Origin of the sequence: Actinoplanes sp. NPDC051346, assembly GCF_040682215.1 — a bacterium.
GTDB lineage: Bacteria > Actinomycetota > Actinomycetes > Mycobacteriales > Micromonosporaceae > Actinoplanes.
This window is the reverse complement of sequence record NZ_JBFBAJ010000016.1, coordinates 50,145-107,815: the sequence shown is the minus strand read 5'-3', so window position 1 is coordinate 107,815 and position 57,671 is coordinate 50,145. Positions and strand designations below refer to the sequence as shown.

At 70.3% G+C, this 57,671-nt stretch carries 46 protein-coding genes (1 of these 46 only partly in view); 18 read left to right on the top strand and 28 right to left on the bottom strand.

All coding sequences use genetic code 11. The annotated features are described in order from the left end of the window. Positions 1-59, bottom strand: the 5' portion of a protein-coding gene (locus tag AB0M36_RS31990) for a hypothetical protein (protein WP_364165197.1). 142 nt of this gene lie to the left of the window's left edge; only the first 59 of its 201 coding nucleotides appear in the window; it begins with the start codon at positions 57-59; the stop codon falls past the left edge of the window. 518 nt (positions 60-577) lie between these two features. On the opposite strand from AB0M36_RS31990, the gene AB0M36_RS31985 reads away from it, so the two are divergent. Further along, positions 578-1,369 carry a zinc ribbon domain-containing protein gene (locus AB0M36_RS31985; RefSeq protein ID WP_364165194.1) on the top strand — a complete coding sequence of 264 codons (792 nt, stop codon included), beginning with the start codon at positions 578-580 and terminating at the stop codon, positions 1,367-1,369. A 1-nt stretch (position 1,370) separates the two neighbouring features. On the opposite strand, the gene AB0M36_RS31980 is transcribed toward AB0M36_RS31985, so the two are convergent. Next, entirely contained in the window at positions 1,371-4,895 is a 3,525-nt protein-coding gene (locus tag AB0M36_RS31980; RefSeq protein ID WP_364165191.1) for a BTAD domain-containing putative transcriptional regulator, read from the bottom strand. A gap of 541 nt (positions 4,896-5,436) precedes the next feature. On the opposite strand from AB0M36_RS31980, the gene AB0M36_RS31975 reads away from it, so the two are divergent. Next, positions 5,437-5,967 (top strand): response regulator transcription factor, encoded by a 531-nt coding sequence (locus AB0M36_RS31975; protein ID WP_364165189.1) that lies wholly within the window; start codon positions 5,437-5,439, stop codon positions 5,965-5,967. Positions 5,968-6,010: 43 nt separating this feature from the next. On the opposite strand, the gene AB0M36_RS31970 is transcribed toward AB0M36_RS31975, so the two are convergent. The 5 genes from AB0M36_RS31970 to AB0M36_RS31950 form a co-directional block, all read right to left on the bottom strand. Next, positions 6,011-8,263 carry an MMPL family transporter gene (locus tag AB0M36_RS31970; RefSeq protein ID WP_364165186.1) on the bottom strand — a complete coding sequence of 751 codons (2,253 nt, stop codon included), beginning with the start codon at positions 8,261-8,263 and terminating at the stop codon, positions 6,011-6,013. A gap of 132 nt (positions 8,264-8,395) precedes the next feature. Further along, positions 8,396-9,040: a hypothetical protein gene (locus tag AB0M36_RS31965; RefSeq protein WP_364165184.1), complete on the bottom strand. Its 645-nt coding sequence runs from the start codon at positions 9,038-9,040 to the stop codon at positions 8,396-8,398. Positions 9,041-9,095: 55 nt separating this feature from the next. Further along, on the bottom strand, positions 9,096-10,676 hold the full coding sequence (locus AB0M36_RS31960; RefSeq protein WP_364165182.1) for a methyl-accepting chemotaxis protein: 1,581 nt from the start codon (positions 10,674-10,676) through the stop codon (positions 9,096-9,098). A gap of 83 nt (positions 10,677-10,759) precedes the next feature. After that, positions 10,760-11,533, bottom strand: coding sequence for a type II CAAX endopeptidase family protein (locus tag AB0M36_RS31955; RefSeq protein ID WP_364165180.1), 774 nt, complete (start codon positions 11,531-11,533; stop codon positions 10,760-10,762). Beyond that, entirely contained in the window at positions 11,530-12,105 is a 576-nt protein-coding gene (locus AB0M36_RS31950; protein ID WP_364165178.1) for a DNA mismatch repair protein MutL, read from the bottom strand. The genes AB0M36_RS31955 and AB0M36_RS31950 overlap by 4 nt, the downstream gene beginning before the upstream one ends. Positions 12,106-12,141: 36 nt before the next feature. Between AB0M36_RS31950 and AB0M36_RS31945 the strand changes: the two genes are divergently transcribed. The 6 genes from AB0M36_RS31945 (at position 12,142) to AB0M36_RS31920 (ending at position 18,002) form a co-directional block, all read left to right on the top strand. After that, positions 12,142-12,828: a response regulator transcription factor gene (locus AB0M36_RS31945; protein ID WP_364165175.1), complete on the top strand. Its 687-nt coding sequence runs from the start codon at positions 12,142-12,144 to the stop codon at positions 12,826-12,828. Further along, complete coding sequence (locus AB0M36_RS31940) at positions 12,825-14,096, top strand: HAMP domain-containing sensor histidine kinase (RefSeq protein WP_364165172.1); 1,272 nt, start codon at positions 12,825-12,827, stop codon at positions 14,094-14,096. Before AB0M36_RS31945 ends, AB0M36_RS31940 begins: the two co-directional genes overlap by 4 nt. Before the next feature lie 89 nt (positions 14,097-14,185). Next, complete coding sequence (locus AB0M36_RS31935) at positions 14,186-14,962, top strand: lytic polysaccharide monooxygenase (protein ID WP_364165170.1); 777 nt, start codon at positions 14,186-14,188, stop codon at positions 14,960-14,962. Between the two features lie 74 nt (positions 14,963-15,036). After that, complete coding sequence (locus AB0M36_RS31930) at positions 15,037-15,540, top strand: DUF305 domain-containing protein (protein ID WP_364165295.1); 504 nt, start codon at positions 15,037-15,039, stop codon at positions 15,538-15,540. Positions 15,541-15,617: 77 nt separating this feature from the next. Beyond that, positions 15,618-16,613, top strand: a complete 996-nt coding sequence (locus AB0M36_RS31925; protein WP_364165167.1) for a methyl-accepting chemotaxis protein — start codon at positions 15,618-15,620, stop codon at positions 16,611-16,613. Between the two features lie 141 nt (positions 16,614-16,754). Next, a complete protein-coding gene (locus tag AB0M36_RS31920) occupies positions 16,755-18,002 on the top strand; it encodes an MFS transporter (RefSeq protein WP_364165164.1) in 1,248 nt (415 codons plus the stop codon). Between the two features lie 128 nt (positions 18,003-18,130). Here the strand turns inward: AB0M36_RS31920 and AB0M36_RS31915 are convergent, their stop codons facing one another. Further along, positions 18,131-21,211: a DUF3427 domain-containing protein gene (locus AB0M36_RS31915; protein ID WP_364165161.1), complete on the bottom strand. Its 3,081-nt coding sequence runs from the start codon at positions 21,209-21,211 to the stop codon at positions 18,131-18,133. 116 nt (positions 21,212-21,327) lie between these two features. On the opposite strand from AB0M36_RS31915, the gene AB0M36_RS31910 reads away from it, so the two are divergent. Continuing rightward, positions 21,328-22,161: a phosphoribosylaminoimidazolesuccinocarboxamide synthase gene (locus AB0M36_RS31910; RefSeq protein WP_364165159.1), complete on the top strand. Its 834-nt coding sequence runs from the start codon at positions 21,328-21,330 to the stop codon at positions 22,159-22,161. On the opposite strand, the gene AB0M36_RS31905 is transcribed toward AB0M36_RS31910, so the two are convergent. The 4 genes from AB0M36_RS31905 to AB0M36_RS31890 are packed head-to-tail and all read right to left on the bottom strand — an operon-like array spanning position 22,139 to position 24,259. Then, positions 22,139-22,609, bottom strand: coding sequence for a hypothetical protein (locus AB0M36_RS31905; protein ID WP_364165156.1), 471 nt, complete (start codon positions 22,607-22,609; stop codon positions 22,139-22,141). The genes AB0M36_RS31910 and AB0M36_RS31905 overlap by 23 nt on opposite strands. Continuing rightward, a complete protein-coding gene (locus AB0M36_RS31900) occupies positions 22,606-23,733 on the bottom strand; it encodes an FxsB family cyclophane-forming radical SAM/SPASM peptide maturase (protein WP_364165153.1) in 1,128 nt (375 codons plus the stop codon). The genes AB0M36_RS31905 and AB0M36_RS31900 overlap by 4 nt, the downstream gene beginning before the upstream one ends. A 14-nt stretch (positions 23,734-23,747) precedes the next feature. Beyond that, positions 23,748-23,924: a hypothetical protein gene (locus AB0M36_RS31895; RefSeq protein WP_364165151.1), complete on the bottom strand. Its 177-nt coding sequence runs from the start codon at positions 23,922-23,924 to the stop codon at positions 23,748-23,750. 8 nt (positions 23,925-23,932) lie between these two features. Then, positions 23,933-24,259, bottom strand: coding sequence for a hypothetical protein (locus AB0M36_RS31890; RefSeq protein ID WP_364165148.1), 327 nt, complete (start codon positions 24,257-24,259; stop codon positions 23,933-23,935). Between the two features lie 302 nt (positions 24,260-24,561). Between AB0M36_RS31890 and AB0M36_RS31885 the strand changes: the two genes are divergently transcribed. Beyond that, positions 24,562-25,452 (top strand): helix-turn-helix transcriptional regulator, encoded by an 891-nt coding sequence (locus AB0M36_RS31885; protein WP_364165145.1) that lies wholly within the window; start codon positions 24,562-24,564, stop codon positions 25,450-25,452. A 72-nt stretch (positions 25,453-25,524) separates the two neighbouring features. On the opposite strand, the gene AB0M36_RS31880 is transcribed toward AB0M36_RS31885, so the two are convergent. After that, the gene (locus tag AB0M36_RS31880) at positions 25,525-25,761 is read right to left on the bottom strand and encodes a DUF397 domain-containing protein (RefSeq protein WP_364165143.1); all 237 of its coding nucleotides are present in this window, start codon (positions 25,759-25,761) and stop codon (positions 25,525-25,527) included. Positions 25,762-26,002: 241 nt separating this feature from the next. On the opposite strand from AB0M36_RS31880, the gene AB0M36_RS31875 reads away from it, so the two are divergent. After that, positions 26,003-26,242, top strand: coding sequence for a hypothetical protein (locus tag AB0M36_RS31875; protein WP_364165140.1), 240 nt, complete (start codon positions 26,003-26,005; stop codon positions 26,240-26,242). 246 nt (positions 26,243-26,488) lie between these two features. On the opposite strand, the gene AB0M36_RS31870 is transcribed toward AB0M36_RS31875, so the two are convergent. The 3 genes from AB0M36_RS31870 to AB0M36_RS31860 all read right to left on the bottom strand — a co-directional run bounded on the left by AB0M36_RS31870 (position 26,489) and on the right by AB0M36_RS31860 (position 30,887). Then, positions 26,489-27,280, bottom strand: coding sequence for an SAM-dependent methyltransferase (locus AB0M36_RS31870; protein ID WP_364165292.1), 792 nt, complete (start codon positions 27,278-27,280; stop codon positions 26,489-26,491). A 227-nt stretch (positions 27,281-27,507) separates the two neighbouring features. Continuing rightward, positions 27,508-29,109, bottom strand: coding sequence for a diguanylate cyclase (locus AB0M36_RS31865; RefSeq protein WP_364165137.1), 1,602 nt, complete (start codon positions 29,107-29,109; stop codon positions 27,508-27,510). Positions 29,110-29,291: 182 nt separating this feature from the next. Next, positions 29,292-30,887 carry an MDR family MFS transporter gene (locus tag AB0M36_RS31860; RefSeq protein WP_364165134.1) on the bottom strand — a complete coding sequence of 532 codons (1,596 nt, stop codon included), beginning with the start codon at positions 30,885-30,887 and terminating at the stop codon, positions 29,292-29,294. A gap of 104 nt (positions 30,888-30,991) precedes the next feature. Between AB0M36_RS31860 and AB0M36_RS31855 the strand changes: the two genes are divergently transcribed. Further along, positions 30,992-31,603, top strand: coding sequence for a helix-turn-helix domain-containing protein (locus tag AB0M36_RS31855; protein WP_364165131.1), 612 nt, complete (start codon positions 30,992-30,994; stop codon positions 31,601-31,603). 105 nt (positions 31,604-31,708) lie between these two features. Here AB0M36_RS31855 and AB0M36_RS31850 read toward each other — a convergent pair whose 3' ends face one another. The 6 genes from AB0M36_RS31850 to AB0M36_RS31825 form a co-directional block, all read right to left on the bottom strand. Then, positions 31,709-33,157 (bottom strand): cellulose binding domain-containing protein, encoded by a 1,449-nt coding sequence (locus tag AB0M36_RS31850; protein WP_364165128.1) that lies wholly within the window; start codon positions 33,155-33,157, stop codon positions 31,709-31,711. A gap of 107 nt (positions 33,158-33,264) precedes the next feature. Next, positions 33,265-33,702, bottom strand: a complete 438-nt coding sequence (locus tag AB0M36_RS31845) for a VOC family protein (RefSeq protein WP_364165125.1) — start codon at positions 33,700-33,702, stop codon at positions 33,265-33,267. A 33-nt stretch (positions 33,703-33,735) separates the two neighbouring features. Next, on the bottom strand, positions 33,736-34,095 hold the full coding sequence (locus AB0M36_RS31840) for a hypothetical protein (protein WP_364165122.1): 360 nt from the start codon (positions 34,093-34,095) through the stop codon (positions 33,736-33,738). Between the two features lie 68 nt (positions 34,096-34,163). Continuing rightward, positions 34,164-35,798 (bottom strand): polysaccharide deacetylase family protein, encoded by a 1,635-nt coding sequence (locus AB0M36_RS31835; RefSeq protein ID WP_364165119.1) that lies wholly within the window; start codon positions 35,796-35,798, stop codon positions 34,164-34,166. After that, positions 35,798-36,994, bottom strand: a complete 1,197-nt coding sequence (gene wecB / locus AB0M36_RS31830; RefSeq protein WP_364165116.1) for a UDP-N-acetylglucosamine 2-epimerase (non-hydrolyzing) — start codon at positions 36,992-36,994, stop codon at positions 35,798-35,800. The genes AB0M36_RS31835 and wecB overlap by 1 nt, the downstream gene beginning before the upstream one ends. A gap of 34 nt (positions 36,995-37,028) precedes the next feature. Continuing rightward, positions 37,029-38,378, bottom strand: coding sequence for a glycosyltransferase (locus tag AB0M36_RS31825; protein ID WP_364165113.1), 1,350 nt, complete (start codon positions 38,376-38,378; stop codon positions 37,029-37,031). Between the two features lie 452 nt (positions 38,379-38,830). Between AB0M36_RS31825 and AB0M36_RS31820 the strand changes: the two genes are divergently transcribed. The 3 genes from AB0M36_RS31820 to AB0M36_RS31810 are packed head-to-tail and all read left to right on the top strand — an operon-like array spanning position 38,831 to position 46,381. Then, the gene (locus AB0M36_RS31820) at positions 38,831-39,409 is read left to right on the top strand and encodes a hypothetical protein (protein ID WP_364165110.1); all 579 of its coding nucleotides are present in this window, start codon (positions 38,831-38,833) and stop codon (positions 39,407-39,409) included. 52 nt (positions 39,410-39,461) lie between these two features. Then, entirely contained in the window at positions 39,462-41,528 is a 2,067-nt protein-coding gene (locus AB0M36_RS31815) for a flotillin family protein (RefSeq protein ID WP_364165107.1), read from the top strand. Further along, positions 41,525-46,381, top strand: coding sequence for a DNA repair ATPase (locus AB0M36_RS31810; RefSeq protein WP_364165105.1), 4,857 nt, complete (start codon positions 41,525-41,527; stop codon positions 46,379-46,381). Before AB0M36_RS31815 ends, AB0M36_RS31810 begins: the two co-directional genes overlap by 4 nt. Here the strand turns inward: AB0M36_RS31810 and AB0M36_RS31805 are convergent. The 6 genes from AB0M36_RS31805 to AB0M36_RS31780 form a co-directional block, all read right to left on the bottom strand. Next, complete coding sequence (locus tag AB0M36_RS31805; RefSeq protein WP_364165102.1) at positions 46,372-46,854, bottom strand: hypothetical protein; 483 nt, start codon at positions 46,852-46,854, stop codon at positions 46,372-46,374. The two genes, AB0M36_RS31810 and AB0M36_RS31805, sit on opposite strands and share 10 nt — an antisense overlap. A gap of 94 nt (positions 46,855-46,948) precedes the next feature. Continuing rightward, complete coding sequence (locus tag AB0M36_RS31800) at positions 46,949-47,581, bottom strand: ATP/GTP-binding protein (RefSeq protein WP_364165100.1); 633 nt, start codon at positions 47,579-47,581, stop codon at positions 46,949-46,951. Beyond that, complete coding sequence (locus AB0M36_RS31795; protein WP_364165097.1) at positions 47,559-48,035, bottom strand: DUF742 domain-containing protein; 477 nt, start codon at positions 48,033-48,035, stop codon at positions 47,559-47,561. The genes AB0M36_RS31800 and AB0M36_RS31795 overlap by 23 nt, the downstream gene beginning before the upstream one ends. A gap of 49 nt (positions 48,036-48,084) precedes the next feature. Then, positions 48,085-48,531, bottom strand: a complete 447-nt coding sequence (locus AB0M36_RS31790; RefSeq protein WP_364165094.1) for a roadblock/LC7 domain-containing protein — start codon at positions 48,529-48,531, stop codon at positions 48,085-48,087. Continuing rightward, positions 48,528-51,332, bottom strand: a complete 2,805-nt coding sequence (locus AB0M36_RS31785; protein ID WP_364165092.1) for a nitrate- and nitrite sensing domain-containing protein — start codon at positions 51,330-51,332, stop codon at positions 48,528-48,530. Before AB0M36_RS31785 ends, AB0M36_RS31790 begins: the two co-directional genes overlap by 4 nt. Beyond that, a complete protein-coding gene (locus AB0M36_RS31780; RefSeq protein WP_364165089.1) occupies positions 51,319-52,383 on the bottom strand; it encodes a hypothetical protein in 1,065 nt (354 codons plus the stop codon). The genes AB0M36_RS31785 and AB0M36_RS31780 overlap by 14 nt, the downstream gene beginning before the upstream one ends. A 501-nt stretch (positions 52,384-52,884) precedes the next feature. Between AB0M36_RS31780 and AB0M36_RS31775 the strand changes: the two genes are divergently transcribed. From AB0M36_RS31775 to mtnA, 3 genes are all read left to right on the top strand, one after another. Further along, positions 52,885-53,952 carry a PHP domain-containing protein gene (locus tag AB0M36_RS31775; RefSeq protein WP_364165086.1) on the top strand — a complete coding sequence of 356 codons (1,068 nt, stop codon included), beginning with the start codon at positions 52,885-52,887 and terminating at the stop codon, positions 53,950-53,952. A gap of 43 nt (positions 53,953-53,995) precedes the next feature. Further along, positions 53,996-55,666: a DUF885 domain-containing protein gene (locus AB0M36_RS31770; protein WP_364165083.1), complete on the top strand. Its 1,671-nt coding sequence runs from the start codon at positions 53,996-53,998 to the stop codon at positions 55,664-55,666. Between the two features lie 598 nt (positions 55,667-56,264). Beyond that, a complete protein-coding gene (mtnA, locus tag AB0M36_RS31765; RefSeq protein WP_364165081.1) occupies positions 56,265-57,425 on the top strand; it encodes an S-methyl-5-thioribose-1-phosphate isomerase in 1,161 nt (386 codons plus the stop codon). Positions 57,426-57,671 lie beyond the last annotated feature (246 nt).

Below are 57,671 nucleotides of genomic sequence, written 5' to 3'. Positions count from 1 at the left end.
GGCCCGTCCGGGTCCGCCTGGCGTGCCGGCCCGTCCGGGTCTGCCCGGGGCTGGCGCACCGGGGAGCCTGCCTGGGAATCGGCCCCCGCCGCCGGGCGCACCTCCCGGGTTGTCCGCCGCGTCCGGCCCCGGAGCTTCGGCCGGTGCGGCCGTGGCCGCGCCCCCGGGTCGCGTGCCGCCCCCGCCCCCGCCGCCCCGGCCGGGAGCGGCATCGACGCGTGCACCCGCGTCGCCCGGGGCGCCGCCGACGCGTCCGGCTCCACCCGCGCCGCCTGCCCGCTCGGGTGCCGTGCCCGCAGGTGCGCCGCCGGCGCGTCCGGGTGCCGTGTCCGCAGGTGCGCCGCCGGCGCGTCCGGGTGCCGTGCCTGCGGCTCTGCCGAAGCCCACCCCGTCCTCGCCCGCCGGGCCCGGGACGCCGCGGCGCGAGGTGTTGGCCGCGCCGCGTACCAGTCCCTTGGTCGCGCCGGACCGGGCCGCCACCAGAGCCTCAGCCGCGACGACAGGACCCGACGAGGTTGTCCCACAGGCGATACGACCCCGGCCGGTCACCGCCGGCCGCCGGCCACCCAGTCGCCGGTTGCAGCCGGGCGACCTGATCTGCGGCGGGTGCGGCGAGGGCAATCCGCCCACCCGCCGATTCTGCAGCCGGTGTGGCGATTCCCTGAGCGCCGCCGAAGTCGCCCGCCGGCGCTGGTGGCAGCGGCTGCTGCCACGCCGCGGCCCCAAGGTGACCGATGCGGGCACCAGGCCCGGGACCAGGGGCGGCGGCGCCTCCGGCGGATTCTTCGGCGTACTGCAGACCATCTATCGCCGGTCGAACGCGGTCGCCGCGGTGTTGCTCTTCGCGATCGGCATCGCATATCTGGTCTATCCGCCGCTGCGCCTACGGGTGAACGACGCGGTCGCCGGGCCGGTGACCCATGCGCGGGACTGGGTGGACCGGAAGATCAATCCGCGCTTCGTGGCGGTCCGGCCGGTGGAGGTGATCGGTGGCGCCTCGGTCCGGGGTCACGGGTCGGACCTCGCCGTCGACCAGTACCGCAACACGCACTGGCAGGTGCGTTGGGCTAAGGAGCGGCCCTTCATCACCCTGCGCTTCGGCGGCAAGGTGGATCTCAAGCGGCTCATCGTCACCGCCGGCACGGCCGAGAAGTTCACCGAACACCATCGGCCGGCCAAGCTGCACCTGGTCTACTCGACGAACCAGTCCGACACACTGACCATCGAGGACACCGGGGACCCGCAGACCCTGACGCTGGACGCGGCGGAGGGCGTGACGAGCGTGCAGATCGAGATCACGGACGTGTTCCGGGCCCAGAAGGGCACCGACGTGGCGGTCAGCGAGTTCGAATTCTTCGCCCAGGAGTGAGTCACGGGCTGATCGGGGGTCGGACGCCGGCGCGGGGCCGGCGGAGGTTCGCCGGCCGCTCGGCCGTGTCCCGGCCGAGCGCCGGGCCGGCACCGGCGGCCCCGCCGACCTCGGCCAGCAGCCGTAGGGCGCGGATCCGGCCGAACTGGTGACCGGTTTCCCGATGGATCGCCAGTGCCTCGCCGGCCGTGCGTGCCGCGGCCTCCGGATCGGTGCCGCGCAGGGCTTCGGCCGTGGCCACCAGCGCGTGCCCCTCCCACACCCGGTAGCCGACGGTTCGGGCGATCGCTCGGGCCTGCCCGGCCAGGGTGAGGGCCTGCGCCGGATCGTGGCGGCACTGGGCCTCGGCCAGCCCGATCAGGGAGATCGCCTCGTCGCGGCGGTTCCCGGCGGCGCGGGCGAGGTCGAGCGCGTGCCGATGCTGCCGGGCCGCGGCGTCGTCGTCGCCCTGTCGCAGGTGGATGGTGCCGCGCATGTTGCGGGCGGCGGCCTGCTGGGCGGAATCATGGACCTGCTCGGCCAGGGCCAGCGCGAGGGTGGTCAGCTCGGCCGCCTTGTCCAGGTCTCCATCGTGGACGTGCAGCGCCGCCAGCCGCCGGAAGCTTTCCATCTCGGTCGGGCGGTGGTTGGACTGCCGGCTGATCTCCAGGGCCTCGTGCAGGCTGCGCCGGGCCAGCTCGTGCCGTCCCAGGGCGTGCTGGATCTCGCCCAGGTTGGTCAGGATGATGCCGCTGCTCATCCGCATCCCGGTGCTGCGGGTCAGCGCCAGACCATGGGTGAGAACCGCGTCGGCCTCGCGCAGGCGCCCCATCTCGCGATAGATCACTCCGAGGTTGCACAGGCTGGTGCTGAGGCAGACGGGTGTGTCGAGCCGCTGCTGGATGTTCGCGGCCCGCCGGGTCATGCGCGCTCCCTCGGCCAGCCGACCGGCCTTCAGGTGCACCAGGCCGCAGGTGCCGTACCCGGCGGCCTCGCCCTCGGGCCACCGGGCCCGGACCGCCGCGTCGATCATCTCGGTGCCGTGTGCGAGCGCCGCTTCGTACTCGCTGCGGCGCAGGTGCAGGCTGGCCAGCCCGAGGCGTCCCGCGGCCTCGCCCGCGTGGTCGCCGGCGAGCTGGGCGGCGCGCAGCGCGGTGGTCGCGGCCGCGTACCCGTCGCTGTCCGGTCGGAAGTGGTAATAGCCGCGCAGCGCGTCCGAAATCCGCCAGGCCGCGGGGTCGGCGCCGTGGTCGGCGGCGTGCGCGACGACCCGGACCAGGTTGGTGTGTTCGGCCTCCAGCCAGGCCAGCGCTTCGGTGGCGGAGGAGAACGGGGTCGATGCGGGGACATCGTCGGTGGGCGGCAGCCGCACCATGTGCGGGTAGATGGCGGCCGCGGCCGCCGCGGTGCGCGCCTGGCACCACAGGTAGAGGCGGCGGGTCGCCGCGTGCAGCTCCGCCGGCAAATCCTCCACTGTGGCCCGCTCGACGGCGTAGATGCGCAGCAGGTCGTGGAAGGTGTAACGGGCGGTCCCGAGTTGCTGGAGCAGGTGCGCGGCGGCGAGCCGGTCCAGCCCGCCGGCGGCCGTCGTCTCGTCGATGCCGACGAGTGCCGCCGCGGCGGGCACGGTGAGATCCGCCCACGGCGCAGGCCCCAACAGTCGGAAGAGTCGCCGGGTCGAGGGGGTCAGTGCGGCGTACGACAGATCGAATTCCGCGCGTACGGCGGACTGGTCGTCCCCCTCGACGCGCAGGCCGGTGAGCTGGTTTCCGGCGGTCAGCCGGGCCGTGTGCGACCGGATCGGCCGGCCGGGATGGTCGATCAGGTTGGCGGCCGCGATCCGCAGGGCCAGCGGCAGCCGCGCGCACACCTCGGCCAGTTCGGCGATCTCGGTGGATTCTTTCGCGACCCGGTCGGTGGGGATGATGCGGGTCAGCAGCGTGCTCGCCTCGACCTCGGTCAGCACGTCCAGATCGATCCGGCGGGCGCCGTCGACCGCGATCAGCCCGCTGAGCCGGTCCCGGCTGGTGATCATCGCCAGGCAGCCCGGCGTGCCCGGCAACAGCGGGCGCACCTGCTCGGCCGTGGCGGCGTTGTCCAGGACCACCAGCATGCGGCGGCCGTCCAGCATCGTACGGAACAGCGCGGCGGCCTGTTCCGGATCGACCGGCACCTGTTCGGCCGGCACGCCGAGGGCGCGCAGAAATCCGGCGAGGGCCTCTCCCGCCCGGACCGGGCTGGAGGTCGAGTAACCCCGCAGGTTGATGTACAGCTGGCCGTCGGGAAAGCGACGCCGGGCCCGGTGGGCCCAGTGCACGGCCAGGGCGGTCTTGCCGACGCCGGCCATGCCGGTGACGATGATGATCGGGCCGCTGGTCACGTCCGCCTCGGCCAGCATCGCGTCGAGCAGGTCCAGTTGGCCGGCCCGGCCGGTGAAGTACGCGACGTTGGCGGGAAGCTGCGCCGGCGGCCGGTGTTCGAGAACCCGGGGCGCCGGTGCCGGCATGCCCCGAAGCACGGCCGCCTCCCCGCCGATGACCAGCGACGGACCGCCGGCACGCGGGGTGGCGCCGGGCAGGTCCTGGCGCAGGATCCGCAGGTGCGCCTCGCGCAGCTCCACGCCGGGTTCCACGCCGAGTTGGTCGGCGAGCCGGTCGCGCAGCCGTTGATACAGCGTCAGCGCCTGAGCCTGCTGCCCGCACGCGGCGAGCGCCAGCATCAGCCGGCCATGCAGCTGCTCGTGCAGGGGTTCATGGCCGGCTACCGCGTGCAGTTCGCGGACCGCGCGGTCGGGAAAGCCCAGGTCGGCGGCGAGGCCGGCGTAGCTGACGGCGGTGGCTATCCGGCGCCGGTTCAGGGCGGCCGCGGTCGGGTGCTGGGCCAGGGCCGGTGCCAGATCGGCCAGGACCGGACCGCGCCAGAGGGCGAGGGCTTCCGCCAGCCGCTCGAGGGTCGCCAGGTCGCCGCCGGCGCCGCCCTCGGCGTGCTCGATCAGGGCGATGGAACGGGTCAGGTCCAGCTGCTCGGGGTCTATCCGCAACCGGTACCCGCCGCCGACGTGCGCGATGGTCGTGACGTCACCGTCGGCCCGGGCCAGCACCCGGCGGAGCCGGGCCACATGGGTGTGCACGAGGTTGTGGCAGCTGTCGGGCGGGTTGTGGCCCCAGAGCACGTCCACGATCTCGCGCCGGGACACGATCCCTCCCGGATGCAGGGCGAGCAGCCCGAGCAGCATCCGTTGGCGGCCCGAGCCGAGCGCGACCGGTTCCGCTCCGAACCGGATGCTCAGCGGCCCGAGGATGTCGATGCGCAGTGCGGGCTCCGCGGGGGTGACGCGGGGCTGTTCCGCGGTCGGCGTTTCCCAGCCGGGCAGGCCGAGCGCCTCGGCGATGCGCCGCAGCGATTCGGCGCGGGGGCTGCGGACCCGGCCCTGCTCGATGTCGCGGACCGCCCGGACGCTGATGCCCGCCCGCTGCGCCAGTTGCTCCTGCGTCAGCCCGGCACGCAGCCGGCAAAGTCGGATCTCACCGCCGTGGTCGGCCAACACCGGACTCCCGTCAAAGGCTAGGCGATCAACCCGCCGTTGCCGCCAGCACATACTGCCGGCGCCGCCGGAGGGAGATCATGATCTTCGATGCCGGATCGCCGGGTCGCGGCGGGGGAGCATCCGCGTGCCGGGTTCTGCCGGTATCTGCCGGTGCCCTTGCTCGATCGCCATGCCTTGGCGACACATTAGAGGAGGTCAACGCGGCTATTCAAGTTATGTTCATCGATATTCGACCGTCCAGTTGACCTCCAGTCCGTCAGCCGATGTGATCCGTACCATAGTGCGATGGGCCGGTCGCCACCCTTCCGCCGGACCATCCAGTGTGGTGGGACAACCGCCACGTTCGTCAGGGATCCACCCGGGCTCCATCAGCCTCCCGGGGCCCGTCGACGCCACCACGTGAGCCCTCGCTCAGCACGATACGTTCAGTAGCTAAGGAACCGCCATGATGGGACGCGCGCAGGCCTACATCAGTACCGCTGATCCGATCTCCACGGCCGGCATAACCGCGGCACTTCGCGGCCGAAATGACATAGCGGTGGTGGCAGAGGCGATGATCACCGCCGAGACCGTCGGCGTGGTGGCCGCCGCCACGCTGGACGACACCACCCTCGACGCCCTCAAGGCCGTTCGCCGGTTGGGCTGCCGCCGATTCGTGCTGATCGCCGAGGTCGAATCGGACGCGGCCCTGATACCCGCCGTCGAGCTCGGCGTGCGGGCGCTCGCCTCCCGCGCCGAGGCGACCGGCCACCGGCTGGCGCAGCTCGTCGTCAGCACCGCCTCGGGCGGCGCGGCGATGCCCCCGGAGGTGCTGGGGCGACTGGTGAAACAGGTGACCCGGTTGCAGCAACGGGTGCTCACGCCGCGAGGCATCGACGCGAACGGGCTGTCGGCGCGGGAGAGCGAAATTCTCCGGCTCGTCGCGGACGGGATGGACACCCGGGAGGTGGCGACCCGGCTGAGCTACTCGGAGCGGACCGTCAAGAACGTGCTGCACGACATCACCAGCCGGTTTCAGCTGCGTAATCGCACGCACGCGGTCGCGTACGCGGTGCGCGAAGGGCTGATCTGAACCGGCCGGGACCCGACGGGTCCCGGCCGGCTCGTTGTCGCGATTACTTGGCGCCGATCAGTTCCGGCGCCGTCTCGTCGTCCGCCTCCACATCGGTGCGGGCGGCCGGACCGTCCGCGGCGTGCCTGCCCCGTCGGAGGAGCAGGCGCGGCGCCCACCAGTTCGCCGGGCCGAGCAGCGTCATCAGTGCCGGCAGCACGACCGCCCGGATGAGGGTCGCGTCCAACAGGATCGCCGCCGCCAGGCCCACGCCGAGCTGCTTCATGTCGATCGTGGACAGCGTGGCGAAGATCGAGAAGACCGCGACCATCACGATGGCGGCGCTGGTCACCACGCCCGCCGAGCCGGTGATGCCCTCGGCGACCGCCTCGCGGTTCGGCACGCCCCGCAGAACCGCCTCGCGGATCCGGCTCACCACGAAGACGTGGTAGTCCATCGACAGCCCGAACAGCACCACGAACAGGAACAGTGGCAGCCAGGTCACGATGGCGCCCATCGACGTGAAGTCCAGGATGCCCTCGGCCCAGGTCTTCTGGAAGACCAGGACCAGCAGTCCGTACGCCGCGCCGGCCGACAGCAGGTTCAGCACGATCGAGGTCAGGGCCACCACCACCGAGCGGAACGTCCACGCCATCACGAGGAACGTCAGCAGCAGGACGAAGCCGACGACCAGGGGCAGCTTGTCCCACACATGGGCGGCGAAGTCCTCGTTCTCCGCGACGTCGCCGCCGACCGCGTACGAGACGTCGCCGCTCAGAGCGCCCAGCGCCGCCGGGACCAGGTCGTCGCGGAGCCGGTGCAGCGAGTCCATCGCCTCGTCGCTGTGGGTGTTGAAGGGCGTGGCCAGGGACAACACTGTCACGCGTCCGTCCGGGGAGACCTCGATGTCCGGGCCGTCCTGCTCCGCCGCGGCGAACAGCCGGTCGCCGTTGGCGCTCGCCGCCAGCCGCGTCATGGCGGCCTTGACCGTCGCGGCCTGGTCGGCCGGCGCCTGCACGGCCACGAAGTGCTGGGTGCCGTTGCTCGGGTACGCCGCCGTCAGCCGGTCGTAAGCCTGCATGGCGGGCGTCGTACGCGGAAGGTCCTCGGTGCCCGGGAGCTTGAGCTGCATCCCCAGCGCGGGGGCGGCCAACGCGAGCAGCACGCCGACGCTGACCACCAGGGTCGGCAGCGGGAAGCGCAGGGCGGGGCGCAGTGCCACCGACCAGAAGCGGCTCGGCTTGACAGAGCCGTCGGCGGCGGTGCGCCGCTCGGCGAGACGCCACAGCAGCGGCACCCGCGGCCGGTCCACCCAGCGGCCCAGCTTGGCGAGCAGGGCCGGCAGGACGGTCAGCGACCCGATCACCGTGACGGCGACGACGAGGATGGAGCCCACGGCCAGTGAGGAGAAGGTGGCGTCGTTCGCCAGGAACAGCCCGGCCATGGCGATGATGACCGCCATGCCGGAGACCACGACCGCGTGTCCGGAGGTCTCGGCGGCGATCTCCACGGCGTCGAGATGATTGCGACCCTTGGCGCGTTCCTCACGCTCGCGGCGGATGTAGAAGAGCGAGTAGTCGATGCCGACCGCCATGCCGATCAGCAGGATGACGCTGGAGGTGGCTTCGTCGGACGGCACCAGGTGCGACGCCAGCGTCGACAAGCCGATCGCGGCGGCCACCGACGACAGGGCCAGCAGCACGGGGATGCCGGCGGCGATGAGCGCGCCGAACGCGATGATCAGGATCACCAGGGTCACCGGCAGGCTGAGCAACTCGGCCCGCTCGAAGTCCTTGCCGAGCGTGTCGTCGAGAGCCTGGCCGATCGACGGGCCGCCGACCTGCTCGACCCGCAGGCCCGGATATTGCTCCTGAACCTTCGCGGTGGCGGCGCGCAACGGTTCCACCCGGTCGGAGGCTGTGCCGGGGTCGCCGGTCATCGTGATCGGCACCAGCAGCGCGGAGCCGTCGCGAGCGGGAAGGGCCTCGCCGACGCTCGCCACCCCGGGCACGGCGCGGAGCTGGGTCGCGGCGGCCTTGGCCGCGTCGCCGGCGGCTCGTTGGTCGAGGGCGCCGGAGCGCGCGGTGATGAGCACGTTGTCGACGGCGGGCTCGTCGGCGAACCTGCCCTCCTCGACGATGACACCGGCCCGCCCGGATTCGCCGACGGCCTGGTCCTTCGCCGTGGGTTCCTGCAGGCCGGCGGCGCTTCCGCCGAAGAAGCACACCGCGACGAACACCATCCAGATCGCCACCGCGCGCCAGGGATGCTCCGCGCTCCATCGTGCTAGTCGGACTGTAACCGGTCGCCTGCTCATGCTGCTCTCCCCGCTCGATTCCTGGGTCACAGCTGAAACTAGGCAGTGTGGTGGCTGGGAACATCGGGGTTCGACCCGCGATCGCCCCGGAGCCGCCGACCCTGAGACGTCTCAGGGATCATGGGTGAAGGGTTACAGGAGCAGGCTGCCGAACACGGCCGTGACCGTGCGATACAGGTGGCGGGCGTGCTGCTGATGGACCTCGGGCAGATAGTGGCATCCCCGGCCGACGTACGCGTATCCGTCGGTGTCCACGGCGCCGATCGTCTCGTCCGCGCGCCGGATCACGTACAGCAGATGCTCGCGGGCCCGCTCGGCCGCCAGCGGGAACCGGGCGTAGAAGTCGTCCCGGCTGCTCGGGATCAGCGACGGGTCGCGGACCTCCCAGGGCCTTCTGTCGTTGGCCGTGATCCCGGTCAGCGCCGCCACCGCGCGGTACACCAGCGTGCGGGGCGTCGTGTCCGGCGGGCTGTCCGGCGATGTCAGGGCGCAGGCGCTCTCCGCCTGCTCGACGAGCCCTTCCGGCTGCTCGGTGAACAACCTGTCGATCGGCCACGGGTTCGCGCCGGTGCGAGGGAACCACAGGGTTCCGGACCGGTTGATGCTCACGTACGGCTGCCGATCGACGGCCGCGGCGGCGTCGTGCAGGTCGAGACAGTCGTCCGCACCCTCACGGGGATGCGTCTCCAGCAGCATGAGGTCCGGATGGCGCCGGGCGAGCAGGGCGGCGAACCACCACGACTGCGCGTGCACCAGCGCGGGCCGGAAGTTGGTCATCGCACGCCCCTCCGGGAGCCGGCAAATCGCCCCTTTCGGTCAGGCTAACGGGACGTCAGCCCTCCCGTACGGTGAACTGGCCCGCCACCTCACGCAGGTCGGACGCCGTGGCCGTCAGCTGCTGCACCGACTGGGCGGCGGTCGTGGTGGCGGCCGCCATCCGCTCGGTGGAGCCCCGGTTCGCGCCCGCGAACGAGCCGACGGCCTCCAGCGCCGAGTGCAGTTCCGCGGTGCCGCCGGCGATGCGCTCGAAGGCACCCCGCGCCTCGGCGTCGACCACGGTGACCGCCTCCGCGCTGGTCTGTTGGATCTCGGCGACCAGCGCCGCGATCGTCTTGGCGGCCTCGCCGCTCTCCTCCGCCAGGTTGCGCACCTCGTTCGCGACGACGGCGAACCCGGCGCCGTGGGCGCCGGCGCGGGCCGCCTCGATCGAGGCGTTCAGCGCCAGCAGGTTCGTCTGGCCGGCGATGCGGGTGATGGCGTCGACGATGCCGCCGATGCGGGCGGCCTTGTCGTCCAGGTCACGCATGACCCGCGTCAGGTTGGTGACCGTGTCGACGCCCTCGTCGACGTAGCCGGACGTCTGCTGTGCCGCCTGCTGGGCCGCGCTGAGCAGCTCGACCTGACGTTCGGCGTTGTTCACCACCTCCTGCGCCGCCGCCCGGATGTCGTCGGACGAGCCGCCCAGCTCCGCGGAGGCCTGGTCGAGGTCGCCGACGGAACGGTGCACCTGGCGTACGGAGGTGTTCAGGCTGTCGATCATCTCGTTGAAGGCGTTGCCGAGCCGGTCGCCGGACGACGCCGGCGGGGCCGCGACCGCCAGATCCCCGGCCGCCATGCGCTGGGAGACCTCGGCCTTGGCGTTGAGGTAGGCGACCATGTCGTCGAACGCGGCGGCGACCTTGGCCACCTCGTCGTCGGCCTCGACCCGTACCCGCTGGTCGAGATCGCCCCGGGCGATGCCGCGGGCGGCGACGGCGACCTGCTCGAGCCCATCCTCGATGCGCCGCGTCAGCGTGCGCCGCACGATCAGCGACATGGCCACGGCCGCGACGAGCAGCACCGCGAGGGCCGCGAAGGCGATGATCGCCTGGCGGTCCGCGTCCTTGCTGGAGGCCGCCGACTCGGTGGTCTGCTGATCGCGCAGCGCTCCGAGGTTCTCCTTGAGGCCGTCCCAGTGCTCGTCGCCCGGGCCGGCGTCGAAGGTGTCGCGGGCCTCCTGTTCCCTGCCGAGGTCGGCGAGCCCGATCTCGGCGGCGGTGACCTTGATGTATTCCGTCCAGTGCGCCTCGTAGCGGTCGAGGGCGGCGCGGGTGTCGTCACTCGTCGACAGCGCGCGGAACTCCGCGATGAGGGCCTTGACGTCGGCGTCCTCCTCCGCCATCCCGTCGAGGGTGTCCTTGCGCGTCTCCTCGTCGTCGAGGGGCAGGGCCAGGTACTCCCACTGCTCCTTGCGGTACTTGTTCATCAGGCCGTCGATCTCGCCGGTGATGCGCATCGCGGGCATGCCCGTCTTGGCCAGATCGCCCACCCGGCTGGTCGCCTGGAGGAGGAAGGCCGCGGAAACGACCGCCGAGACCACCAGCAACACGATGATGACGTTGAAGCCGGTACGCAGGGCCCGGGCGATGGTCATCTGGGACAGAACGGTCCGCACACGCTTGAGCAATGCCACGTCGTACAGATCGACACGGCCCGGAAAAAATTGAGCGGCAGGCCTCAGAGCCAGTCGAGCCAGTCCTTGGGCAGCAGCGTGTAACCGACGAAGGCCGCGATGTCGAGCAGGCCGTGCGCCACGATCAGCGGCATCACCCGGCCCCGGCGCAGGAAGTACAGCGAGAAGACCACGCCCATCACCGCGTTGCCGACGAACGCCCCGAAGCCCTGATAGAGGTGGTACGACCCGCGCAGAACCGCGCTGGTCCCCACGATCCACCACACGCGCCAGCCGAAGGCGCGCAGTCGGGTCATCAGGTAGCCGACGACGATCACCTCCTCGAGGATCGCGTTCTGCAGAGCGGCCATGATCAACACCGGCACCGCCCACCAGACCGGATTCAGTGCCGCCGGGATGATCTGCGCGTTCAGCCCGAGCTGGGCCGCCGCGAAGACCAGCAGCAGGCCGGGGAGGCCGATGCAGGCGGCAAGGGCGGTGCCCCACCCGAGGTCGGCGCCCGGCCGGCGCCCGTCGAGGCCGAGCGTGCGGACCGGCGACAACCGGTCCCGGTGCAGCAGATACAGCGCCAGCACGACCGGCACCAGCGCGAAGAAGATCCCGAGCAATTGGTACGTGAGATCGAGGTACGGCCGCGGCGACTGCGACGGATTGAGCGTGGCGGTCTGCTGCGACAGCGGTTTCCCGGCGGTGAGCTTCGCGACGAGGGACACGACCGAGTACACGGCCGACTGGCCCAGCGAGAGCAGCAGGACGACGCCGACCTCGAAGCCGAGCTCGCGCCGGGTCGCGGGGGGCCGATCAACAATTACCGTCACGAGCCGATCTCACTCACTTCCGCGAAGGGCTCGTCGTCCTTCCAGACCACGTGCACGATGAAGCTGTGATTGACCTCGTTGAAGTAGACCGCGAGGTTGTCCGGCGAGTTCTGCACGGTCGCCACCGCGAAGCCGTCGCTCGGCGTCGCCGTGACCAGCTTGACGACCCCGTCCGACGCGCGGACCACGGCCTGGCCGCCCTCAACCCGGAAGGAACGTAGGAACGTACGGTCATCGCCGTCGGTGGTGACCGTCCAACCGTCCTTGTTCGTGGTGGTCGTGGTGGTCTTGGCCGGCGGCGGGGGCGTGGAGCTCCTGGTCGGTGCCGGCGTCGCCGTGCGTGACGGGCTGGGGCCGGCGGAAGGCGACGTGGGCGCGGCGGTCGTCGGCGCGGGCGAAGCGGGCGGCGAAAACTCGCCCGAGTCACGGAGCTGATCGACCGAAACCAGCGCGCTTTCGTCCGCGGTCGCCGTGCGCAGCACCGGCAACATCGCCACCGAGGCCAGCGCCACGCTGGTCAGCGTGGCCGCGCACCAGCCGAGCAGCGGGAGCAAGCGCCGGGGAGATCGCACCCGGCCATAGTCTCACCTGCACCTATGGTGGTGCCCATGGCGTTGATCCTGCTCGTCGAGGACGATCGCAACATCACCGCGGCGCTGACCCGGGCGTTGACCGACGCGGGGCACGTCGTGCGCCCGGTCGGCCAGGCCACCGAGGCGCTGAAGATCCTCACCGAGGAGCAGCCCGAGCTGGTGATTCTCGACCTCGGGCTGCCCGACATCGACGGCACCGACGCGCTGCGGATGATGCGGATGGTCTCCCAGGTGCCGGTCATCGTCGCCACCGCCCGGCGCGCTGAGTCCGACATCATCGCCCTGCTCAGCGCCGGGGCCGACGACTACGTGACGAAGCCGTTCTCCAGCGGGCACATCCTGGCTCGCATCGCCGCCGTGCTCCGGCGTACCCGGGCCGCGGTCGACACCGCACCCAGCGTGATCACCGTCGGGGAGCTGGAGATCAATCCCCGGCAGCGGCGGGCCGAACTGCGCGGCGAGCCGCTGCAGCTGACCCGCCGGGAGTTCGACGTGCTCACCTACCTGGCCGAGCGGGTCGGGCAGGTGGTCAGCCGCCGCGAGCTGCTGACCGAGGTCTGGAACCAGTCGCGGATCGGCGAGGAGCAGACCATCGACGTGCACATCTCCTGGCTGCGGCGCAAGCTCGGGGAGACGGCGGCGGCGCCGCGCTTTCTGCACACCGTACGCGGGGTCGGCGTGATGATGGTCGATCCGCGGTGAGATGGGAGCTGAACCGGCTGGCGTTCGCCATCACCTCGATGGTGGCCCTGGCCTTTCTGGTGCCACTGATCTACGCCACCCAGAAGATCGCGCACGACCGGGCCATCGGCGACGCCCGGCAGCAGGCCGCGGCGATCGTGGCGGCCCTGGCTGTCGACGCCGACCCGCGGTCGCTGACCAACGCGGTCGTCAGCACGGTGGCCGGGAGCACCGGACGGCTCGCGGTGCACCTGCCCGACATCGCCCCGGTCGGCACGCCCCACGCGACCGGCGACGAGATCGCCCAGGCCGGCCAGTACCGGCGCCCGGTGACCGCGGACGTGCCGGGCGGGATCGTCTATCTGCAGCCCAGTGTGCTCAGCGACGGCCGGGCGGTGGTCATCGAGGTCTTCGTCCCGGACGAGGACATGACCGAAGGGGTGTGGCCGGCGTGGCTGGCCCTCGGTGCGCTCGCCGTGGTGCTGGTCGCGGGTTCCGTGCTCTTCGCCGACCGGCTCGCCGGCCGCCTGGTCCGGGCCACCCGTGAGCTGGCCGGATCCAGCCGCCGCCTCGGCGCCGGCGACCTGGCCGTGCGGGTGGAGCCGTCCGGGCCGCCCGAGCTGCGCGACGCGGCCACCGCGTTCAACGGGATGGCCGCCGAACTGCGCAACCTGCTCGACGCCGAGCGCGAGCTTGCCGCCGACCTGTCGCACCGGCTACGGACCCCGCTGACCGCGCTGCGGCTGGACGCGGAGACGATGCCGCCCGGCCCGGTCGCCGAACGGATGCGGCAGGCCTGCGACATGCTCGACGAGGAACTCGAGGCGATCATCGCGGGCGCCCGCCTCGGCGTCGAGGCCCGCGGCAAACAGCAGTCCGACCTGGTGGAGGTGCTCGCCGACCGGTTGGCGTTCTGGTCCGCGCTCGCCGAGGACCAGGACCGGCCGTGGGAGGTCGTCGGCGGAGCCCACCCCGTGCCCGTGCCGCTGCCGCGCAGCGAGCTGATCCTGGCCGTGGACTCGCTGCTCGGCAACGTCTTCGCGCACACGCCCGAGGGGGTCGCGTTCCGGGTGACGGTGTCGCCGGCGGGGCTGCTCGTCGACGACGCCGGGCCGGGCATCGCCGACCCGGAGGCCGCCGTGCGGCGAGGCGTGAGCGGCGCCGGCTCCACGGGCCTCGGGCTGGACATCGTGCGGCGGGTGGCCGAGGCCGCGGGTGGCCGGCTGCAGGTCTCGCGGGGGCCGCTGGGCGGAGCACGGATCGGAATGCTCCTGCCGCCGCCTTCATGAGCCTTTCTGGCGCCTTTAAGGCTCCGTTATGGAACGCGTCGTTACGGTCCCCGCCGTAATCAACGAAACGACACGTGGGGAGCCCAAACATGCGTAGGTCCATCGCTTATCCGCTGGTGGCACTGGGAGCAGTGGGGTCGACGCTGGCCGTAACCTCGCCGGCGCTCGCGCACGGATATGTCTCCACGCCGCCCAGCCGCCAGGCGCTGTGCGCCACGGGCGCGGTGAAGGACTGTGGGCAGATCCAGTTCGAGCCGCAGAGCGTCGAAGGGCCCAAGGGGCTGCGTTCCTGCGACGGTGGGGTCGCGCAGTTCTCCGTACTCGCCGACGAGAGCCGCAACTGGCCGGCCAAGGCCGTGGGCAACACCGTCAGCTTCACGTGGGTGATGACGGCTCGCCACCGCACCAGCAACTGGGAGTATTTCGTCGGTGGCAAGAAGGTCGCCACCGTCGACGGGGGCAACCAGCAGCCGGACGCGGTGGTGACGCACAACGTCGACCTCAGTGCCTTCCGGGGCCGCCAGACGGTCCTCGCCGTCTGGAACATCGGCGACACCGCGAACGCCTTCTACAACTGCGTCGACCTGAACGTGGGCGGCGGTTCGTCGGACACGCCGAAGCCCACCCCCACGACACCGCCGACGACGGCGCCGGTCACCACCCCTCCGACCACGGCTCCAACGACCGGCGCTCCGACGGGCGCTCCGGCGGGCGGTGCCAAGGGCAGTTGGGAGGCCGGCGTGGCATACCGGACGGGCGACGAGGTGACGTTCGAGGGCAAGAAGTACAAGTGCCGGCAGTCACACTCCTCGATCCGCAGCTGGGAGCCGTCGGTCTTCACCCTCGCCCTCTGGCTGCCGCTGTGAAGCGCCTCGTCGTAGCCCTGTCCGCGGCGGTGCTGCTGAGTGCGTGCGGCACCGCCCCGGACACCCCGGCGCGGGTGACCACCGACGCCAAGGCGGCGGTCAAGGCGGAGGGCAAGCACAACGACACCGACGTCATGTACCTGCAGATGATGGTGGCGCACCATGAGCAGGGCCTCGAGATGGTCCGCCTCGCGGAGAAGGCCGCGAAGCGCGACGACATCAAGATCCTTGCCCAGGCGATCGACGCCACCCAGTCGGACGAGGTAGCGATGATGAAGTCCTGGCTGTCCGACTGGCGGGCGCCGGCCGAGGTCGACCACGCGCCCAGCGCGCACGCCGACCACGGCGGCCTGCCGGCCACCAGCGACAAGGAGATCGCGGCGCTGCGAAAGGCGAAGGGCGAGGCGTTCGAGTCGGCGTTCCTCAACCTGTTCGTCGCGCACCAGCACAACGCCGTCGAGATGGCCCAGCTGGAGCGTGCCGACGGCGAGAACGCCGAGGCCAAGGCCTTCGCGGACCGGGTACGGGACAGCCGCACCGACCAGATCAAGCAGATGCTCACCCTGATGAACGCCTGAGGAGTTCAAGGCTTTCTCAAGGAGGCGCCCGACGTGCCGATCAAAGGGGCCAGTCGGAAACTTTCGGGGGAGCAGTCATGGATGTTGTTGGCATCGTCGCCGCGCTCGTAGGAATTGTCGTCGGATTCTTGGTCGGTCGCCGCCGGCGCCCCGACCCCATGGTCGAGGTGATCGAGAAGGCGGCGGCCGGCGATCTCACCGTACGCGTGGACGAGAAGGGCCGGACCCCCGCCGGCGAGAACCTGAACCGCCTGCTCGACCGCTTCTCCGAGGTCGTCCGCCTCTCGAACGACACCACCACCAAGGTGACCGGCGCGACCGAGCAGCTCGGCAAGCTGGTCTCCGAGATGTCCTCCGGCGCACAGGGCTCGGTGGCGGCGTCCGCCGAGGTCCTGCACGCGTCGCAGGAGGTCTCGGAGTACATCGCCACGCTGGCTGCCGGCGCCCAGCAGATGGGTGCGAGCATCCAGGAGATCTCCCGCAGCGCCACCGAGGCGGTGAACGTCGCGAACGACGCGATGGAGGCCTCCTCCGACGCCAGCCGCACGATGACCAAGCTGGGCGACTCGTCCACGCAGATCGGCGACGTGGTCCGGGTCATCACGGCGATCGCGGAGCAGACCAACCTGCTGGCGCTCAACGCCACCATCGAGGCGGCCCGGGCCGGCGAGATGGGCAAGGGCTTCGCCGTGGTCGCCAGCGAGGTCAAGGACCTCGCCCAGGAGACCGCCAAGGCCACCGACTCGATCACCACCCAGGTCGGCACGATCCAGGCCGACACCAGCGGCGTGGTCGACTCGATCACCCAGATCGGCGAGGTCATCGGCAAGGTCAACGGCTACCAGACCACGATCGCGTCCGCGGTCGAGGAGCAGCACGCGACGGCCGAGCAGATGACCCGCAGCATCTCCGCGGCGGGCGCCCAGGCCGCCCAGATCGCCGCGACGATGACCCGCGTCAACGAGACCCGGGAGCACGCCAAGTACGCCGTCGACCAGGCCGACGAGATCAACCGCGAGCTGCGTACGGCCGGCGGCGAGCTGGCGACCGCGCTGCGCTCGCTCAAGGTGTGAACAGCAACCGTCCCGGTTGCGGTTGAGGTGTTACGGATCGATCCCTCGAAGCAGATCCGAAGCGGTTCCCGATAGGGCGAGTGGCGCCGAGATGCGGCGCCACTCGTCTTTTCGTTTGGGGGTGCCGCCACCGTGGCTCCGATGTTCGCACCGCTCCGAGAGCGCAACTACCGGCTCTGGGCCGCGGCCGACCTGGTATCGGTGGCCGGCACGTGGATGCAGGTGCTGGGGCTCAACTGGGTGATCCTCTCGGCGACCGGCTCGGCCGCCACCATGGGCGTCGTCGTGATGCTGCAGGCACTGCCCGTCCTGCTGCTGGGAAGCTGGGGCGGCGCCCTCGCCGACCGCCTCCCGGCCCGGCCCGCCCTGATCGTGTTCCAGGCCGTGCGGGCCCTGCTCGCCCTGGCCCTCGTGATCGAGCCTGGTCAGCTCTGGCCCATCTACGCGGTGGCGCTCGCCTCCGGCGTGATCGGCTCGGTCGAGGGCCCGTGCCTCGGCCGCTTCGGCTCGGCCCTCGTGCCGCCGTCGGCGCTGGGCTCGGCGCTGGCCCTCGGCTCGGTGCTCAGCTCGGCGGGCCGCATCCTCGGCATGTCCCTCGGCGGCGTCCTCGTCGGCCTCACCGGCGCGGCCTCACTCTTCGCGATCAACGCCGCCACCTATGTGGCGGTCATCGTCGCGCTTGCATTCATGCGTACGGGATCGATGCGCACGCTCGCCGCATCCGCCCCGGGCGAGGTCGGCGTCCGCGCCGGCCTGCGCTACCTGGCCCGGCAGCCGATCGTGCTGGTGATCCTGGCGCTGTCCTTCGTCCTGGGCTCCCTCGGCCGCAACTACCAGGTCACGATGGCCGCGATGGTGGCCGGCCCGCTGCACGGCGGCTCGGCGTCCTACGGCCTGCTGTCCACGGTCTTCGCGGTGGGCGCGGTGGCCGGCGGCCTCCTGCTCGCCGGCAGCGGCCGCTCCACGCTGCGCGTCCTGCTCGCCTCCGGCCTGATGATCAGCCTGCTCCAGCTCTGCGCCGGACTCTCCCCCAACACCCTCGGCTTCGCCGCCCTGATCCTCCCGATCGCCGCCGGCGCGGTCGTCTTCGACACGGTGATCTCCACACGCGTCCAACTCGACACCCGCGAGGACATGCGCGGCCGAATGCTCGCAAACCTCGGCGTCGTCTCCTCCCTCTCCGGCATCGTCGGCGCGCCGACAATCGGATGGCTGTGCGACACCCTGGGAGCCCGCGGCGCACTGGTCCTGGCCGGAGTGATCACCTCGGCGGCGGCTGTGGGTGGCGGTTATGCGCTCGCCCGCCTCAAGGGGCGCTCGGTGTCGGTGCGGACGCTCACCGAGTTTGTGCCCGTGCTGGGACGCCGTGTCGCCGAACGGCCGGCCTAACCGGCACAGTCGCCGAGAAGCCCCGAATGCGACTGCGCCAGCCTCACAGGTCGTTCGCGAGATAGGTGGCCATCGAACTAGCTGCGCGTTCGTGCCCGGCGCTGCAGACCCAGCGGTGTCAGGCTCAGCTAAGCGGCTAGCAGGCGCGCAGCGTGATAGACGTCGGCCGGCAGCGGATGGGCCAGCTGCCATTCGATGCGCATCGGGCGATCGCCCGTGTGCCGGACATAGGTCATCGGCCCGGCGTAGAGGTAAGGCGGCGCGCCCAGGTCGCCGTCGGGGTTCCTGACCTCCCGGATGAAGAGGTGCACGGTTGAGCCTCGCTCCCGGTGATGGATGTAGCGCTGGCCGTTCGTCGAGGTCGATGAGGTGGTGCTTTGCGACTCCCACTGGAAGAGGCTTTCGGTGATAGCCATGTCCTGGTACATGGTCGTCGGCGAGTAGTGCTTCTCTGTCTTGGCGAGCGTGACAAAGAAGACGTCTGCCTTCTCCGTCGGTAGCCACTTGACGCCTTCACGAAAGTTGGACGGGTCGTCCATCCCAAAGGCCGTCAAGACCTCCTTGGTCGTGTACCGGGCGTGCAGACGCAGCGGGTTGACTCCCGCTCTATCGATCAGAGGTGTAATCCGCTCGATGCGGGACTCGAGAACGTCGGCGATTTGCTTCAGCTCGTCGCGCCGTCGGGGGAATTGGGCCAGACGCGAAGCGGTGTCCACCCGTGAGTCGCCCCAGAACGACTGGGCCATCATCGCGCCCAGGCGGCCGTCGACACGGTGGCCCTCGGCAAGCTGACGCATAGCCGAGATGCGGTCTGGATCGTCGAAGTGCAGCATCCGCCCGATCGCCGCGCTCAGGAGCAGGTCGCTGACCTCGCTCGGCGACTCTAGGCCCGCTTCCTCGCGGAGCCCGGTCCAACCTCGGCCGGCCTTCCGGCGATAAAGATCCTCAAGCTCGAGGCCGGTCTCGGCGAGGAAGTCGGCGAGAGAGACGTCGCTGAGGGCACGCAACTCGGCAACCAGGTCGCGACGCTGTAGCCGGAGGGCGGTGCGGATGTTCTCCAGCACGATTCGCTTGGCGACGCGATCGAGTTCGATATGGCATCCGGCCGGCAAACTTGGGAAGCCGTGCTGCACGTCGTGCGCGAGTCGGCGGCGCGAGGCGCCGGTCAAAGCGCGGTAGCGCAGATCGAAGCGAAACCGGGCGTGCTGACCACCGATGAAGTCCAAGACCGTCAGGCAGGGCTTGTCGTCTGCCAGCCGCAGACCTCGACCCAACTGCTGAAGGAAGATGGTGGCGCTCTCGGTCGGGCGCAACATAAGGATGGTGTCGACCCGCGGCAAGTCGACGCCCTCATTGAAGAGGTCGACCGTGAAGAGCATCTTGAGATCGCCGTTTTCTAGCTCCTGCACGGCGCTGCGCTGCTCGGCGGAGTGAACCTTGGAGTGGAGGGCACGGGCCGGTATGCCGACCCCGTTGAACCGCTGTGCCATGAACTCGGCGTGTTTGATGCTGACGCAGAAGCCGATCCCGCGCATGCGAGCGACGTCGACGGTGGTGCGCACGGACTCCACGATGAGACGTACGCGGGCATCATCGCCGGTGTAGACGCTCTCCAGGTCGCTGATGTCGTATCCGCGCCCACGCTTCCACTGAAGCGAGGCGAGGTCCACCTCGTCATGAATGCCGAAGTATTGGAACGGCGCAAGGAGCTGCCGTTCCAGGGCCTCCCACAGCCGGAGCTCCACCGAGGTGCGTCCGTCGAACCAGCGGCGGACGTCGAGGCCGTCGGCGCGCTCGGGGGTTGCGGTCAATCCGAGGAGGACTTTGGGTCGAAAATGCTCGAGGAGCTTTTGGTAGGTTGCCGCCTCGGCGTGGTGGAACTCGTCGACGATGACCATGTCGAATCGGTCGGGGTCCCACGTGTCCACACCTCGAGCGTGCAGCGACTGCACTGAAGCGAAAACTTGCTCCCATTGCGAAGGCCGGTGACCGTCGACGAAGAGTTCGCCGAAAGTGCCGTCGCGAAGCACCTGACGAAACACCGCCAGGCTTTGCCGGAGGATGCGTTCCTGGTGGGCCACGAATAACAGGGATCGGATGCCCTGTCGGCGAAGCCGGCGGTAATCCAGGCCAGCGACAACCGTCTTGCCGGTGCCGGTCGCCATCACGACCAGGTTGTTCCGCCGCCCATGAACCTCGCGTTCAGCCTCGAGCCGCTCGAGGATCTCCTGCTGGTACGGATACGGTCGGACGTCGATGCTCGCGATGTCGATAGGAAGATCGCCGGGCTGTGGGCTGGAGGCGTGGCTCAGTGCGGTTTCGAGCCGCCTGCGATCCTCGGCACTCCCCGGGTCGTACGGTTCGAAAGCCGGGTCGTGCCAATACTCGATGAAGGTCTTCCTCATCGTCTCGACGAGTGCCTCCTGCTCCAGCTGAGAGAGGCGGACGTTCCACTCCAGGCCATCGATCATGGCGCTCTTCGAGAGGTTGGACGAGCCGACGTAGGCCGTACTCGTGCCGGTGTTCCGCTGGAACAACCACGACTTCGCGTGCAGCCGGGTCGTGCGAGTCTCGTACGAAATCCTCACTTGAGCACCGAGCTCAGCGAGCTTGTCGAGCGCGCGTTGGTCCGTTGCGCCCATGTAAGTGGTGGTGATGATGCGAAGGGTTCCGCCGCGCGCGATGAGGTCCCGAACGGAGTCTTGCAACAAGCGGACGCCGTGCCACTTAATGAAGGCGCACAGCAAATGCACCTCGGTGGCTGACGCCATCTCCTTGGCGACCTCAGTGCCAATGCGGGGTTGACCGCGGCCATTGGTAAGAAGGGCGGCGGAAGCCAGGGGCGTTTCGGGCCGCACGGGAAAGACCACCGGAAGTGGCGCGGCCGGCCGCGCCGCGATAGCGGTCAGCAACTGAGGGGGTGCATCCAGGAGATCATCGTCTTGTACGGCCCGCGGTGCCGCACTCCTTATCGCCTCGGCGATCGTGTTGGCTAGTTCCAGCTGAGCCGCCAGGCGTGCTGGTCCCTGCCCGGGAACCGCCTTGAGTGCTCGTTCGGCGATCGCCGCGAGGTGCCGACCGATAACCTCATGCGAGTCAGCAGGATCAAGATCCTCCCGCGCGATGAGCTCGGCATCGGTGCCGCGAAGGTCTCGCTGCAGCCTCCGAGTAATGAGGTGTTCATAGGCGCCCGCTAAGAGATCCTCCACGGCGGCAACATAGCGCGATCGTTCGACGACGTGTCGTAGGTCGAAGCCGTCGTCATCGCGGTGGGGGCTCGTCCGATAGCGTGACCAGCGGGAGTCCGCTGCGGTAAGGGGAACACGTGGAGCTGTTGCACTCGGGCAAGGTCAGGGATGTCTACGCCGACGGGGACGACATTCTGCTCGTCGCCTCGGACCGCGTCTCCATCTATGACGTGGTGCTGCCAACGCCCATCCCCGACAAGGGCAAGATCCTTACCCAGCTGTCGCTGTGGTGGTTCGAGCAGCTCGCCGACGTCGTGCCCCACCATGTCATCTCGGCGACCGATGTGCCGGCCGAGTGGGCCGGCCGCGCGGTGCGGTGCGAGCGGCTCGAGATGGTCATGGTCGAGTGCATCACGCGTGGTTTTCTGGCGGGGTCTGGGCTCAAGGATTATCAGAAGGATGGCGCGGTCTCGGGGGTGGCGCTGCCTCCGGGGCTGATTGAGGGGTCGCGGCTGCCGGAGCCGATCTTCACCCCGTCCTCGAAGGTCGCGCCGGGGGAGGGACACGACGAGCCGATGACCTATGCCGAGGTTGAGCGGGCCGTCGGTGCCGAGGTTGCCGCCGAGCTGCGTCGGATCACGTTGGAGGTGTATCGGCGGGGGTCTGAGATCGCCGCGCGCAGCGGGATTCTCATTGCCGACACCAAGATCGAGCTCGGGTTCTCCGGCGGTGAGCTGAAGCTCGGCGATGAGGTGTTGACGCCTGACTCGTCGCGGTTCTGGGCGGCCGACGAGTGGCAGCCCGGCGGCACCCAGCGGTATCTCGACAAGCAGTTCCTGCGGGACTGGTCCGCGAAGTCCGACTGGGACCGGACGGCGCCCGGGCCGGAGATTCCCGAGGAGGTCGTCGAGGCCACCCGCGCCCGCTACGTCGAGGTTTACGAACGCCTCACCGGCGACCGCTGGCGCTGACGCCGAGGTCTCGCAGATGCAGCTTCCACAACCGCTCCAGCGCGGTGTCGGCTGGCGGCTTCACTCGCTGGCCTGAGGCGAAGATGTGGTGCCAGTCGTGTCCCGGCACGCCGTGCAGCAGCTCGGAGAAGGTCAGGCGGTCGGCCACCGGAAGCACGCGGTCCCAGCCGACCTCGAGGTAATAGGTGGCGCGCCGCTGATCGCCGGTCCAGTGCGGCCCTGCCTCGATGACGCCGTCGGTGAGGTGGCCGCTCGCGACGATGCCTCGATCCGTTTTCTGGCGCAGCAGGAAGACGCGGTCGCCTGGCGCCGTACCCGATCTGCGGGAGCCGGAGCTCCAACGGCCTCGGACGGTCTCACCCGCGGCCGTGGCCGCGATGTCGGCCTGGTGGTTCGCGGGCGGATAGCCGGTGTCGCTGCCGTCCCAGATCAGCACGAACGTGGTCATGGCCGGATTCCGCCCGGGTCCGCCGGCGCCCGTCCCGTGGAGCGCTTGGTGAGGTCGGCGGCCACCCGGGCGCCGATGTGGTCGATGAGCCGGCGCAGGTCCGCGCAGTAGACCGACGGGTTGCGGAAGCCGCTGTCCGGACGCCACCGATGGGCGTAATGTCCGCCGCCGCAGATGTCGTGCACCGGGCATGCCAGGCAGGACTCGGCCAGCGCGGCACGCCCCGACTGTCGGGCGACGATGCCCGGGTGGCGCGCGGCGGCGTCGAGATCGTGGTCGAAGACGTTGAGGCCGGTCGCCGCCGCGCCCGGGTACGCCGATTTCAGCGAGTCGCCCTGTTCGATCGTGCCGTCGGATTCGATCACCGCGACGGCTACCGGGCTCAGGCCGACCTGGTCGGAGCGGCTCGTGCCGCCGAGGATCAGGCTGATCAGCTCTTCGAAGAGGCGGATGCCGGTCTCCCGGCGTGGGGCGTCGTACCAGCGGTCGAAGACGGCGATCAGCCATTGCGCGTAGCCGACGGTCGGGGGATTCGTCCAGTTGGTGTGCGGCAGCAGCAGGTCGATCGCCGGGGGGCGGTAGGTCAGCAGGGACTCGTAGACGGTCACCGGGTCGGTCGCCGGATCGATCGTGCAGAGGATCCCCGCGTACGCCGGGTGCCCGGCGAGGAGTCGCAGGGCCCGGGCGGCGAGAAGGTGGCTGCCCCGGCCGTCGCGGTGCCGGCGGTGCCGGTCGTGGTGCTCGGACGGGCCGTCGAGGCTGACGCCGATGCGCACGTCGTGCGCCGCCAGCGCCTCCAGCATCGCGGCGTCGAGCAGGGCGCCGTTGGTCTGCGTACTGAATCGGGCGCCCGGGAACGCGGCGCGGACGTCGGTGATCAGGCTGATCAGGGACGGCCCGGCCAGCAGTGGTTCGCCGCCGTGCAGGACCACGTCGATCCGATCGAGACGGTGGCGCCGCGCGTGCTCACCGATGCGCTTGGCCGCCGCCCGCCAGACGTGGGGTGCCATCGCGACGGGGCGGTCACGCCAGCTCTGATCGGCGAGTTCGTAGACATAGCAGTAGTCGCAGGCGAGGTTGCAGCGCTGGTGCACCTTCAGGACGAACTCGCGGAAGGCCTGCACCCGTCAAGTCTGCCCTAAGAACGCGTCAGCTCCCGCTCGCGGTGCCGGGGCCAGGCGGCCTTGCCGCCGCAGGCGTCGCAGCCGAGTTGTTCCCCACAGTGTGGACACCAGTCGTTGGTGCGGCGGAGATACCACCCGAGTGCCACACCGGCGAGCAGGCTGGCGAGGCCGACGAGCGCGGACAGTGCCACGGCTCCGATCATCGCAGTGGTCCGCCCGGCGTGCTCGCGCCGTCGCCGCCGGTGCGCGGGCGGCGGTACGCGAGAGCGTTCTCCTGGCGGTTGTCCAGTGCCGGGTCCTTGTCGGCGCGGGGGGTCACGTACGGAGCGGTGAACGTGTCCACCCCGGTCCCGAAGTGGGTGCCGGGCCGGTACGTAACGGTGACTGCTCGTGGCGACGCGGCCTCGATCACGCCCGCGCGCCAGCCGTCGCGATAGACCCAGACCGGGTCGGCCTTGTGGTAGCTGTCGGCGGGGGCCACGTCCGCCGGATCGCGGTGCGGTGGCGCGATGGTCGGAGTCGACATCGAGAGCCTCCTGGGTCCCGGGAATGACTCGGTCGTCGGAGCGTCCATCGGCGTCGCCCAGCCCTGACAGTCGAAAAGGACATACTTTTCAACACGCTGTGTCAGGGGCGAAGCAACCGCCTGTCAGATATCATGCTCGGGATCAAGTGCGTTCGCAAGGCCGGATGCACGTGCATCCGCAACGTGCGTGCACGGCCGCGTGGCCGAACGTGCGGTTTTCGGCGCGGCGAGCCCGCCCGTAGGATGCAGTGACGGCGAAATTGCAATTTGCAGTTTCGGGGGATGAATCGGACAGGAGCCAGGTGACCGCGGGTTCGCAGGAGGAGGCGCCGAACACCGGCCCCACCGTGCTGCGCATCCTGCTGGGCGTCCAACTCCGCCGGCTTCGCGAGACCAAGAGCATCACCCGTGAGGACGCCGGTTACGAGATCCGCGCCTCCGGGTCGAAGATCAGCCGCATGGAGCTCGGTCGGGTCAGCTTCAAAGAGCGCGACGTCGCCGACCTGCTCAGCCTCTACGGCGTCAAGGACCCCGCCGAGCGTGAGGCGCTGCTCGGACTGGCCCGCCAGGCGAACAACCCCGGCTGGTGGCACCACTACGGGGACATCATGCCGTCGTGGTTTCAGTCCTACCTCGGCCTCGAGGCGGCCGCGACGCTGATTCGCACGTACGAAATCCAGTTCGTTCCGGGTCTGCTCCAAACGCCGGAGTACGCCCGCGCCGTGATCATGCTGGGCCACGCCGGTGCCACCCGCGAGGAGATCGACCGTCGGGTGGAGCTGCGCCGCCAGCGCCAGCAGGTGCTCGACCGCGCCGAGGCGCCGCAACTGTGGGCGGTCATCGACGAGGCGGTGCTGCGGCGGCCGATCGGCGGCCAGGACGTCATGCGCGGTCAGATCGAGGCGCTCATCGAGGCGTCGAAGCGGCCCAACGTGCGCCTGCAGATCATCCCGTTCCACGCCGGCGGTCACGCCGCGGCGGGCGGGCCCTTCGCGATTCTGCGGTTCCCGGAGCCGGAGCTGCCCGATGTGGTCTACGTCGAGCAGCTCACCAGCGCCATCTACCTGGACAAGCGGGACGACGTCGACCACTACGCGATCGCCATGGAGCGCGTGTGCATCGACGCCGAGCCGCCGAACCACACCCACGAGATCCTCAACAAGCTGTTGCACGAGGTCGGCCGGCTCGGCTGAGCTCTCGGGTGTCGGTTCTTTACACTGTGTAGTTAGCCCTTTCGGGTGTCACCCGGCTTGTGGACAGCGGATTCACCCGAGCAGGTGGTCGAAGTCCCCGTCGCGGACGCCTCCGAGGAACGCCTCGATCTCGGCGGGCGTGTAGACGAGCGCGGGGCCCTCCGGGTCGCGGGAGTTTCGCATCGCGATGCTCCCGTCCGGCAGCGCGGCGCACTCGACGCAGTTGCCGCTGGGGTTGCTCCGGCCACTCTTCCGCCAGGTCAGGCCCTGCAGCTGTCCCGCGGGCATGCCGTTGAAAATGCGCGTCATTCCAAGCTCCCTAACGGTGAGACCGGTACGGGACCGGCGGGGTTTATCACGCCGGCTACCTGCTGTGCAGATGCACGTGCATTTGGCCTTGCGTTCTCACGTGATTGTGAGCATGATAACGCACGTACCCCACACACGGTGGGTCACGGAGGGTGACATGTGGGCCAGTCGCGGAAAGGCCGCTGCGGCCCTTGGCGCGCAAGGCTCTCTGGCGGGAGCGTCCGAGCGGGAGGAAAGTCCCATGTCGGTTCCGAACATCGGCCCCGAGCCCTTCGACCCCACCGACGGCGCGGACGTCTCGCGTCGCGGCAATCCGGCCCACTATTGCGCCGACCATCTCCCCGACGGCATGGCGGCCGCGACGACGCGCGCCGCGACGGTGTCCCATCGGTTCGGTGGCGTCCGATACGCGTTGACCCGCAGGGACGGCATTCCGCCGTCGGAGGGCGACCAGCAGGGCGAGCCCAGCGCGGATCACTGAGACAAGCGGTCGCACTGACAACTTCATAGGGAGGAGCGGGGCCGTGAGTGCCGCTCGTAGCGCGCTCTGGGGCAAGGGCGCGCTGCCCGGATCCCGGCCGGGCGGTCCGGTCCCCCCGTGCTGGATCGCTCGGCCGGCCGGTCTCACGCGGGCTTTCACCCGGGCTCTCACGCGGGCTTTCACCCGGGTTCTCACCCGGGCTCTCGCGCGGGCGCTCATCTGGGCCGAGCCCGTCCACCAGGCAGCTCAGGGCTTGCGGGCGACTCCGGCCCAGTAGTAGGCCGCCTCGGGGTTGTCCACCGGGGCGTCGGGCCGCCACGCCGAGACCGGCACCAGGCCTGGCTCGAGGAGCTCCCAGTCGCCGAAGAAGCGGGCGACCTGGTCCTTGGTGCGGGCCACGAGCGTCATGCCCGCGCCGGTCGCGGCCGCGACCGCTTGGTCGACCTCGGCCGGGTTGAAGTCGGCGGTCGGATGGGTGATCGCCAGGACGCTGCCCGACGGCATGGCGTCGCGGAGCTGGGCCACCAGGTCCCACGGGTCGTCCTCGTCGGCCAGCAGCATCAGGATGGCGATCAGCGTGAGGCCGACCGGGCGGGTCAGATCGAGAGTTTCCCGCAGGACCGACTCGCGCAGAATCGACTGCGGGTGGTGGATGTCCGCCGAGATGTATTCCGAACGGCCCTGCTCGCTGCTGACCATCAGTGCCCGGGCGTGGACCAGCACGATCGGATCGTTGTCCACATAGACCACCCGGGTTTCCGGGGCGATCTGCTGGGCGATCTCGTGCAGGTTGGGACGCGTCGGAATGCCGGTGCCGATGTCGAGGAACTGCCGGATGCCTTCCTTGGCGACCAGGTCACGGGCCGCGCGGTGGACGAACTTGCGGTTCTCGCCGGCCATGTAGCGCATGCCCGGGATGGCCTTCATCATCGCCTCGCCGACCGCCCGGTCGACCGCGAAGTTGTCCTTGCCGCCCAGCCAGTAGTCGTAGATGCGGGCGGAATGCGGCACGTTGGGGTTGACCCCCGGCGGCGCCACCTCGACCGGTGTCGATGCCTCGCTGTCCTGCGTCACGTCGACCGCCTCCTGATCAGGCCACCCCTGGCCGAGACTCCCGGCCGCCAGCGGCCGGACCGATCCCGGCCGCGGCGGGCCGGGGAATCCCGACCGCGGGGGGCGAGATCCGTAGGGGTCAGCCTAGCCCCAGAGGGGGATCGAATTCAGCCCTGTCGCTCGAACGAAATGTCACGCAGCGCAGTGGAACGTCAGGCGGCGGTCGCACTGTCGCGGTAGGACCGGGCGCGGCTGTCGCGCGGCTTGCCCGAGACAACCCGATCGCGTCCCGCGTGCTTGGCGACGTACAGGTTGCGGTCCGCTGTGGACAGCAGGTCAGCCTGGGTCGGGTCGGATTCGCCCAGGCCGGCCACGCCGACGCTGACCGTGATGGGCAGGCCCTGGGTGAGGTCGGACCAGTCGTACGCCCCGATCGTGTGCCGGATCGCGTCGAGGTGGATCATGGCGCGCGGTGCGGTGAAGCCGGGCATGGCGATGAGGAATTCCTCGCCACCCATCCGGGCGACGAAGCCATCCGGGGCGACCGCGGCCAGTTCGGTCTCGAGCAGCTTGGCGACCTGGATCAGGACCTGGTCGCCGACGTCGTGGGACAACTGGTCGTTGACCCGCTTGAAGTGGTCGAGGTCGACGATCGCCACGGTCAGCTCCGTGCCGTCGTTCACCAGCTCGGGCAGCCGCTCGTCGAGGTAACGGCGGTTGCGCAGCCCGGTCAGCGAGTCGCGCCGGGCCTGCTCCCGGAAGCGCTCGGCCTCCTGCCGGGCCTCGGTCGTCTCGAACATCGCCTGCCGGGTGCGGGCCTGTGCCTCCCGCTGCGACGAGTGCAACGCGTTGTGGGCGGCAAAGAAGATCTTGTGTACGGCGAAAGCCTCGCTGAACTCCCCCCGCGCGGCATGCAGCTCGGCCTGCTCCTGGTGCACCCGGACGAGCACGTCGCCGAGACCACGCTCGAGGCAGAGCTCCCGTGACGCGTCCAGACTCGCCTGGGCGCGTTCGGTGGCGCGCAGGAATCGCTGGGCGCGGGCCAGGGTGAGCATGAACTCGGGGAGCGCGTCGGCATCCTCGAATCCGCCCTGGTGGTAGCGGCGTACGGCCTCGCGCAGCGTCTGCTCGGCCTGCTCGTACCTGCCGTTTTCGATCTCGATGGCGCCGATGGTGTCGAGGGTCGCGGGGTCCAGGACGAAGTCGTGCTGCTCGGCCACGCGTTGCAGCCGGCGCGCGACGGCCTCGGCGCGTGCGTGCTCGCCGGCGTGCCACTCGGTGTAGGCGTAGTTGTTGAGCAGGCCCATGTGCAGGTTGGGCAGGTTGAGCTCGATCGCGAGCTCCTCGGCCTGGGCATACCGCAGCCGGGCGGCGTCGAGGGAGCCGGAGGCGCCGAGAGCGTCGGCGAGCTTGGCGCGGTGCCACACCCGCATGTGCTCGGTGGCCGTGTCGTCGAGCAGCTCGACGGCCAGCACCGAGTGCTCGAGCGACTGGGCGGCGTCGCCGAGGTAGCGGTGGACGTTGGCCCAGACGAGGTGCGTACGCGCCTGCACGGTGGTGTCACCGCGGTCGGTGGCCCACTGGTGGATCTTCCAGATGCGGCGGGCGGCCGCGGCGACCTCGCCCTTGCGCATGAGCATGTTGGCCTGGAGCAGGCGGGCCCGCATGACCAGGCGCTCGTCGTCGAGCCGGGCGCCTTCCTCCTCGAACTCGACCGCTGAGGCGTACGTGGCGTCGGCGTCCCAGAGGTACTGGTCCTCGAGCACGGTCAGGGCAGCCGAGAGCTGTTCCGCGTCACGCACGCGCGCTTCCATCAGGCTCACCCCTTCCTCTCACCGCATTCCATCGACACGCTCCGGTGCAACTAAAGAACAATGCGTTCCGTTTCCGAAGGTTAGCGGTGAGTGAGCATCCGATCCCAGCGTCGCGCGCGTGATGCCGCTCGCCGTGGTCCGAGATCGCACAGCCTGTACGTCGTACCGCCGGGCCGCGTCATTCACCTGCTCGGCCCGGACGGGATCGTCGCCTCGCCAGAGGCGGCCTTGGCGGCGCGCGCCGCCTTGGCGAGATCCATCGTCGATCGCAGGGTGATGGGCTTGAGCAGCAGCGCCGCGATCACGCCGACGATCGCGATGCCCGCGGACAGCAGGAAGATGTGTCCGGTCGCGTCGCCGTAGGCGTCCCGGATGACGTGCTGGACCGTGTCGGGCAACTCGGCCAAATTGAGGCTGCCGCTCCGGCCGTCGGTCGGCAACCCGGCCGCGTCGAGCTGGGTCGTGATCGAGTCGGTGACCCGGTGGGCGAGGACGGCGCCGAGCACCGAGACGCCGATCGTGCCGCCGAGCGAGCGGAAGAACGCCACCGTGGCGCTGGCGGCACCGATGTCCTTGAGCGCTACGGAATTCTGCACGGCGAGCACCAGGTTCTGCATCGACATGCCCACGCCGACGCCGACCAGGGCCATGCCGACACCGATGTATACCAGCGATGTCCGGTGGTCCATCGCCGACAGCATTCCGAAGCCCGCGACCAGCAGAATCGTGCCGGCCACGAGGTACGGCCGGATCCGCCCGGTCCGGGTGATCAGCCGTCCAGAGATGGTCGACGAGACCAGCACGCCCGCCATGAGCGGGATGGTCAGCAGGCCGGCCTCGGTCGGGCTGTAACCCCGGCCGACCTGGAAGTACTGGCCCAGGAAGACGGCGCCGCCGAAGATCGCCATGCCGACGGAGAGGCTCGCGAGAATGGCCAGCGCGGTGGTGCGCTGCGTGACGATCTTCAGCGGGACCACCGGCTCGGCGGCGCGGGACTCGACCCGTACGGCGATGGCGAGCAGCACCAAGCCCGCGCCGACCATGGCGAACGTCTGCCAGGACAGCCAGTCGAACGAGTGGCCGACGAACGAGACCCAGATGAGCAGGATGCTGACGCCGGCCGCGATCAGCGTGGCGCCGGCATAGTCGATCTTGACGTCGTCCCGGCGGAGGACCGGCAGGTGCAGGGTGCGCTGGAGCACGACCAGGGCGATCGCGGCGATCGGCGCGCCGATGAAGAAGCACCAGCGCCAACCGAGCCAGGGCGTGTCGACGATGAGGCCGCCGATCAGCGGCCCGCCGACCGTGGCGAGGGCCAGCACGCCACCGAGATAGCCGTTGTAGCGGCCGCGCTCGCGGGGCGGGATCATCGCCGCGATCGCGACCTGGACGAGTGCCTGGACGCCGCCCATGCCGATGCCCTGGAACGCCCGGGCGGCGATGAGCTGACCGGCGCTCTGCGAGAAGCCGGCCACCACCGACCCCAGGACGAACACGACGATGGCGAGTTGGAGCAGCATCTTCTTGCTGTAGAGGTCGGCGAGCTTGCCCCAGATCGGGGTGGTGGCGGTGGCGGTCAGCAGGGTCGCCGTCACGACCCACGTGTACTGGGTCTGGCTGCCGTTCAGCGCTCCCATGATCTTCGGCAGCGCGGTGGCGACGACGGTGGCGCTGGACATCGCGACGAAGAGCACGAGGAGCAGGCCGCTGAGGGCCTCCAGGATCTCGCGGTGGCTCATCGCGCTCTGTGCGGCGCGCGGGGTGGTGGGTGCGCTCATCGCGCGGCCTCCAGCGATCGGCGGGATGGTGCCGTCGACAACTCTTCCCACATCTTGCCCAGTGCGCAAGTTTTCTCAATGGGAAGATATGTAGGCTTGGCGACATGAGCGCTGACGTCCGCGTACCCGAACCCGGCCTGCGGGAGCGTAAGAAGGCAGCGACCCGGCAGGCGCTGCACGAGGCCGCGGTGCGGCTCGCGATCGCGCACGGCGCGGACAAGATCACGGTCGAGGCGGTGGCGGACGAGGCCGGCGTCTCCCGGCGGACGTTCTCCAACTACTTCGCCAACAAGGAAGAGGCCCTGCTCCACGGCGACCATCAGCGGATGGGCGCGCTGGTCGGCATCGTGCGGTCGCGGCCGGCCGACGAGGGACCGTGGACCGCCCTGACCCGTTCGGCGCGGCAGTTCTACGAGCAGCTCGGCGAGTTGGACCCGCAGTGGGTGGCGCAGACGCGACTGCTGCGCACCCAGCCGGCGCTGGCCGCGCAGCAGGTGAGCACGTTTGCCGCGCTGGAGCGGGAGCTCGCCGCGGCGGTCGCGGCGCGCGGCACGGAGCCGGATCCGACGGGGGTCCGGGACCGATTGATGGCGGCCACCTTCATGACGGCGATGCGCGTCTCGCTGCACGTGTGGCTGGAGGCGGCCGGCGAGATCTCCCTGCGGGAGCTGGTGCAGCACTCCCTCGAGGTGGCCGGCCGCGGTTTCGAGCGGTAGAGCGCGGAAAAGCGGTAGAGCGCGGAAAAGCGGCAGGGCGCGGAAAAGCAGCGCGACGCCGGGAGGCGACTTCCCGGCGCCGCGCTGCTGGAGGAGGGTCGAGCCTCAGCCGGTGAAGCCGGCGAAGATCTTGCTGAACTCGAACGGCGTCTGCGGCACGTTCGTGCACTGGAACAGCGCGCCGTTGCAGGCGTTACGGTCGCGGTTGACCTCCCAGAAGGAGACGAACCCGACGTTGTTGCCGTTGGCGAAGGCGATCAGGTCGCGGGCGTCGCTCTGGGCGAACGTGCCGTTGTCGTCGTTCTTGCCCAGCATCGGGGTGACGCCGACCTTGGCGAAGGCGGCCGCGTCACCGATGCCGAGGACCGACTTGAGCTGGTCCTTGGTCGACTTCACGGCCTGGATCGCCAGGTCGCCGTAGTCCTGAGCGGCGCGGCCGTAGTCCATCGCCATGATGTTGACCAGGTCGAGGTCGACGCCCGCGTTCTTCGCCGACCGCACGACGTTGAGGCCGTCGTTGGTGAGGCCCTCGGGCAACACCGGCAGGGTCAGGGAGATCTTCAGGCCGGGGTTGGCCTTCTGCAGCGCGGCCAGCGCGGTCGAGCGGCGGTCGATCGACGCGGCGTCGGCCGAGGCGGCGCCCTCGATGTCCAGGTCGATGTAGGTGAGGTCGTAGGCCGACACGACCGCCTGGTATTCGGCCTGCAGCGCCTTCACGTCGGTGCACGCCTGGGCGAGCTCGACGCCGGTCGCGCCGCCGAAGGACACCTTCACGTCACCGCCGGCCGAGCGCAGCGCGTCGATCTGGTCGCCGAACTTCTTCGTCCGCGGGTCGAACGCGCCGAACCAGCTGGCCTTGCAGCCCGCCCCGGTCACGAAGGCCAGCGAGTAGGACTTCACGTTCCCGCTCGCGGCAAGCTGGGCGAGGGTCGTGCTGCCATTGGAGAGCAAACCCATGTCCACGTACGGCGCCACGCGCACGTTCTTGCCACCACCGTTCGACGGCGGCGCCGTGGTGGTCGGGGCGGTCGTCGGCGGCTTGGTCGGGGAGGTGGGCGTGGCCGTCGGCGCGGTCGGCGCGGTCGGCGCGGTGGTGGTCGGCTTCGTCGTCGGCGCGGTGGTGGGAGCCGAACCGCCGCCGGTGCAGGACGCGCCGTTGATCGTGCAGCTCGTGGGATCGCCGCTGCCAGCGACGATGAAGCCGAACTCGGCGGTGGCGCCGGCCGGGATCGTCGCGTTGTAGCCGCGGTCCTTCGCCGTCGAGGTGCCGCCCGCCGAGGTGATCGAGGCATCCCAGAAGCTGCCCAGCTTCGCGGTCGCCGGCAGGCCGAAGTCGAGCCGCCAGCCCGTGACCGCGCTGCCACCGGTGTTCTTGATGACGTACTTGGCCTGGTAGCCCGTACCCCAGTCGGAATCCTTGGCGAACGTGGCCGTGAGGCCGCCGGCCGCCTTGGTGCTGGGTGCGGTCGCCGCCATCGCGGCGACCGCGCCTCCGCCGACGGCGAGCACCGCGGCTCCCGCATAGATGAACAGGCGTAGACGTTTGCGTGCCATGTGGGGACTCCGATCGCGGGGGCTACGAACGGAGTCGATCGTGGGCCAAACGGGCTTAAAGCGTTCTGCCAATTTCCTTAAGAGTTACTGAAGTCGCGGGGCTGCCGTCAACTGACGCAGAACTCGTTGCCCTCCGGATCGCGCATGACGCACCACGTGAACGGCCCCTGCCGGCCGTCGTTCACGAACGTCGCGCCGCGGGCGACCAGCTCGTCGCGGACCCGCTCGCGGTCCTCGTCGCCGACCCAGATGTCGACGTGAATGCGGTCCTTGACCGTCTTGGGCTCCGGCACGTGGTTGAAGAGCATCCGGCGTGGTTTCCCGCTCGGCAGTTTCTCCGGATGAACGATGGCCGCGCCGGTCTTCCAGACCAGCCGGCCCTGGAAGACCAGGGTCTCGTCCTCGGTCGCGAAGCCCTTGGCGACCATGTCCCTGATGAAGTCCTCGTCCTGCGCCTCGACCTGCCAGCCCAGCGTCTCGGCCCACCACTGCGCCTGGGTGTGCGGGTCGGCGCTGTCGACGGTCACCTGGAAGTCATATGCCATGTCCGCAGCCTAAAACCGACCTCTGACAGAAAATCAGTTGTCGAGCAGACCCGGCAAGTAGCGGCGCAGTGCCACCACGTCGTACACCTGACGGATCTCGCTGACGCGGCCGTCGGTGACGGTGAGGAACTCGGCGACGCGGACCGTGCCGAACGGCGTGGCGATGTCGTAGATGAGCGACGCGCTGTCGCCCAGGGAGGTCGTCGACACGATCGAGATCGAATCGGCGAAGGCGGCGATGCGGTGCAGGATCTGGACGAGCTCCTCGTCGTCCACCGGGAGGTCCAGGTTCCACTCGATCTCGGCGTCCGGGGCGATGATCCGGCGCACCGCCCCGCGGTCCGCGCTGATCCAGGACGCGGAATAGAAGGCGACCACGTCGGTGGTTTCCATGGAGACTCCTTGACAGTGACAGCGGCCGCCGCCCGCGAGGGGCGGCGGCCGCGGCCGGCGGATGCTATCTAGTTGGCGACCATCGAGTCGCCGGTCACGAAGGTGTAGCCCTGTGCCTTGATGCCGGGTACGAGCTGCTTCAGGTAGTCCGTGCCGAGGTACGGGTGGTAGAAGAAGCTGGCCACGCCGTCGCGGACGACCAGGTTGCGCTCGGCCGAGGCGATCAGATCGGACGGCAGCCGGGCCGGGTGGCCGTTGTACGCGTCCGGCTCCACGTTGCCGATGTTCTCCGGGATGATCACCGAACCGTAGACGTCGCGGACGGCGTACGGGAAGAACTGGCCGAAGTGGCGGGTGTAGTCGAACTTGCGTCCGGTGAGGACGCCGGGGAAGTACAGGCCCCGGTCGTAGCGCTTGCCGACGATCGAGGTGACCGTCTGGTAGTCGACGGCGCTGCCGGCGTAGTGCGGGAACTCGAAGGTGGAGGGCACACCCAGGCCGGCGAGGGCGAAGGTCAGGCCCGACGCGGCGATCCGGCTGGCCATGTACGCGGCGGAGTCGCCGGCCACCGGCCCGTCGTAGATCACGCGGTCCTTCTCGTCGACGTGGGCGCGGTAGAACTCGAAGTCGTTCGCGCTCATGCCGTCGTACGGGTTGGCGGCGCTGCCGTTCTGGTGCGTGTAACCGTGCATGAGGAGCGTGCCGCCGCGCTGCTGCATGTAGCGCAGCGCCGAGACGACCTTCGGCCGCTGCAGCAGCGTGTAGTCCTCGGCCTTGCCGTCGTTCCCCACGCCCTGGGGGTTACGGAAGCGGGGGTAGACGGCGACGCTGAACGGCACCTTCTCCGAGTACAGGTAGTCGGCGATCGCGCGCAGCTCGGCCGGGTCCGAGTCCGGGCCGACGTCCTCGATGCGGGCCAGGGCGCGGTGGCGCTCGCGGGAGACGCCGGTGTCGCCCAGGGAGTCGAACAGCAGGTCGGCGAAGGCCAGGTAGCGGTCGTCGTGGGTCACGTACGTGAACGGGATCTCGCCGACGTAGGTGAAGTTGCCGGACTGCACCGCCCACGGGAAGGTCGAGCCGTCCGGGCGTACGGCGGTCGCCAGGGTCTTGGCCTTCGCCGGGTCGCTGACCGTCAGGTTCATGATCCCGGACTTGTTGATCGTGTCGCGGGTCAGCTTGCGGCCCTTGTAGTCGACCGTGGCGACGTCGGTGACGTCGAACGTGCCGCTGGCGAAGCCGTGCTCGGCGGCGAACGACGCGTCCTGCGACGTGAGCTGCCAGATGTTGTCGAAGAGCCAGGTGACGGGCTTCTTCGTCGCGGCGACGTCGGCCAGGAAGGCGGCCGGCAGCGGCTCGTCGTAGGTCGAGCCGAGGTAGACCACCGCGGTGTACGCGTCCAGGTCCTTCGCCTTGTAGTTCGCCACGGGCGCGGCGGTCCACGAGCCGAAGTGCGAGGCCAGGTTCGCCGTCTGGGTGGCGTAGACCTCGCCCATCCAGCCGTAGTCACCGGTGGTGTCGTACAGCACGAGCGTCTTCGCCTTGCCGCCGCCGGGCGCGGCCTTGCCGGACTTCGCGGCGATCGGCACTACGGCGGTGCGCTCCGCGGCGTCGGCGTTGACCACGCCCATGCCGAGCAGGGCTGATGCGGTGAGGGCGGCACCGGCGCCCACGAACGCGCGGCGGCTGAACTTGGGCATAGGCATCAGAAGGACACTCCGTACGTGGCAGAGGCGGGGGACGGCTCGAGCGCGGGCATGGGGTCCGGCTTCTTGGCCAGGCCGAGCAGGGCGGCCGTGGCCTGGGCGGTACGCCGGGCGGCGAGGCCGTCGCCGTACGGGTTTCCGCCCGAGGCCATCGCGTCGCGGCGGAGCCGGCTGTCGAGCAGTTCGGCGGCCTCGTTGACGATCAGGTCGGTGTTCGAGCCGACGAGCTTCGCGCAACCGGCGTGCAGTGACTCGACCCGCTCGGTGACGTCCCGCAGCACCAGGGCCGGCACGCCGAACGACGGTGCCTCCTCCTGGATGCCGCCCGAGTCGGTGAGCACGAGGTAGGCCTCCGACAGCAGGCGCGACAGGTCCGGGTAGGGCAGCGGGTCGGTGACCGTGACCCGCTCGAGCCCGGCGAGTCCGGCCTCGACCTGGGCGCGGACCGCCGGGTTGGGGTGGCTCGGCAGGATCACGTCGATGTCGGCGTACCGGCTCACCAGCTCGCGAACCGCGGCCAGGATCCGGTCCAGGGGAGCGCCCCACGACTCGCGCCGGTGCGCGGTGACGAGCACCAGACGGCGGTCGCCGGCGGCGGCCCGGGCGGCCGCGACCCGCTTGTCCTCGAAGGGCAGTCGGCGGCCGGCGACGGCGAGCGTGGCGTCCACGACGGTGTTTCCGGCGATCAGCACGTCGCCGGAGTCGATGTTCTCGTCCAGCAGGTTCATCGCGGCCAGCGGGGTGGGCGCCAGGTGCAGCGCGGCGACCTGGGCGACCAGGCGGCGGTTGGCCTCCTCGGGGAACGGCGAGTCGAGGTCGCCGGAGCGCAGGCCGGCCTCCAGGTGCACCACCGGGATCCGGCGCCAGAACGCGGCGAGCGCGCCGGCCAGGCTCGTGGTGGTGTCGCCCTGCACGATCACCGCGGCCGGGGTGCGCACGGCCCACAGCTCGTCGAGCTGCCGGATCATCGCCGTGAGCAGTTCGGCCTGGCTGCCGCTGTCGCGCTCGACCTGGAGCGTGACATCGGAGGTGAGGCCGAAGGCGGCGAGCGCCTGGTCGACCATCGTCGGGTGCTGGCCGCTGGCGACCATGACCGGGCTGAGCAGGCCGGCCTCGCGCAGGGCGAGCACGACCGGGGCGAGCTTGACGGCTTCGGGGCGGGTGCCGCCGATCAGGTGCACTTCGGGCAGTGACATGTGGGGGGAGCCCTTACTTCGAGGAGGGGGAGCCTCAGGCGGGGACGGGGACTTGCAGGTGTGGTGCGGCGATCGGCTCCTCGGCGAGCCGTTCGGTCTTGGCCCAGGCCTGGCGGCCGCTGGCTTGGCGAGCCAGCGCCCGGTAGGTCGCGATCAGGCCGAGGAGCAGGAAGACCGGGTACGCGAGGGCGGCGGTGAGCAGCCGGGAGAGGCTCTCGTCGCGCAGCCGGTGTCGGTGCACCAGCGCCCAGACGAGGCCGGGGAACATCGTGACCGCCAGCCACACCTCGCCGCTGTACGCCAGCTGCTGCCAGGTGGGCAGGTACGGCATCGGGTAGCCGACCGCCAGGCCCACCGCGGCGACGGCGACGCCGACCAGCAGGACGACGGTCACCAGCGCGTTGATCCAGGGTGAGATCAGGTAGTGCATCACCTCGAGTAGCGACGTGATCCCGATCCGCGGCGAGCTGATCAGCCGGCGCAGGTAGCGGGCGCACTGCAGGTTGCCCTGCGCCCAGCGGGTGCGCTGGCGGGTGAGCCGGCGCAGGTCGACGACGGCCTGCTGGGTCACCGACGCCCGGGAGGTGTAGCGGATGCCGACTCCGTCCAAGTGCATGCGGAGGCCGAGTTCGAGGTCCTCGACTAGGCAGGCGGACCACGGCGCGTCGCCGAGGGCGATCAGCCCGGAGAGGCGGGTGAACTGCCCGTTGCCGCCGAGCCCGACCGTGTCGATGGCGTCGCGCAGGCTCTGGCAGGCGTTGACGATCGCGGCGAACTCCAGGTCCTGCACCGCGCCGAGCAGCTTGTCGCGGTTGCGGATGCGCACCTGCACCTGGACCGCGCCGATGTTCGGGTCGCGCATCATCCGGGAGACCTCGAGCAGGATGTTGCGGCTGCCCTGGCCGTCGCCGTCGATGATGCCGATGACGACCCGCTCCGGGCTGACGCCGGCCTCGGCGCTCCGCTCGGCGATGTAGCGGTACGCCGCGTTGAGCGCCTCACCCTTGCCCTGGCGTGCCTCGGGCAGCTCGCGACGCAGGACGACGAGCCGCGGGTGGTCGATCGCGGCGAGCACCTCGGGAGTGCGGTCGTCGGAGCCGTCGTCGACCACGAGGACGCGGGCGAGTGTGCCGCCGGGGCCGCCGAGGCCGAGCGCGGCACGAACGGTGTTGCCGACGACGACCTCTTCGTTCAGCGCGGGAACGATGATCCAGAAGTGCTCCGGGGTGCCGTCGCCGTGCGCGAGGGACTTCGCGACCAGCGACTTGCGGTGGGACGCCACGTAGCGCACCGCGAAGCTGACGAGACCGAGGGTCGACACGGGCCAGGCCAGCATGATCGCGTAGCCGACGACCACGATGTACCAGCTGTCCGCTGCCGTCATCTCACCCTCCCTCTCTCGTCACTGAACGTGCTCCGGACCGTCCGACTCTTGCCGTGCCGTCGGACGTATCAGGACATTATTCGGCTACGCAGAGTGCAACAAGGGTCCGTACTCCGACCGGCGGGCGGGTCTGTCTATTTGGCCCATGTCAGACATCTCAGGCATCTCAAAGGGGACGAAACAGGATCGTCTGCAAGGGCACCCGTCGATCGGACATATCCTCAAGAGCCGGTAAACGCGGGCTAAAGGCAGCCACAATGCAACTCTGCGTAACGGGCTCCTCGCGCCATGCTGCGGTCACTCTCGGTAGCAGAACGCGCTGATGGGGCGTCTTCATGATCGGCCGAACGGGCGATCAACCCGGTCGAAGCGGGGGCGCGGATATTGACGAGGCCTGCCATCATCGATGTCACCGCAGGCCGCGGTGCTGTCACGGGGGACGGGGCTGATACATGGGTGGGTTCTTCGAGGCTGTGCTCAGCTTCCCCACCGTCGTTCTCACTCCGCTCCTGATCGTCGTCATCGGTTACTGGCTCGTCGTCATCGTGGGTGGCGCCGATCCCGAGGGCGACGGCGGCGGAGAGTCCGGTGGCTTCCTGGGCTTTCTCGGACTCGGCGGTGTGCCAGCCTCCGTCGTCCTCTCCCTGCTCGTGGTCTTCGCCTGGTTCGCCACCCTGGCCGGTGCGCAGCTGCTCGGCGCGATACCCGCCGTCTTCGTGCTGGCCGGCGCGGTCGCGGTCGCCTGGGTGGTGGCGCGGCTCTCCGTCCTGGTCATCAAGCGTTTCCTGCCCGCCGGCATCGAGCCGTCGCGAGCCGACTTCGTCGGTCTGACCTGCGTCGTGCGCACCGGACGGGTGACACGCACCTTCGGCCAGGCCGAGGTGCACGCCCCCGACGGGTCGTCCGCGATCGTGCAGGTCCGCCAGGCCGGCGACGACGACCTCCGCGCGGGCACCGTTGCCCTGCTCTACGACGTGGACCCCGACGGCGAGTTCTTCTGGATCGTCCCCGCCGACATCGCCACCGGTTAGAGGTCCATCCGACCGCCCCACCACCACCCACAACACGACTGAAGGCTGCTTAATGGACGTGATCTCCACCGGTTTCGGTGTACTCATCGCCGTGGTGCTGCTCATCGCGCTCGGCGTGGTGTTCTTCATCAGCCGCATGTTCCGCAAGGTGGAGCAGGGCAAGGCGCTCATCGTGTCCAAGGTGCGCCGCGTCGACGTGACGTTCACCGGCGCCGTCGTGCTTCCGGTGCTGCACAAGGCCGAGATCATGGACATCTCGGTGAAGACGATCGAGATCTCGCGTACCGGCCGCGAGGGGTTGATCTGCCGCGACAACATCCGGGCCGACATCCGGATCACGTTCTTCGTCCGGGTAAACAAGACCACCGAGGACGTCATCAAGGTCGCGCAGGCGATCGGCACCACCCGGGCCAGCAGCGAGCAGACCTTGCAGGAGCTGTTCAACGCGAAGTTCTCCGAGGCGCTGAAGACCGTCGGCAAGCAGCTCGACTTCGTCGACCTCTACACCAAGCGCAACGAGTTCCGCGATCAGATCATCGAGGTCATCGGCACCGACCTCAACGGCTACAGCCTCGAGGACGCGGCGATCGACTTCCTCGAGCAGACGCCGATGAGCTCGCTCGACCCGAAGAACATCCTCGACGCGCAGGGCATCCGGAAGATCACCGAGCTGACCGCGATCGAAGCGGTGCGCACCAACGACTACCGGCGTAACGAGGAGAAGGAGATCACCCGGCAGAACGTGGACGCCAAGGAGGCGATCCTCGAACTGGAGCGCCGGCAGGCGGACGCGGAGATCAAGCAGCGCCGGGAGATCGAGACCATGCGGGCCCGCGAGGAGGCCGAGATCGCCCTCGCGCACGCCGAGGAGCGGCTGCGCGCCGAAGGCGCCCGCCTGCGTACCGATCAGCAGCTTGGTGTGCAGGAGGAGAACAAGGCCCGGGAGATCGCGGTCGCCGAGAAGAACCGCGAGCGGGTCATCGCGATCGAGACCGAGCGCATCGAGAAGGACCGGATGCTCGAGGTCATCGGCCGCGAGCGGGAGACCGAGCTCTCCACGATCGCCAAGAACAAGGAGGTCGAGGGGGAGAAGCGCTCGATCGCCGAGGTGGTCCGCGAGCGCATCGCGGTGGAGAAGACGGTCGCCGAGCAGGAGGAGAACATCAAGCGGCTGCGCGTCGTCGAGGAGGCGGAGCGCACCCGGCAGGCCGTGATCATCAACGCCGAGGCCGAGGCGCAGGAGGCCCTGGTCAAGGACATCAAGGCCGCGGAGGCGGCCGAGACGGCGGCGAAGTTCAAGGCCCGCGAGGAGCTGCTGCTGGCGGAGACCCGCCAGCAGACCGCCGAGCTGGACGCCCGCGCCAAGATCCGGCTCGCCGAGGGTACGCAGGCCGAGGCGGCCGCCGCGGGCCTCGCCGACGTGCAGGTGCGCGAGCGCAACGCCGACGTGATCGAGAAGACCGGCCGCGTCAACGCCGAGGTGATCGAGAAGACCGGCCGCGCGGAAGCCGCCGTGGAACGCCAGAAGGCGCTGGTCGCCGCCGAGGCGATCCGCGAGAAGCTCAAGGGCGAGGCCGAGGGCCTGACCGACAAGGCCGCCGCGATGGGCGCACTCGACGACGCCACCCGCGAGCACGAGGAATACCGCCTGCGGCTGGAGACGGAGAAGGAGATCCGGCTCGCCGGCATCACCGTGCACAAGGAGATCGCCGAGTCCCAGGCCATGGTCGTCGCGGCCGGCTTGGAGAAGGCGAACATCGACATCGTCGGCGGCGACTCGGTCTTCTTCGACAAGCTGCTCGGCTCGATCACGATGGGCAAGAGCCTCGACGGCTTCGTCGAGCACTCGACCGTGGCACAGGGCATCGGCTCGCGATACCTCGACGGCTCGGCCAACCTCGTCGACGACCTCGGCCGGCTGCTCGGCTCGGTGTCGACCGGCGACGTGGCCAACCTGACCCTCGCCGCGTTCCTCACCCAGCAGATCAAGGCCGGCGGCGCCGACGAGGGCAAGCTGCGTGAGCTGCTCGCCGCCGCCAAGAAGTTGGGCGTCGCCGACACCAGGGTCTCGGCCCTGACCTCGACGACCGCCAACGGCGCGGTGGTGGCCCAGCAGTGACAGCCGCCGCTGTGAGTGCCGCGGTCCCCGAGGCCGCGGCACTGGATGCCGGCACCTACGAGGTGCTGCGCGCCCGGCTCGGCGGTCAGGCCAAGGAGCTGGCCGCGCGGGCCGAGGCGCTCAACACCCGCCGGACGGAGACGTTCGGCGGGCAGCAGATGCGGCTGCTCGGCGCGGAGCGGATCCGCACCGAGAACAACTGCGTCCCCCGGGACATGGTGCAGGTCGGCGGCTCCATGCTGTTCGGCTACAACGTTTTCATCGGTCTGCGCACCGAGACGACGGTCGACGACGTGTTCGCCGTGCACGGCTTCGCCGAGGGCGTGTTCCACCCGGCGACGCTGCCCGGCCTGCTCGACGATCCGCAGTTCCAACGCGACTTCGCCGAGCTCTACAGGTATTACCGCGAGACGCACCTGCTGCAACTGCGCCGCCGGGAAGGGCTGCTGCTCGCGGTCTTCCAGACCGGCGCCCGCGCCGACGACCTCAAGGTGCTGCGCTGGCGGGTCGGCAACGACGGTTCCGTGGCGTACGTCGACAACCGCGGCGAACGCGACCACGTCTTCCCGCCCTCGCACGACTTCGAGTGGACGCTCACCACCCGCGAACAGCACGTGCTCGGCCGGCACCCGCACGTGTCCATCGAGGACGAGGTGTTCGTCGAGACGGTCGGCGGCACCCTCACCGTGAAGGTGGAGAACAACACCGAGGACGGCGAGGGCGTCTTCTCCGAGCCCGTCGACGAGCCGTTGCAGAGCCTCGCCGACGCGGAGATCGCGTACGCGCGGATCGGCCCGCTGATCCTGCTGCGCGTGCTGCCGTACAAGGAGACGACGCAGCGGTATCTGGTGTTCAACACCCGTACCCGCGACGTGGTCCGCCTCGATGGGATCGGCCAGGCGTGCCAGCGCCTGCCGGAGGACCAGGGATTCATCTTCCCCGGCGGCTACTACCTGGCCACGGGTCTGGCCAAGACGTTCGACGCCGACGTGGCCGACCTGGAGTTCGAGCGGGTCGTGCGCTCGGTCAACGGCGAGGACGTGCTCTACGTCTTCCACGCGCGGGCCACCGGACGCTATCTGCTGCTGCCGTACAACGTGATCCGCAAGGAGGTCGCCACCCCGATCCCGTGCCACGGCTATTCGCTGTTCGACGACGGCACGCTGGTGGCGTTCCGGGCCGGGTCCGACGAACCGGCCCGCGTGCATCCGATGCAGATCTGGCAGACGCCGTACGTCTCGGACACCTTCGCCGCCGCCCAGCCGGTCGGCACCGGCCCCCTGGACCGGGTGGGCAACGCGGACCTGGTGCGCGGCATCGCCGACGCGCTCTCCGTCTCGCGCATGATCGAGGAGATGACGCCGTCCGGGGCGGTCTTCGAGGCGATCATCGCCGCCTGCTCCCGGCTCTTCGACCAGTATCACTGGCTCGCCGAGGCCGAGCTGGAGGATCTCGGCACGCCGCTGGCCGAGGTGCGGGCGACCGCCGAGCAGGTGCTCGACGAGTTCGAGTCGGTGCAGGCGCTGACCGCACAGGCCACCACGGCCGTCGACGAGGCCGGCGCGGCGACGACGTCGCTGATCCGCCGGGCGCGGGGTGAGGTGCCGACCACCACCGACGCCTGGATCCGCCAGCTCGCCGCGCTGCGGCAGGCGCAGGGCCGCGTCGTGACCCTGCGGGAGCTGCGGTACGTCGACACGGCCCGGCTGGACGAGCTAGCCACCGAGTTGTCCGCCGAGGTCGACTCGACAGCGCGCCGGGCCGCCGAATTCCTGCAGCGGCCCGACGCCTTCGCCGGATATCAGAAGTCCGTCGACCAACTCGTGGCCGACGCCGCGGGGATCGAAACGGTCGCCGCGGCCGTCCCCGTCGCCGAGCGGCTCGCCGAGCAGGCCGACGGCCTCCAGGTGGTCACCGAGGTCGTCGGCGGCCTGGACATCGCGGACGCTACCGTCCGCGTCGGCATCCTCGAGCGGATCGGCGAGGTGCTCGGCGGCGTCAACCGGGCCCGGGCGACGCTGGACGCCCGCCGTCGCGAGCTGGCCGCCGCGGAGGGCCGTGCCGCCTTCGCCGCTGAGTTCGCACTGCTCACCCAGTCGGTGACGGCCGGTCTGGCCGCCGCCGACACTCCGGAACGCTGCGACGAGCAGCTCGCCAAGCTGATGCTGCAAGTCGAGGCGCTGGAGTCGCGGTTCGGCGACTTCGACGACTTCATCGATCAGCTCGCCGCGAAGCGCACCGAGGTCTACGAGGCCTTCGCGGCGCGGCGCCAGGCGTTGCTGGACGAGCGGTCCCGGCGCGCCGACCGGCTCTTCAACTCCGCGCAGCGCACGCTCGCGAGCGTCCAGCGCCGGGTCGCCGGCCTCGGCACCCTCGACGAGGTCAACACCTACTTCGCCACCGACCCGATGGTCGGCAAGCTGCGGCAGGTCGCCGACGAGCTGCGTACGCTCGGCGACTCGGTCCGGGCGGAGGAGCTGGAAGGCCGCGTCAAGGCCGCGCGGCAGGAGGCCGGGCGGTCCCTGCGCGACCGGCTGGACCTCTACGGCGCCGACGGCACCACCATCACCCTGGGCCGGCACACCTTCGCGGTCAACACGCAGGCGATCGACCTGACGCTGGTGCCGGACGGCGAGGAGTTGGCGTTCGCGATCACCGGCACCGACTACCGCGCGCCGGTCCGCGACGAGTCCTTCCTGGCCACCCGCCCGTTCTGGGACCAACCGCTGGTGTCGGAGTCGACGGAGCTGTCCCGCGCCGAGTACCTGGCCGCGGCCCTCTTCGCCGAGAACCCGCCGGGCGCGGCCACGGCCCTGGCCGACGGCGCCCTCGACGCACTGGTACGCCGAGGTGCCGAAGCCCGCTACGACGAGGGCTACGAGCGCGGCGTGCACGACAGCGACGCGACACTGATCCTCAGCTCGGTGATCCGGCTGCACGCCGCCGCGGGCCTGTTGCGCTATCCCGCGCCGGTCCGCGCCGCCGCGCAGCTCTTCTGGGCCGGACTCACCGCGCCCGAACAGACGTCCTGGTCAGTGCGGGCGGCCTCGCTCGTCCGCGCCCGGGAGCTGTTCGGCGCCGGGCAGGACCTCGCCGACCTGTGCGACGCCCTCGCCGCCGCGGCGGACGCGGAGCGGGCGGTGGGCGAATACCTGGTCGAGGAACTAGCCGCCGCCCCGGCCGGCTTCGTCACCAGTGCGACCGCCCGAACCTTTCTCGACCGCTTCCACCGGGCGCTGACCGCGGAGCCCGCCCGGAGCTACGCGGACGACCTTCGGGCGCTCGACGCCGACCCGGCCGCGCGCCGGCAGCTCGTGCACGCGTGGCTGTCGGCGTTCCACCGGGCGCACCCCGACGCCGGGACCGCGAGCGACGTGGCCGAGGCCGTCGCGATCGAGCTGACCGGCACCGCACTGACCCGTTACGACTCCGCCGCGACGGTGAGCGAGACCGTGTCCGGGCTGCTGTCCGCGCACCCGCGCGTCGTCGAGGGCCGGCTGATCGTACGGCTGGACGAGTTTCTCGAGGTCGGGCGGCGGTTCCGTGAGGAGCGGGTCCCGGCGTACAGGGCGTACCAGAAGCAGCGGACCGCCCTGGCCGCCGCCGAGCGGGACAGGCTGCGCCTGGACGAGTACCGGCCGGGGGTCATGTCGGCGTTCGTGCGCAACCGGCTGCTCGACGAGGTCTACCTGCCGCTGATCGGCGACAACCTGGCCCGGCAGCTGGGCGCGACCGGCGCCGGCCGGCGCACCGACCAGTCCGGCCTGCTGCTGCTGATCTCACCGCCCGGCTACGGCAAGACGACCCTCATGGAATACGTCGCCAATCGCCTGGGCCTGGTCTTCGTCAAGGTCAACGGGCCGGCGCTCGGGCACGAGGTGACCTCCCTGGACCCGGCGCAGGCGCCGGACGCCACCGCCCGGCAGGAGGTCGAGAAGATCTCCTTCGCCCTCGAGATGGGCAACAACGTCCTGCTCTATCTGGACGACATCCAGCACACCTCGCCGGAGCTGTTGCAGAAGTTCATCTCGCTCTGTGACGCCCAGCGCCGGATGGAGGGCGTGTGGGAGGGCCGGACGCGCACCTACGACCTGCGGGGCAAGCGGTTCGCGGTGTGCATGGCCGGTAACCCGTACACGGAGACGGGTCGACGGTTCCGGATCCCGGACATGCTCGCCAACCGTGCCGACGTCTGGAATCTCGGCGACGTGCTCGCCGGCCGCGAGGAGGCGTTCGAGATGTCGTACCTGGAGAATGCCCTGACCTCGAACCCGGTGCTCGCGCCGCTCTCCGCCCGGGACCGTGCCGATCTGCCGCTGCTCGTCCGGCTCGCCGAGGGCGACGACTCGGTGCGGCCCGACCGGCTCAGCTACGCCTACTCGGCCGCCGAGCTGGAACAGGTGCTGTCCGTGTTGCGCAAGATGCGGAGGGTGCAGCGCATCGTGCTGCGGAACAACCAGGCGTACATCGCCTCGGCGGGGCAGGCGGACGCCTCCCGCACCGAGCCGCCGTTCAAGTTGCAGGGCTCGTATCGCAACATGAACAAGCTCGCCGAGCGCATCGTGCCGGTGATGAACGACGCCGAGCTCGACGGGGTCGTCGACGACCACTATCTCGGCGAGGCGCAGACGCTGACCTCCGGCGCGGAGGCCAACCTGCTCAAGCTCGCCGAGCTGCGCGGGCGCCTCACCGAGGAACAGGCTGCCCGCTGGGCCGAGGTCAAGGCCGCCTTCCTGCGGGAACAGGCGCTCGGCGGGGCCGAGGACGACCCGATGACCCGGGCCGTCGGCGCGGTGGGCCTGCTCGCCGACCGGGTCGGGGCGGTCGAGAAGGCGATCCGGGATCAGTCCTGAGCGTGGAGTAGCGAGGGGTCCTCGCGGAGCATGGCGGCGAGACGTTTGGCCGCCAGCTCCGTCTCCTCCTCGTCGACCTTGAGCGGGACCGGCTCGGGCAGGGGGGAAACCGATTCCTCGTGACGGTGGTGACCGGGCTCCCAGCGCGGCTCGGGCTCCGGCTCGGGGAAGGGCTGAGCCACCTCCACGTCGATGATCTCGCCGTGCGCCGGCTCACTTGCCCGCTGCGCCACCGAGTTGTCGGCGCTGACCTGCACGATGCCGTCCTCGAGCGCGAAATGCAGCAGCACCGGGTCGCCGGCGCCCTCGACACCGACCGTCACGGCGAGCTCGGGGTTGCGGCCCACGACCGCGGCGATCGCCTCGACCAGCTCCGTCACGGCCGGTGGAGTGCTCGTGGCCTCGCCAGCGGCACGGCGGCGCAGCTCGTCGCGGCGTGCCAGCTTGTCGAGCGCGTCGTCCAGTCCTCGCACGTCACCTTCCTCCCGTCACACGCTGTCGCCTCGTTCAACTGTGCCCGGTCGGAAGCCGATTTGGGAACCGAAACGCAGCGACTCGGCGCACACCTTACGACGAGCGCATCCGCATCGCCTTGTCGAGTGCCCGGTCGAGCACTACGAGCAGGGCGTCGCGGACGGAGCCACGGAACCGGGCGTCGTACTGCACAATCGGCACCTCGTCGGGGATTGCGAGGGCCCAGCGCACTTCGTCCAGGCTGTAGCCGAGTTGTCCGTTGAAGGTGTTGACGCCGACCACGAACGGAAGGCCGGCACGCTCGAAATAGTCGATCGCGGGGTAGCAGTCGTCGATCCGTGACGTGTCGACCACGACGAGCGCTCCCAGGGCGCCCCGGACCAGGTCGTCCCACATGAAGGAGAAGCGGGTCTGGCCCGGCGTGCCGAAGAGGTAGAGCTTCAGGGTCTGGTCGATCGTGACGCAGCCGAAGTCCATCGCCACGGTGGTGCTGGCCTTGGCGGTCGACTGGTTGGGGGTGTCGACGCCGACCGACTCCATCGTCATCTCGGCCTCGGTGGTCAGCGGCGAGATCTCCGAGATGGCGCCGACGGTCGTCGTCTTGCCGACGCCGAAGCCGCCGGCCACGATGATCTTGACCGGCACCGGCGGTGCGGCCTTCTGCGGCGCACTCGGTACGCGCGCGGTGCCGACGACGCGGCTGTCAGGATATGGATCGAAGTCCACGGATCACTCGCATGATGGTGTCGGGGTCGGGGAAGTCGCTCGTCATCACCTGCACGTCCAGGTGCCCGGAGGCGCGCAGGTCGTCGACCAGGATCCGGATGACGCCAAGGTGCATTCGGAGCCGGGCCGAGATCTCGGCGACCGACAGCGGCTCTCCACAGAGCTGGACGATGGCCCGCCGCTCGGGAGAGAGCCGCGCGGCCGTCGCGCCGGGAAGCGCGCTGACCTGCGTCTCGAGCCCGATGTCGGCATCCTGGCCGCTGACCCGTCCGGACGTGATGACGAACGGCCGCAACGACGTGGCGTGTTCGTCGGGGCGCTGGCCGGGCGCGGGCCCGGGAGCCGGACCCGGCGGCGGCTCGTGCCGCACGCCGGATCCCATGTTGCGCAGGAACGGCCGGACTCCGGGCGTCGCCGGGAAGTCCGGGTCGTCGGAATCGGCCGAGTGCCTCATCGGGGCCTGTTCACGACCTTCCTTGGGTCGAGGTTCAGGGTCATCAGTCTCATTGCTGGACGGCGTTCTTCAGTTCCGCGATGAGGCGCGGGCTGAGCGCTCCGCCGGCGCGGGTGGCGAACAGCGTCATCTCGTAGGCGAGGGTGCCGAGGTTGGCCGTCCGGTCCGCGATGACGCCGAGCACGGAGCCGGCGCTGATGGTGGTCACCAGCAGGTAGCCGTCGGCCATGTCGATGATGACGCGGTTGAGGCTGCCGAGCTGGTACCAGCTGGCGGCACCGCCGGAGAGGCTGGTCAGACCCGAGACGACCGCCGCGAGGCGCTCGGCGTTGGGCCGGTCCTTGATCGCCGACATCGCCATCAGCAGGCCGTCCGAGGAGACGGCGATGGCCTCGACGACGCCGGCCGTGCCGGACGTGAACGAATCCAGCAACCAGTTGAAGGTCTTCGCCTCCGCGCTGAGCTGCGAGGTGTCGGCGGGGTACGGGGATGTCATCGCGGTTGTCCCTCGGGTTGTGGCTGGGTTTCATGCAGTGCTCGGGCTACGCCGTATTCGAACTGCTCCATCAGGGCGCGGGCGGCGTCCGGGTCCAGCGGCGCGGCGGGTGCGGCGGGCCGGGGCGGATTCACCGATTCGTTCATGGGGAGGGTGGCGCCGGGCACCCTGCGGGTCAGCCCGGGATGGGCCGCGGCCGGTGGGGCCGCCGGCGCCACGGCCGACGACGGTGCGGCCAGGTCCTGCTCCACGACATCCCACTGAGCGCGGGTCACGCCGGCCTCGAAGGCGTCGAACGCCTCCCGGGCCGCGAGCGCGTCGTCGGTGGTCGGCGGCGGGGCCGTGGTCCGCGGTCCGGTTTCCACCGGCAGCTGGCTGCCGGGCACACGCCGGCGCAGCGCTGGCCGCGAGCCGTCGGGCGACTCCGGGCTCGTGCGCGGCCGCGGCGCGATCGCCGGGGGTACGGCGCGCTGCGGCACGACCGGCACGGCGTGCTGCGGCACGACGGGTACGGCGGCACGGGCCACAGCCGTCTCGGGATAGGACCGGACCTGGTCCGGGCGCTGGTTCGGCGCCTCCACGGGTGCCGACATGACGACCGGGCTTCCCAGCGCGGGACGCTCCGTCTCCACGTAGCGGCCCGCCGCGGGAAGCTCGGGCAACGCCGTCGGGAAACGCCCGGCCACCGGGGCGGCCGCATACGTCGCCGGATGCTCGTGCACCTCGACCGGGATCGCTTCGAGCTGCGGAGCGGTCGCCCGTACGGTGAAGGCGTTCCAGGTCTTGGCCACCTCCAGGGTGTGGGTGGCCCGGCTGAGCACATTGGGGTCGAAGGGCTGGGCGCTGCCCGGCGCGGACCGGGTGGCCCCGCCGACGACCAACGGCGCGAACTCGGTGTGGTTGCTCGGCACCTTGGCCTGGATCGGCGCGACCGGTGCGGGCATCGGTTCCGGGTGGGCGAGAAGATGCGCGGGCGCGAGATCGACCCAGGCGGTCACGCCGCCGTCGGGGGTGTCGGTGAGCATCACCTCGATGCCGTGCCGGCGGGCGAGCCGCCCGACCACGAAGAGGCCGAGCACCTCGGTCGGCGCCAGGTCGAGGCGCTCGCGGCGGGTCAGCCGGGCGTTCTCCTCGGCCAGGCGTTCCGCCGCCAGGCCCAGACCGTGGTCGACGATCGCGAGGCGGGCGCCGCCGCGATGGTCGGTGGCCGTGACGGCGACCCGGGTGTGCGGCGGCGAGAACGACGTCGCGTTCTCCATGAGCTCCGCCAGCAGCAGGGTCAGGTCGGCCACGACGGCGGGCACGACCACGAGATTCTCGGGCACCTCGACGTCGACGCGGGTGTAGTCCTCGATCTCACCGAGGGCGAGGCGTACGACGTCGGACAGGGCCAGGGGAGCCATGTGATCGTTCGTGCCGGCGCCGCCGGAGAGCACGACCAGCGAACCGGCGTTTCGGCCGAGACGGCTCGACAGGTGGTCGAGGCGGTACAGGTCGCGCAGGCGGTCGCCGTCGGTCTCGCGGCGCTCCAGGTTGTCGATCAGGGCGAGCTGGCGGCCGACCAGGTTCTGGGTACGCCGCCCGACGTGCCCGAACATCTGGGCGACGTTGCGGCGGCTGAGCACCTGGCGTTCCACCAGCTGGGCGGCGGTGTTCTGCACCCGGTCGAACGCCCGGGCCAGGTCGCCGATCTCGTCGCGACCCGCGACGTCGACCTCGTCCAGGCGGATCGGGCGGGCCGCCTCGGCGTCGTCGTCCGCGACCCGCTGGAGCTCGGCCTCGGCGGCGCGGGCGATCCGGTCCGCCGACCTCGTGAGGCGGCGCAGCGGCCGCGCGACCGCGCGCGCCATGAACAGCGACAGCGCGACCACCACGAGCAGCAGCAGGAGCGACACGCCACCGACCAACGCGGCGGTGCTCAGCGCGTTGTCGCGGTCCTCGGTCACGGCCGCGTCCACGTCCGCGGCGACCCGCTTCTCCACGAAGCCGCCGAGGACGATGACGGAGCGCAGCGAGGGCAGCAGCGTCTGGATGTTCAGCAGCTTGATGGCCTTGGTCGGTTCGATGACCACTTCGGCGAGGAAGCGTTCGCCCACCCGGGACGCGAACGCCTCCTGGGCGCCCAGATAGAGCTGGTACTGCGCGGTGGTGAAGTAGGCCTGCGAGTTGGTGATGAGCAGCTGAAGCTGCACCAGCGTCGCGTTGAAGAGGCCGACCAGCGCGGCGTTCTTGGTCACCACGGCGGCGGTCAGGTATCCGGCGGCCTGCCCGATCATGTCGTCGGACCGCAGGGCCTGCTCGAGCGCGTACACCTGCCGGCCGGCCGACGTGGCCAGGTCAGCCTGCCGCGCGAGCGCGAGCTGGTCGATGATCGGGGTGACCACGCCGGTGAACTGGGTGACGATCTCGTCCGGCCGGATGCTGCGGTTGAGCACGTTGGCCCGGGTGCTGGCGAGCGACGACACGTTGTCGACGGCCTTCGTCAGCCCTGGCGACAGCGACTGGTCGAGCCTCTTGAGCGCGCGGATGCGGTCGGTCGCCTTCGCGGTCTGCACCGCGAGCTCGGGCTCCTGGACCAGGCCGAAGAGATAGCTGACCGAGAGCAGGCGCTCCTCCTGGAGCTCCTGCAGCGCCGAGCCGACCCGGGTGGCGAGCTGCACCGCGTCCGACGTGTCCTGGGCGTCCCGCGCGACGTCGATGCGGTTGACGACGATCGGCACAGCGAGCGCGATGACCCCGATCAGCGGCACGAGGACCAGCAGGGTCAGCTTGCCCAGGATGCGGAGCTTACCGAAGAGCACCGGATCGCTCCCTCCGCGAAGAGGAGACCTCGCCGTGTGCCGGTACGTGCCGGTCGGGCTCCCACCCGGGGGTTCCCACCGTCATGTCCCGGGTGGTCTCACCCGGAACGCGGGCGGACGCGGGCGCGGCGGTCGACCGCCGACGGCCGGTCAGGTGGACGACGATCGCCGCGATGGCGAGCAGCCCCATGGAGCTCGCCACCACCAGAGCCTCGATCGTGCGGTAGGTCAGGGTGTCGAGCCGGTCCTCCAGCAGCCGGGACATCTCCCGGTTGGTGATGCCGGACAGGTTCGCGAGCGAGAGCTGGAGCTGGCTCTGCGCGGTAGCCATGGTGGCGACGTTCGGCACGCCGCCCGGGTTGGCGCCGCGGGTGAACGACTCGATGCCGCGACGGAAGTTGTCGAGACCGGTGACCAGGTTGCCGCTGAGCGTCGAGCTGTTGGTGTCGTCGACCGCTTCCTGCAGGTTGTCGGTGAGGCTGCCCACGGAGTTGTCGACCGTGACCAACGCGGCGGCGAACTGCGCGCCGAGCTGCTCGCGCTGCCGGCCAGTCGCCTTGTCCACGAGCTGGCTGAGGTCGCCCATCCGGCTCACCTGGATGACGGTGGTGGGCAGGTCGATGGCGACCGCCTCGGCCAGGTGCGCGATGTCGTTGTCGGGGTCGTGCAGCAGATCCGAGTTGTCGCGGACCGCCTCGTAGAGGGCCAGGGCGAGCTCGGTGACCTCGACGTGGGCGCCGAACACGGCGGCCGGGGAACCGGTCTCCTTGGACAGCAGGTCGATCTTCTGCTTGAGTCCGTTCCAGCGGTCGCTGGTGCCCAACTCGGCGCCGAGGCGCTGGTCGGCGGCGTTGACGCCGGCGATCGCGGCGGTCAGCGTGCCGGGGGTCGCGTTCACTCCGGACATGGCCGAGGTCTGTGCCTCGGCGAGCGCGCTGACCAGCGGGCTGAGGGCGGTGATGTACTCCACGCCCTTCTGCTCGAGCCGGGTGCTGTCGTCGGAGTCGGAGACGTCGCCCCAGACCCGGACGAACAGGATTCCGGCCGGCACGAGTATCAAAACCGTCAGAACAGCCGCGAGCACAGACCGCATCCGGGTTCGCCGGTTATCCACCGAGACTGACATTGCCCACTTCCTCCGCCATGCACCCGCGATAGACCGTTTTGGCGGCTACCCTCCGTAGCCGTCCAGGCGCACCGATCCGGGCCAATCTATCCGGGAAACAATCATGCGACCCCTTTCTTAGGGTCAGAGTTGGATCCTCTGATCGGGGGATGGACCATGAGGGTGACCTGCCCGTAAACGCTTGCTACACCCACAGCTACCAGGCCGCCGCCCCAGGTCGGGACGGGGTGGGCGGTCCGTGTGGAGGGCGTTACGGACTGGCACTTTCCGCGCTATGAGGGGCTTCCACAGTGGAATAGGATGTCACGTCCGCCGACGACACGTTACGGGCGCATGGTGACTCCGAGTGATGATGCGAACACGCCTCGGATTCCGTCGGCCCGTGGCAGGCAGCTGTGAATCGAATCACCACCTACGCTGGGCGACATGGCCTCTCGTGATCCGGTCGCCGACCTGCGACGCATCGCGTTTCTGCTGGAGCGCGCCAACGAGGCGACATACCGGGTGAAGGCGTTCCGCTCGGCGGCCGCGACGGTCGCCGCGCTGCCGCCCGCGGAACTCGCCACCCGGACCGCCGAAGGCACCCTCGCGAAGCTCTCCGGCGTGGGCGAGGTGACCGCCCGCTGCATCACCGAGTCGCTCGGCGGCGAGGAGCCCGTCTACCTGCGGCGGCTGGAAACCACCGAGGGCACAGACCTCGAGGGCGCGGCCGCCGTCCTGCGCGAAGCGCTCCGCGGCGACTGCCACGCCCACTCGGACTGGTCGGACGGCGGCTCCCCGATCGAGGAGATGGCGCTCGCGGCGGTCGAGATCGGTCACGAGTACCTGGTGCTCACCGACCACTCCCCGCGCCTGACGGTCGCCCGCGGCCTGACCGCGGAGCGGCTGCGCCGGCAACTCGACCACGTGGCCCGGCTCAACGACGCCCTGCCCGAGGGATTCCGGATCCTCACCGGCATCGAGGTCGACATCCTAGCCGACGGCTCGCTCGACCAGGAAGACGAACTGCTGGCCCGCCTCGACGTCGTGGTCGGATCCGTGCACAGCGGACTGCGCGACGACTCGGCGAAGATGACCCGCCGAATGCTGACCGCGATCGCCAACCCGCACCTCGACATCCTGGGCCACCTGACCGGGCGCAAGGTCTCCGCGGCGGGCGAGGGAGACCGGGCACATCGCGGCGGACGCACCCGGCCGCCCAGCGAGTTCAACCTGGAAAAGGTGCTCGCCGCCTGCCTCGAACACGACAAGGCGATAGAGATCAACTCGCGGCCGGACCGGCTCGACCCGCCCAAGCGCATGCTCACCGTCGCGGTCGAAGCGGGATGCCTGTTCAGCATCGACACCGACGCGCACGCGCCGGGACAGCTCGACTGGCAACGGTTCGGATGCGAGCGCGCGGCGCTGTGCGGCGTACCGGTCGACCGGGTCGTCAACACCTGGCCCGCCGACCAGCTACTCGCCTGGACGGCTGGCCACTGCGGCACGGCGTGAATACCGCGCGCGAATTGTCGGTGGACTCCCGTAGGGTCGCCCCGTGGGACAGATTGATGACCTCGCCAACCGCTACGTCGACGAGTGGGCTCCGCTCAACCCGACCGGCGCCACCTTCATCGGCGTGACCGGGTTCGACGACCAGCTCGACGACCTGTCGCCCGAGGGCTACGAGGCGCAGGCCGACCTCGTCCGGCGAACCCTCGCCGAGCTCGACCCGCTCGAGCCCGAGACCGAGGCGGAAAACGTCGCCAAGGACGCGATGCAGGAGCGGCTGGGCCTCGATCTGGCCCGCTACGACTCCGGCGACGTAGCCAGCGAGATCAGCGTGATCGCCAGCGCCGTGCACAGTCTGCGCATGGCCTTCGACCTGATGCCGGTCCAGGGCGAGCAGGCGGCGGCCAACATCTCCGCCCGGCTCGGCGCGTTCCCGCGCGCCCTCGAGCAATACAAGCGCAGCCTGCTCGGCGAGGCCGCCAGGGGCAACGTGAGCGCCAGCATCCAGATGGTCGAGTTCGCCGATCAGTGCGACGCCTGGACGGACCCGGCCCGCGACAACTTCTTCCACGGGTTCGCCGACGGGCTCGGCGCACAGGGCGCGCTCCTCGCCGACCTGCAACGCAACGCTGCCGCGGCCACGGCGGCCACGGCGAGCTTCGCGCAATTCCTGCGTACGGAGCTAGCCCCGCTCGGCCGCGACAAGGAGGCGGCCGGCCCCGAGCGGTACGCCCGCGCCTCACAGTATTTCCTCGGCGCGAAAATCGACCTCGAAGAGACGTACGCCTGGGGCTTCGAGGAACTTGCCCGACTGGAGCGCGAGATGCGCGCCGTCGCCGCCGAAATCGCCGGCCCCGGAGCCACCGTCGACCGCGCTGTCGAGGTGCTCGACGCCGACCCGGCCCGCAACATCGCCGGCAAGGAAGCCTTCCGCGACTGGATGCAGGCCACCGCCGACAAGGCCGTCTCCGAGCTGAACGGCACCCACTTCGACATCCCCGAGCCGGTGCTAAGGGTCGAGGCCTGCCTCGCACCCACCAGCGACGGCGGCATCTACTACACGGCGCCGAGCGAGGACTTCTCCCGCCCGGGTCGCATGTGGTGGGCGGTCCCCGAGAACCAGACCGAGTTCTCCACCTGGCGCGAAACCTCGACGGTCTATCACGAGGGCGTGCCGGGCCACCACCTCCAGATAGGCCAGACGATCCACCGCGCCGACCTGCTCAACCGCTGGCAGCGCCTGCTCTGCTGGTGCTCGGGCCACGGCGAGGGCTGGGCCCTCTACGCCGAACGCCTCATGGACGACCTCGGCTACCTCGCCGACCCCGGCGACCGCCTCGGCATGCTCGACGGCCAGGCGCTGCGCGCCACCCGGGTCATCGTGGACATCGGCATGCACCTCGAGCTGGAGATCCCCCGCGACAACCCGTTCGGATTCCACCCGGGCGAACGGTGGACGCCCGAGCTGGGCTGGGAATTCCTCCGCCAGCACTGCCGCATGCAGGAGGACGTCCTGCGCTTCGAGTGGAAGCGTTATCTGGGATGGCCCGGTCAGGCCCCCTCCTACAAGGTGGGCGAACGCATCTGGCTCCAGGCCCGCGACGACGCCAAGGCTCGGAAGGGCGCGGCCTTCGACCTGAAGCAATTCCACCGCGACGCTCTGAACCTGGGGGGATTGGGGCTGGACCCGCTGCGAAAGGCGCTCGCCCGCCTCTGAGCTGGCATTCCTGTGGGAGTCGCCCTGATGTTCGCGGTTAGACGTGCGTCGTTGAGGTTTTGCCCCCTGTGGGGGCGTTTTGGGCGGGGATCACCTCACTCCGGGCGGTCAGGCTTGATCCCTGCGTGAGGCGATCCCCGCCCAAAACGCCGTTGTGGTCCCGCTGGGGTGGCGACCGCGCGGCTTTGTTCGCTAGCCGATCGTGGTGTCAGCTCATGGGTCGGCCTGCGGGTTCGCGCACGGCCCGGCTTGCGGGTCATGGCAGCGCCGGTGGAAGGCGGCCGGCGCGGTCCTGCTGCTGAAACTGCCCGCTGCCATGGCAGCGATTCCGCCGCGCCAGCGCCCCGTCAGCGCGTCCACCCCGTCAGCGCGTCCATGCCTCGTCAGCGCGTCCGTGTCTCGCCTGGGCGTCGTGCCTCGTCTCCCGCCGCGCGCGTTTTGGCTGCGCGTCGGTGCCTCGCTTGCGCCTGGCCCACGTCGGCGCGTCCGCGCCCCGGCATCGTGCCCGCGTTCGCGCGTCGCTCGCGTTTGGCCGCGCGCGTTTGCGCGTCGCTCGCGTCTGCCTCGCCGGCGCCCCGCGCGCATGCCTTTCCCGCCCATGCTCCGTCAGCGTTCCCATGACCCCGGGGGTGCCGATGGCTGCCGGCCCGAAGGGGCCTTCGGCGGCCCGTCCAGCTCGCACGGCCGCACGGCCGCGCGTCGTCGGCTGGGCGCTGCGGATAGCGGTTGGCGCGACGACGTTAAGAGCGGGGTCGATGCGTCCACTGCCGTCCGGCGCGGTACTAGGCTGCCGCGCATGCGGACCATTGACTGGGTTGACGGGGGCGTCGAGCTCATTGACCAGACGGCCCTGCCTGGCGAGCTCATAGTGCAGCGTGTCACCGCCGTTGCCGACCTAATTGCGGCGATCCGGTCGCTGGCCGTGCGGGGCGCTCCCGCGCTTGGGGTGGCTGGTGCTTTCGGGGTCGCCCTTGCGGTGCGGGAGTTCGCCGGGGATGCGGAAGGGACGGCCCGCGCTGTGCGAGCGGTGGAGGTTGCGCGGCCTACCGCCGTGAATCTCGCGCGCGGAGTCCGCCGGGCTGCCGCGCGGCTCGATGACGGCCCTGAGGCGGTGCTGGCCGAGGCGTGCGCCGTACGCGATGAGGAGATCGCGGCGTCGACGGCCATGGCGGCGTTCGGGGCGGATCTGCTGCAGGAGCTCTGCGGGGAACGGCCCCGGGTGCTGACCCACTGCAACACCGGGGCGCTCGCCGCGGTCGTGGGTGGCACCGCGCTGGCGGTGGTGTTCGAACTGCATCGGCGAGGCGCACTGGCCGGCGTTATTGCGAGCGAAACCCGGCCCTTGCTGCAGGGCGCTCGGCTGACCGCGTGGGAACTGGACAAGGCCGGCATCCAGTTCCGGGTAGCGGTCGACTCGGCGGGCCCGTTCCTCCTGGCCCGCGGCGAGGCGGACGCGGTCATCCTCGGCGCCGACCGCATCTGCGCGAACGGAGACGTCATCAACAAAGTCGGCACTTATGCACATGCGCTCGGTTCCCGGCGAGCGGGAGTGCCGTTCGTGGTGGTCGCCCCGGAGTCGACGGTGGACATGGACACTCCGGACGGCGGGGCGGTCGAGATCGAGGACCGAGGGTCGGCAGAGGTGACGCCGTTCTCCGCGGCGGTCAACCCGGCCTTCGACATCACGCCGCATGACCTGGTCACGGCCATCGTCACGGACCGGCGAGTGGTACGCCTCGACCGAGGCGAAAAACTCTGAGCGGCGGCCTCAGGCCGCCACAACTTCGCACCCTGGCGGCGTGACGGCAGGCCCGATGAGCCGTCAGGCCCGATGAGCCGCCAAGCGCGATGACCCGGCAGCCGCAGCCGGCATGGCGACTGGCCAGCAAGTGTGACCGGCAGGTAAGGGCGACTGGCCAGCAAGTGTGACCGGCAGGTAAGGGCGACTGGCCAGCAAGTGTGACCGGCAGGTAAGGGCGACTGGCCAGCAAGTGTGACCGGCCGG

What these genes read in the sequence shown, in the direction of transcription:
- AB0M36_RS31970 (WP_364165186.1), bottom strand. Translation starts at nt 8,263, where the DNA reads ATGAGCAGGCGACCGGTTACAGTCCGACTAGCACGATGGAGCGCGGAG.
- AB0M36_RS31965 (WP_364165184.1), bottom strand. Translation starts at nt 9,040, where the DNA reads ATGACCAACTTCCGGCCCGCGCTGGTGCACGCGCAGTCGTGGTGGTTC.
- AB0M36_RS31960 (WP_364165182.1), bottom strand. Translation starts at nt 10,676, where the DNA reads ATGACCATCGCCCGGGCCCTGCGTACCGGCTTCAACGTCATCATCGTG.
- AB0M36_RS31945 (WP_364165175.1), top strand. Translation starts at nt 12,142, where the DNA reads ATGGCGTTGATCCTGCTCGTCGAGGACGATCGCAACATCACCGCGGCG.
- AB0M36_RS31935 (WP_364165170.1), top strand. Translation starts at nt 14,186, where the DNA reads ATGCGTAGGTCCATCGCTTATCCGCTGGTGGCACTGGGAGCAGTGGGG.
- AB0M36_RS31925 (WP_364165167.1), top strand. Translation starts at nt 15,618, where the DNA reads ATGGATGTTGTTGGCATCGTCGCCGCGCTCGTAGGAATTGTCGTCGGA.
- AB0M36_RS31920 (WP_364165164.1), top strand. Translation starts at nt 16,755, where the DNA reads ATGTTCGCACCGCTCCGAGAGCGCAACTACCGGCTCTGGGCCGCGGCC.
- AB0M36_RS31905 (WP_364165156.1), bottom strand. Translation starts at nt 22,609, where the DNA reads ATGACCACGTTCGTGCTGATCTGGGACGGCAGCGACACCGGCTATCCG.
- AB0M36_RS31890 (WP_364165148.1), bottom strand. Translation starts at nt 24,259, where the DNA reads ATGTCGACTCCGACCATCGCGCCACCGCACCGCGATCCGGCGGACGTG.
- AB0M36_RS31880 (WP_364165143.1), bottom strand. Translation starts at nt 25,761, where the DNA reads ATGACGCGCATTTTCAACGGCATGCCCGCGGGACAGCTGCAGGGCCTG.
- AB0M36_RS31875 (WP_364165140.1), top strand. Translation starts at nt 26,003, where the DNA reads ATGTCGGTTCCGAACATCGGCCCCGAGCCCTTCGACCCCACCGACGGC.
- AB0M36_RS31865 (WP_364165137.1), bottom strand. Translation starts at nt 29,109, where the DNA reads ATGGAAGCGCGCGTGCGTGACGCGGAACAGCTCTCGGCTGCCCTGACC.
- AB0M36_RS31860 (WP_364165134.1), bottom strand. Translation starts at nt 30,887, where the DNA reads ATGAGCGCACCCACCACCCCGCGCGCCGCACAGAGCGCGATGAGCCAC.
- AB0M36_RS31855 (WP_364165131.1), top strand. Translation starts at nt 30,992, where the DNA reads ATGAGCGCTGACGTCCGCGTACCCGAACCCGGCCTGCGGGAGCGTAAG.
- AB0M36_RS31850 (WP_364165128.1), bottom strand. Translation starts at nt 33,157, where the DNA reads ATGGCACGCAAACGTCTACGCCTGTTCATCTATGCGGGAGCCGCGGTG.
- AB0M36_RS31845 (WP_364165125.1), bottom strand. Translation starts at nt 33,702, where the DNA reads ATGGCATATGACTTCCAGGTGACCGTCGACAGCGCCGACCCGCACACC.
- AB0M36_RS31840 (WP_364165122.1), bottom strand. Translation starts at nt 34,095, where the DNA reads ATGGAAACCACCGACGTGGTCGCCTTCTATTCCGCGTCCTGGATCAGC.
- AB0M36_RS31835 (WP_364165119.1), bottom strand. Translation starts at nt 35,798, where the DNA reads ATGCCTATGCCCAAGTTCAGCCGCCGCGCGTTCGTGGGCGCCGGTGCC.
- wecB (WP_364165116.1), bottom strand. Translation starts at nt 36,994, where the DNA reads ATGTCACTGCCCGAAGTGCACCTGATCGGCGGCACCCGCCCCGAAGCC.
- AB0M36_RS31825 (WP_364165113.1), bottom strand. Translation starts at nt 38,378, where the DNA reads ATGACGGCAGCGGACAGCTGGTACATCGTGGTCGTCGGCTACGCGATC.
- AB0M36_RS31820 (WP_364165110.1), top strand. Translation starts at nt 38,831, where the DNA reads ATGGGTGGGTTCTTCGAGGCTGTGCTCAGCTTCCCCACCGTCGTTCTC.
- AB0M36_RS31815 (WP_364165107.1), top strand. Translation starts at nt 39,462, where the DNA reads ATGGACGTGATCTCCACCGGTTTCGGTGTACTCATCGCCGTGGTGCTG.
- AB0M36_RS31795 (WP_364165097.1), bottom strand. Translation starts at nt 48,035, where the DNA reads ATGAGGCACTCGGCCGATTCCGACGACCCGGACTTCCCGGCGACGCCC.
- AB0M36_RS31790 (WP_364165094.1), bottom strand. Translation starts at nt 48,531, where the DNA reads ATGACATCCCCGTACCCCGCCGACACCTCGCAGCTCAGCGCGGAGGCG.
- AB0M36_RS31775 (WP_364165086.1), top strand. Translation starts at nt 52,885, where the DNA reads ATGGCCTCTCGTGATCCGGTCGCCGACCTGCGACGCATCGCGTTTCTG.
- mtnA (WP_364165081.1), top strand. Translation starts at nt 56,265, where the DNA reads ATGCTCCGTCAGCGTTCCCATGACCCCGGGGGTGCCGATGGCTGCCGG.